Genomic DNA, 57,671 nt, shown 5'->3' on the forward strand with positions numbered 1-57,671 from the left:
CTCGACTTGCATGTATTAGGCACGCCGCCAGCGTTCGTCCTGAGCCAGGATCAAACTCTCCGAAGAAATGTTTGACTTGCTCATTTTGCTTTTTTATAGTGTATGCTCACTCAAAATTTACGTTGGCGCTTTGTTTTGTTCAGTTTTCAAAGAGCAATTTATCTCGCTGTTCGTTAGAACAACTTGTTTATTCATCATAACACACTACCGATTAGTTGTCAACTTCTACGAAGTTTTTAACTTATTTTTAATCGCTGTGTTTTTCAGCGACCATTTCATCTTATCATTTTCTTTATAAGAAGTCAATAGTTTTTATTGTGTCATTTCTTCTAGCCATTCAGCTATAAGCGATGAAGTTTTGCGTTTGTTTTCTTAGTGCTTATTCATATTAATCCTTTTTTTCATAAAAGTCAACGGGTATTTTATAAATTCCTTAGAATCTTGCGCATACCTTTTTCCTCTGCTGATTCCAAAGAGATCTACAAGAGATTTTGATTAGTACTATATATAGAAGGAAGGCAACTCTCTATGAACCCTAAACTCCTTTAACAATCAGATTCAGCCGATTCTTGGCATCTCCTGACATCACCCTATGAAAGGTACAAACTAATATTGACTTGGTGAATTTTCTTATGTTATCATTTAACCAAGTAATATAATCGGAATAGTCATTTTTTTATATCAAGTAAACGAACGATAAGAATAGTAAAGGAGATGGTCACATGACAGTTGCAAAGGTTATACCAGGGGCAGAATCATTCTTCTATCCCGGGAACTCTATTGGAATCCTCATTTGCCATGGCTTCAACGGAACCCCACAAAGCGTAGGGTATTTAGGTAAAAGTTTGGCCGCCAAAGGTTACACCATCTACGCACCTCGCTTACAGGGTCACGGAACACATGAGTTTGAAATGGAAACGATCCATTACCAAGAGTGGATCAAGGATATCGAGACTGCCTATAAAAAGCTAAAGCAAACCTGTACGCATGTGTTCGCAATGGGGCAATCTATGGGTGGTGCCCTTGTTTTGGATTTGGCAACAAAAGTAGCTTGTGATGGAATAATGACAATCAATGCTGCCCTTCAAGTCCCTGAATATGAAACCTATCGCAACCAAACTGCTCCGCGTTTCATTACAGAAGGGGCTCCTGACATTAAAGACAAAGATACTACAGAAATCACTTATGATTGCGTACCTATCACAGCTATTAATCAGTTGCTTACTATTATGGAACATACGAATGAACAACTCGAGGACATCAGCTGCCCTGCCCTCATCTTCCATTCTCCCGAAGATCATGTTGTCCCATCTCAATGTTCGGACCGAATATATAATTCCGTCAGTTCTCATAGCAAGGAGTTGATCTCCCTTACTAACTCCTATCATGTTGCTTCGCTTGATTATGATAAAGAATTAATCGTGGAGCGTGCTTATCATTTCATTAAGAAACACAGCAAAGATATAACGATCGCTTCTTAAGATTTTTCTCTCATTATGGTTTACTCAAATATCCCACGGGTATAAGTAAAGTAGACAAAAACAAGGAGGTAACTCATAATGAGCGGATTATCAGACAAGATAAAAGGTACTGTCAATAAAGCAAAAGGTGAAACAAAAGACCAAGTCGGAAACGCTAAGAATGATCCTCACTTACAAGCTGAAGGAAAACTTGATAAATTAAAAGGTAATGTCCAAGAAGGAATCGGCAAGGTAAAAGATTCCCATAGATAAGGTTTTAGAAACCACAATTACATGCCTTACGATCACGACAAGTAAACCCCCACCTATAAACAGAAGAGGCTGCAGATTATTCTGCAGCCTCTTTCTTTATCAAGTAGCTTGGATTACGACCACACACATATCATCAGGTTGGTCGAGATGGAGTTCAGCAGGCATGACCAGATCAATCGGAGCATTTCCCTCGCAATCCAACCAATCCCGTGAAACGACTTCTTTTATTTCATCCAGTCCATCCGTTCCTTCCCTATCGATTGCCTCCATGACTCCATCGGTAAATACAAGAATTTGAATTCTATCTTCATAATGAACAATCGTTTTCTCCACTTTCATCTCCGTGAAGAAACCAACAGGACATGTCCCCTTTGAAAGGGACAACACTTCCCCATCATCCATCAAGGCAAAACCCGGTGGATGACCTGCATTTACATATTCCAGAGTTTTATGTTCTGTATCAATCACCATATAAATGGCAGTGAAATAATAATGAATCGGGTTTTCCTTTTTATTAAGGACACTCATCCAATGATTCATTTCGTTTATCACCGCAACGGGATCCGTGTGTTTTCGGATGGCATCCCTTAGAACAGAGGAAATAAACATACAAACAAGTGAAGCCGATATTCCATGGCCCATCATATCAAGTATAATGATTCCGTACCGTTTTTCATCAATCCGGTGCCAATAGTACATATCTCCGGCTAATTTATTTGCAGGGAGGTAAGATGCTTTTATTGTTAAGTGATTATCTACCACCGGCTCACTCAATAGACTGCTTTGCACTTGCATCGAAAGGTCTAATTCATTCCGTATTTTTTCTTCCTGCATTTTATGCCAGTCTTTTTCATATTTAAGCCTTAAACCTACACGGATTCTGGCTAATAAATCAATTTTGTTAATAGGCTTCATAATATAATCGATTCCACCAACATCCAGAGCCTCGGCCACTTTGTTTGAATCTTCAAGTGCCGTTACAAAAATCACCGGTATGTCTTTTAGGTGTGGTATGTTTTGGAGTCTTCTACAAGCCTCTATTCCATCAATTTCAGGCATCATAATATCAAGTAGTATAATATCAACAGAAGTCTTGATTGGCTGAGGATTGTCCACTTGTAGGTAGTCAAACATTTCATGCGCTGACTTCAATGATAGAAAATCCGTATAGCCAGCTCGCTTAAGAATTTTCTCTATAACGAAGAGATTAACCTGGTTATCATCTACGATTAAAATCGTCATTGCTTTATTCCCCTTTTGGCTTATATCGAGCGGCACTTTTATCTTTATCATGTACTATATAATGCAAGGCTTTCCTGAAAAAAGAATTCCGAACTATATTATATCTTACTTATGCTACTTTTTAAAAATAAGAATATCTGTGGCAAAAAAGCACAGACCTAACTAATTAAATGTACCCGTTTTTTCAGACACCTAAACTTAAAATATAGTTACATTCAAAAAATTAAACTTTGATAACGAAAAAAGGAGCTCGCCAGGTTTAGCGAACTCCTTTTTTTATAATTTTCTATAAATCTTCTCTCTTGCATCAAAGTCCTTATACACTTCTGAAAAAGAAGAAGTACGAATGGATTCCTTACTGCCGACCGCAAGAAAGCCGTCCTTACAAAGACTGTCATAAAATAATTGATTTACATAAGTCTGTAATTCTCCGGTAAAGTAAATCATTACATTCCGGCACATGATGATATGAAATTCATTGAATGAACCATCCGTCACGAGATTATGCTGGAAAAACACAACATTTTTAAGCAGGTTTGGATCAAGATAAGCATTTTGATAGTCCGTCGTATAATACTCCGAAAATTCCCGTTTACCGCCTGCTTGTAGATAATTCTTTGTATAAGACTGCATGCGATTGAGGGGTAAAATTCCCTTTTGAGCATGTTCTATTACCGTTTCATTCATGTCGGTTGCATAGATTTTCGCTTTATCGTAGAGCCCTTCTTCTTTTAGCATGATGGCCATCGAAAAGGCTTCTTCACCAGTTGAACAACCAGCATGCCAGATACGGATTTCAGGAAGTTCCTTAAGCAGGGGAACAAGGTTCGTTCGAAAAGCTTTAAAGAAGTCAGGATCACGAAACATTTCCGTAACATTTATTGAAAAGTCATTCAGAAGTTTTTCAACAAATCCTTTTTCATATAAAACCTTTTCAATCATTCCACTCGCTCTTCTTATATGCTCTAATCTCATCCGATTTTCGACTCTCCGTTGTATGGAAGATCGCATGTACTTTCTGAAATCAAAGCCAGAGACTGAATAAACGGCTTGCAAGAGCAACTCAATCTCTATATTTTCTCGTTCTTCAATCGATAGTGTATCCTTCATTCCATTAAAACCTTCCTTACCCGTACTATTAATTCGTTAGCCATACGCGAAGAACAGACAGTAACTGTTCCAATTTCAATGGTTTACTTACATAGTCAGATGCACCGGCTCTTATACATTTTTCCCTGTCACCTTTCATCGCCTTAGCGGTTAAGGCAATGATTGGGAGATTATCAAACTCATTTTGTTCACGGATTCTAGTCATTGTTTCATAACCATCCATGCCTGGCATCATGATATCCATTAATATGGCATCTATACTCTTTCCTTTATCAAGGATTTCCAAACATTCATAGCCATTTTCCGCTGTAAGGATTTCCATGCCCTCATTTTTTAGAGCGTTTGTCAAAGCAAAGATATTACGGCGATCATCGTCCACTACCAAGACCGACTTGCCGCGGAAAGGATTAGCGTTCTCTTGTGAATCATCATCAAGTATCACCACATCCGGTTTCTCGTCCACTACGCTAGCGGGAGTTCCTTCATGGCTGGCCGCTGCCACTTCCGGGGAAGCAGCAATCGCTTCTCCCATGTTTTTAAAGCCTTCTGGCATGCTTGGAATGAAGAAGGTGAACGTACTGCCTTCACCCTCTTGGCTATCCACTATAACCCATCCGCCTAGTAATTTAGCAAACTCGCGGCATATGGAAAGTCCAAGTCCGGTACCGCCATATTTCCTCATCGTCGCTCCATCGCCTTGTTGGAACGCTTCGAATATTAATTTTTGCTTTTCTTTCGAAATTCCAATGCCCGTGTCCTTCACATTGATTTCAACCCAATTGCTCGCACCTTTCGTTTGAATCCATTGTGCGACTTTTTCTTCGTCAGCCTTTTTAATCTGAACAGAGACTGAACCTTTTTCGGTGAATTTAAAAGCATTGGACAACAGGTTTTTAAGAATTTGTTGGAACCGCTGTTCATCAGTGAAGAAAATATCAGGTACATCCTTATCTTTTCTAACGATGAAATCGATATTCTTCTTCTTCGCTACGTGATCGAAGTTTCGATGTAACAATTCCGGTAACTCACTCATATTCATTTCCTCAAAGACAACTTCAAGCTTCCCAACCTCGACTTTTGATAAGTCCAGTATGTCATTGATGAGCGTTAATAAATCCTGACCGGACGAATTAATGACACGGGCGAATTCCTTCTGTTCCTCATTCAATTTACTGTCATTCGTGTCAGATAGCATTTCCGACAGAATCAAGATGCTATTAAGCGGTGTCCGTAATTCATGGGACATATTGGCCATGAATTCGGATTTGTATTTTGAACTTAGTTTTAATTCTTCTGCTTGTTTTTCAAGATTTAGTTTGGCAATTTGAAGCTCTTTTGATTTGTCTTCCGTTTCACGGTTTCTCTCTTCTAATTGCTCGTTAATCATCCGTAATTCCTCAGCCTGTGTCTGCAGTTCCTCTGATTGGGCCTGCATTTCTTCTGACTGGGATTGCAATTCTTCTGATTGAGCTTGTAGCTCTTCAGTCTGTGCTTGTGACTCTTTCAATAGGCGTTCAATTTCCATTCGGCCTTCGACATTGTTGATTGTAATCCCCAAAGTGTCCAAGACTTGAGTCAAGAAATGTTTCTGCAATTTAGAGTAATTCTCCAAGCTTGCCAATTCGACCATAGCTACCACTTCATCCTCAAAAATGACGGGAGCAATAACGATACTTTTAGGGTTTACTTCACCTAACCCTGTTGTAACCAAGTGGAAGTCTTCGGGAATCTTCTCAATGAATTCTATTTTTCTTTCAAGGGCGCATTGGCCAATCAAGCCTTCCCCCATACGGAATTCACGTCTTCCCGCACCTTCTCCATCGCCTGCGAAACTGGAGATTTTTACAAAACGCATATTTTCCCCTTCACCGCGTCTGATATAAAACGCCCCAAGAGACGCCCCCATCATCGGTGCAAGTCTGGTGATGAACCTGTCAGCAAGCACTTCTACATCAACAATGCGTTGGTACATGGTCGCAATATCAGCAACTCGGGTTTGTATCCAGTTGCGCTCGCTAATTTTCTCAGTGAACTCTTTTTCCTTACGATTATACGTTTCAAGTGATACGGCCATTTCATTGAAGGAACGAGCGATATCGCCTATTTCATCATTTGTGCGAATAGGAATTCTCGGTACAACCGATAAATTTTTAAAATCAATATTGTTGATGACCTTCGTAATGGATTGCAAATCTTTTGATGTGCTGCGTATCATCCATGCGACAGTCAAGGAAATGACTAGAATACTAAGGATGACTGCGAAAATAGTGAAATTAATCATATCTTCATAGGTTTGCTTCGAATTACTTAACGTATCATTCATAACACTTTCTTGATAATTTTTAAAAGCACCCATCGTACTGATAACCTTTGTCCGCTTATCCCTTTGATCATCCATTAGCTCGCTAATGTCCGTCGTTGGGTTTTTCGATTGTATGTTTTGGATGATTTGTGCCTCGGTTATAGAGTATGTGGCATATTGTGTTTCAAACTCTTTCAATAATTGCCTTGCCTTCGCTTTATTTAACGTACCCGACAATTCAGCGATTTGCGACTCAATCAGGCTGTGGTTTTCATTGATGACTTTAAGGCTTTCCGCTCTTTCTGCCTTGTTGGCCTCATTTGCCGCAAATAAAATTTCACGGTCTGACTGTGTAAACAACTGGCGTATTTCCATCGCGGCAGAAACTTTATAATAACGGTCCTCCACGATTTCAGTCATACTGCCTTTTAGATTATTGAGTGTAAACACCATAAAAGAAAGGAGTATAGCTAAAAAAAGCAGGATTAAACCGAATCCCAGCATTTGTTTTCTCTTAAAACCCATTTTACCCACCCGCCTTTTTTCATTATTTATAGTAAGCGAATATTATTTACCACTCCAAATATATGAGCCTATCCCTTACATTCCATCCTATTTAACTTGCATTTGGTTATGCAGCAAGATTTAATGTCCACTCCCTATTTTATCATTCTTATACAGTAAATAGATACCTTGAGCGTCACTTTTCCAACATTTGAATGGCCATTTCAACCAGAATCCTACCTTTGAACTATCCTAAAATCCGGCATTTTTACTGGGATACCATCTTCTAACCCAAACAAAAAAACCGGACGCTACACACGCCCGATTTTCCACCTATGATTATTTGATTTTTTTTACTTCAACATATAAAACATGATGGCCATCCATCTCTGTGACGGTAAAATTATATCCTTCAAATTCAATTTGGTCACCAACGGCAATTTCAAATCTACCTGTCAGGAACCATCCTCCCAAAGTATCTATATCATCTTCAGGTAATTGGATGGCAAGGGTATCATTAACATCTTCAATTAACGTCTTTGCATCAAAAACATAATGTCCCTCATCTACTTTTTGGATAAGTGGTCGTTCATCCTGGTCAAATTCATCACGGATTTCCCCGACGATTTCTTCAAGTATATCTTCCACCGTAACTAGACCAGCTGTACCACCATACTCATCAGTCAAAACAGCCATATGAATCCGTTCCTTCTGCATTTTCAGAAGCAAGTCATGGATAGGGATAGTTTCCAGAACCCGTATCACGGGTGTAACGAAACTATCCACCGTCAATTCCGAAACATTCTTCTCGGTGATGGTCGCTGTATAAAGACGTTTAATATTGACCATTCCCACTACATTATCCTTATCACCATCTATGACAGGGTAACGTGTATACTGTTCTTCTTGAATGAGCTCCACAACTTCCAATAGTGGCATTCCTATTTCAATAACGGTCATTTCCGTTCTCGGAACCATGATTTCATTGGCATTACGCTCATCAAATTCAAAAATTTGATTTACATATTTATATTCCGATTGATTGATCTCACCACTTTTGTAGCTTTCCGATAAGATAATCCGCAGTTCTTCTTCCGAGTGAGCCATTTCAGTCTCGGAAGCCGGCTTTAATCCAAACATGCCTGTAAGGACACGTGCCGAACCATTCAATACCCAGATGAATGGGTATAATATGCGGTAAAAAAGAATCAATGGCTTAGAGAACAGTAACGTTATTTCCTCAGCCTTTTGAATTGCAACCGTTTTTGGCGCAAGTTCACCAATAACAACGTGTAAGAATGTAACGGACGCAAAAGCAATCACGAAAGAAAGAATGTGACTTAACGATTCCTCGACACCCCATCTATGGAATAGGGGTTCAAGAATAGCCTCCACTGTGGGTTCACCCAACCAACCCAATCCTAATGCAGTGACTGTTATCCCCAGTTGACATGCAGATAAATACTCATCGATATGTGAAATCACTTTTTTTGCTGCCAGTGCACTTTTATTTCCCTCTTCAATCAATTGATTGATGCGGGAACTTCTGACTTTAACGATTGCAAATTCCGAGGCAACAAAAAATGCGGTTAATGCTATTAATACAGCTACTGCTAATAATTTTATAAATATCTCCAATATGTTCGGGTTTACCACCGATTCCTTATCCTAGTTACATGAAAGGAATCAATAGTTCAGTCCCAAGCACCTCCTGTATAAATGGTGATTTCTATTATGTCAAACGAATTATGAATGTCGTATCCTAAACCATTTAGTGAAATGCCCTTAAGAGTAATATGCACCTTCGTGCAATAAACTATCGGGATAATTTTCTTTAAATTAACAACACTAATAATGATTGAATCAACGCAATGCTTTCATGAGAAACCTGTTTTTTAAGAAGAAGTTCATTTTTTCCATCCTTTTCAATCAGGCTAATCACTTCCCGCAATTCCTCATTCAAGCCATCCATTTTACTTTTTAGTTGAAGTCCCGTTTCCTCGATTTCAGTAAGGGGCTTCGCATTTGGTTTTACAAGTTCTTTTATCTCTTCCAAAGAAAAGTTTTTTCTTTTATATTTCTCAATAAGGCGCAATCGCTCAAGTTCCTCAACTGAGTAATAGCGGTAGTTAGAGGCGGAACGTTCTGCTTTTAGCAGACCCTTATTCGTGTAATAGTCCACCGTTCGCTTCGTCACATTTGCCATGCTTGCCAGCTCACCGATTTTCAATGTCTCGTTCCCAATATAACCCCTCCCAACCGTCACGTGATGGTTTTGGCCTTCTGGAGGACTACTCCATATCCTACCGTGACATTTTCACCTATTCTCTAATCCTACAACATTTCTATTCTTTTGAAAAATATTTATTATGGATTACCTAATAAATATAGAAAGGTATTTACCTATACCCTTCTATATAGACAAAAAACCGACTATCATGCCAATAGTCGGTTTACTATATTTTTATGATAATCGATTATTTTTTTGTTTTTGTTGAGAATGGATTACTCAGTATTTTGGGACCGCATTGGCATAAAGAAGAGTGTTTTAATCTTTTTATTGGTGTACCGCATGTTTCACAAACTTTTGCTACCATCATACCGTCCTCCTTTTTATTTCATATTAGTATTATACTACCTCTCTTATAATAATCAATACTAAATTAAAATAATTATAAACTAAAAAATCCCCCTTCCCAAATCATGTATAAACAGATAAAATAATATAAAACTCATCAGAAAGGTTGGTTTTTAATTTGTCAGATAAAATTCATCCCATTCCGCGTCCTCTAGTCCGAACAAATCAGTGGGTCATATTTTTAAGCGTAGTCCTCGCTTTAGCAACCGGTCAAGAATGGATACTGGCCATACCTTTATTAGCGGGGCTATCTGGTCTTCTTTTACATTTTAATCCGGTTATGCGCCTTGCAAAGCTCTTTCTGAAGAAGGCCCCCTCTAAATACATTCCTGAAGATCCTGCACAGCAACAGTTTAACCAGGTTATTGCAGTGGTTTGCCTAGGTTTCGGCTTACTCTCCTTCTTACTGGGCTTCAACGTTATCGGCTATGTGCTAACCGTAATGGTCGGGATGGCCTCATTTATTGCCATCCTTGGATTCTGCATTGGTTGCTTCATCCTTTATCAATGGAAACAATATACTTATCGCCGTTCTCTTCATTAAAAAGGGAGGCCTGACATGATTAATGTCAGGCCTGCTTTTTTATGCAACTGCAGAATTATTCTTTTTAACCCAAATCGCAGCCACTATAATCAGGAGTAACAATACCATTTGAGGTACTATCGTTTCCACTGTCGGATAAAGGCCGATCCATTCAATGAACGGGAACGTGTGAAGTGTATGCGTCTTAATCACTTGAGAAACTTGAAGTGCATGGATGGAGACACCAAGAATCTTAAATGCCAATGCATAGATGAAGATCGTCGCCACTTTGAAAAAGACCGTCATCGGTAGCTTAACGCTGTAACGGAGCATGACGAAACCAATGACCATCAATATCAAGCAGGCAATCAATATCCCGGTCAATAGCTGTTTCAGTTCCATATACGGAGCCATTCCGGCATAAAAGATGATCGTCTCCGCTCCTTCTCGGAAAATCGATAGGAAACTAATTAACGCAAAAGACAAGATACTGCCTGTTGCAATAGCATGGTCCATTTGCTTGCCGATATAACGGTTCCATGCATGGATGTTCGATTTACTATGAAGCCACATTCCGATGGTCAGCATCATTAGCACTGCGATTATGCCCGTGATTCCTTCAATATACTCCCGGCTTGAGGCAGCCGTAATCTGTGAAAATACAATATTGATAATAACGGCAAGGATTGCACTTGCTGCCAAGCCAGCCCCGACGCCAGACCAAATCCACTTTTGTTTGTCTGCCTGTCCAATTTTCTTTAGGAAGGACAACAGTGTTGCCACGATAAGGAGAGCTTCCAGTCCCTCACGTAAAAGAATCAAGGCCGCATCCCATGTCGTATAGCTCGTATCATCAATTAAAGGAAGGAGTCGTGCATGTAAATCGGAAACGATTTCTTTCGCTTCCTTTACTTGTATCTTCTTCGATTGCAGTAAGCTAATGGCGGTTGGTACCTTAGTCTCCATGTCACTGTACAGCTTACTGTCCCTCGTAGAAACTTCTCCTTCGACATTTGGCCAAATCATTAATACTTCATTCAACTGGTCAATTGCCGAATTGATATCGTTTCCTTCCATATCCTTAACACTACTTTGTAGAAGGTCTGTTACATCGCTCAACGTATAAGTCTGCTGGTCTTCTTTTTCTACCTTGCCTTCCAGAAAGCCTTGAATTAGCCCTTTCAGTTCGTCAAGATTAGTTCGTGCCTTTTCTGGATCTGGAGGATCCTGCGTGATGGCTATCCGAACAAAGGCCATATAGGTTTCCATCTTACCGTACGAAGCAACACTTTCCTCCCGTACTACAAGTTCCGCATTATTCCATTGATTGAGGAGGTTTTGATACTGACTTTTAGCTTTGCTGAAGTCCTCTTCGCTAATCGTCGCATCTAAATCATCGATTAATGGAAGTAACGCTTCTAGGCGATCTTTATAATCGGTTTTATCAACCGGATTTTCTGCCGTATCATACTGAACAAGGGCACTTGATAAAGCGGATAACTTCTTTTTCATTTCTCCTGCGTCTTCTTGATTATTCACAGCGTTTTTCAAAGACATTAATGAATCGTCAACTTTTTTGGCATCCTCACTGTCCGTTTTTATCACATTCCAGTCCTTTTCAAAAAGAGAGAGATTACTGGAAACCGATTCAAGATCTCCAGACTTCACTTTCATTAGGCTGTCTCCAATATATACGAAAAGCTGATCGTGATTTTCCCCGGCTGAAACACCTGGTATAGCAGACATTAAAAATATGAAACTAGTTAATAAAACGAACAACCCCGTTCTCCATTTAAAAACAGACATGACAAACTCCCCTTTTATGATAAAAACCGCCAACCCGGATTCCCATCCATGCTGGCGATTTTATGGTCTCTCATTTTACTAAATTCATCCGAAAAGGGACTCCCCGATATAGCCACCTTTTTTTACACCCGGCAAGCAAGCAAATATAGCGCTCCCCCGGTGGATGATATATTCATTTAACTTATCATTCTTTGAAAGACGTTCTTGCATCGGGATAAATTGTTTACTTGGGCTTCGTTGGAAACAAATAAACAGAAGCCCCGCATTGAAGCTTCCAGTCTTAGGATCCATTCCATCAGCATATGAATAGGGACGTCGCAGAATCTTAACTGTTCCATCACCACGGGATAGGATCATATGGGAGTTTTCAGGAATGATCCGATTTCCATTTTCATCCTTAACATGTTCATCAACCGTATCAAATTCATTCTTCATCCCTAATGGGGCACCGCTGTCACGATGACGACCAAATGTATTTTCCTGCTCTTTCAACGTGGTCCGATCCCACACTTCAATGTACATTTGAATTCGGCGGACGACCATATAGCTACCGCCTGCAAGCCAAGAAGGGCCATCCCCCGGCTTTACCCAGACATGTTGGTTCATCTCACTGCTTTTCTTCGTATCCGGATTCACGGTTCCATCTTTAAAACCAAACAAATTACGAGGCGTCGTTTTTTGAGAATCAGCCTTTTTCGTACGTTGAAAACCTGTTTGAGCCCAATGGATAATCGTCTTTCCTCTACCGATCCTCACCAGATTCCGGACGGCATGAAACGCAACCTGGAGATCGTCTGCGCAGGCTTGAATGCAAATGTCCCCTCCACTCCATGATTCTTCTAAGGCATCTAAAGAAAATGAAGGAAGATCTTTCAATTCGGCAGGTTGTTTAGACTTCAAGCCAAAGCGGTCTTTCCCATTCTTCGTAAATAGACTAGGACCTACTCCAAAGGTGATCGTCAAGTTAGAGGGGGATAATTCTTCTACTTCCCCTGTATCTTTTGGTGGCATGCTCCTGTTCGAGGAAGCTTCGCCTACCGATTTGCCAGATGTCATCTGGGCCGCCGCTTCTGTCCAATCTTTAAATAATTGAATTAAGTCTGACCTTTTTTCGGATGTCACTTCTAACGAAGCAAAATAAAGATTATCCTGAGCTTCTGTAGTGATTCCCGCTTGATGAGGCCCATAGAAAGGGACAGTATCATTCGTTTGTCCCTTTGCCTTTGAGTCAGATAGAGCTAGCATCCCGCCTAGGCCCGATGCGCCTATTACAACTCCAACCCCACCGATGCCAGCTGTTTTCAACATATCACGACGGCTTACCTTTTTGGAAAAAAGTGAAGTTTCGTCATTTGATATTTGTTCTTTCAATTAAGACTCCTCCATTACAATCCCTATTTGCGAAAGTGGCTCAGCTAAAGCGTCGATAGCCTGGCTTAATGATTTAACCTCGGATTTTGTTAAATCCGTATAAGAAACGTATCCATCACCATCTTTATGTTTTTCAAGCAAGCTGTAAACTCCGGCAAAACGCTCTTTGATTTCAGTTGTAAGCGCCTCGTCTTTTTCCTTAAGGGCAGGTGTCAATAATTCATATATTTTTTCAGCGCCCTCTACATTTGCAACGAAATCATACAAATCCGTATGAGAATAGCGGTCTTCTTCTCCAGTCACCTTGGATGTTGACACTTCATTAAGTAAGTCAACGGCCCCAGTGATTAACACATCAGGTGTTACTTCTACTGTTTCCACTTTAGCACGCAACAAATTAACGTCCTTCATTAATTGTTCAGCATACTCTTCATAACCCTTTGTTGTGTTTTCTTCCCATAACCCCATCTCAATTCGGTGGTATCCGCCCCACTCTTTTTCCTCAACATCACCCTCACGCGCATCGATTTTAGGATCAAGATCTCCAAAAATTTCAGCGATAGGTTCAGCGCGCTCATAATGCATGCGAGCCGGTGCATATAACTGCTTCGCTTTTTCAATGTCTCCAGACGTTACTGCCGTCGTGAATTCTTCCGTCCCTTTTACAAACTCTTCTATTTCACCTATCGCAAATTCCCGATAGTCGTTGGATACACCATCCAGCGCACTCGCACTTGTCTCCTTAGCATCCACCTCTGCAGGCTTGGTTTCTTCATTTTTCTGCGAACACCCAAATAACAGGCTGGTTGATAATAAAACGGCTAAGGTTGCTTTCGTTTTCATACTCTAAACTCTCCCCTGAAAATATATATTAATTCTAGATTTATATTAGCAGTAGTGAGAATCATTATCAATATATATTTTGTTCCAATTTACATTTCAGTTATCAAGGTAGACTATACTGTTATAACCTTATTTGGTGAATAGCTTATGGGGACAAATAATTACTTATTTCAAGAACTCTTTTCGTTCTTTCATTAATACTTCATTTTCTTTTTCCATGATTTTCGTAATATCTTCAATAAATCGAAGAATGATCGTGAGTTCTTTATCTTCATAGGACGTGCAAAGATCTTTTGTGGCTGCAGATAGTGAATGATAATGTGATTTAATCTGTTCTTGCCTTGATGCTATGGGGACAATCTTTACCCGTCTACCATCTATATGATCTCTTTCCCTTTTTACATAGCCCGATTTTTCAAGACGGTCGATGAGCGTCGTGACCGAGCCTGTGCTCAACCCTGTAATCTTCGCCAGCTCTCCAGCTGTAATAGGGCCCGTTTCATTCAATATTTCAGCAGTCTTTAAATCCGTATGAGCCACGCCTATTTTGTGGGCCATATTCTGTTGGAACAATACAGACCTCATTCCGTACCTTTGCAGGCTCCGGGTTAAACTCTCTAAAAGGTCTGAATTCAACCCATTATCGCTTGACATAAAATGCCACCCCTTTTACACTTGAATTTATCTTGATAATCAAGATAAATATTTAGTTTCCATAATAGTGATTATCATTCATTCATGCAAATGAATAAACGAATTGTTTCATAAAAAGGGAGGAAAAAACATTTTGGAGAAACAACCAAAACATCAAAAGTTTATAGTTGCCGGACTGTTATTGGGAATTTTGATGTCAGCAATGGATAATACGATTGTTGCAACCGCCATGGGGACGATTGTTTCCGATTTAGGCGGGTTCGATAAGTTTGTCTGGGTGACATCGGCCTATATGGTCGCCACGATGGCAAGTATGCCGATATTCGGCAAACTCTCCGATATGTACGGTCGGAAGCGATTTTTCATTTTTGGGCTTGTCGTCTTTTTAATTGGGTCTGCCCTATGCGGCATGGCTCAAAGCATTGTCCAGTTAAGTATTTTCAGGGCCATTCAGGGTATTGGTGGCGGTGCCTTGATGCCAATTGCCTTTACCATCGTCTTTGATATTTTCCCACCTGAAAAACGTGGGAAACTTACCGGTCTTTTCGGGGCTGTATTTGGGGCATCTAGTGTATTAGGCCCTCTATTAGGAGCTTATATTACGGAGTATGCCAGCTGGCATTGGATTTTCTACGTCAACGTTCCAATCGGCTTCATCTCGTTATTCTTCATTCTTCGTTATTACAAGGAAAAGGCCAATACGCATGAACAGAAAATCGATTATAGCGGGGCCGCGACTCTCGTTATCGCTGTCGTCAGTTTAATGTTCGCCCTCGAGCTTGGTGGCGAGTATGGATGGACTTCATCTCCTATCCTTGCTTTGTTTGCAAGTTTTGTCGTGTTTTTTGTTTCATTTTTCTTTTTCGAAAAAAGGGCCAAAGATCCCATTATCTCATTATGGTTATTTAAAAGGCGGTTATTTGCAACGTCTCAGATCTTGGCAATCCTATACGGCGGAACGTTCATCATTTTAACTGTGTATATTCCGATTTTCGTACAGGCTGTTTATGGAGGTTCGGCTACCAATGCAGGGTTAATCCTAACCCCAATGATGCTGGGGTCCGTTGTCGGTAGTGCTATCGGGGGAATATTCAATTCCAAGACCAGCTTCCGCAACTTAATGACGATTTCCGTCGTTTGTTATTTTGCAGGAATGCTATTATTAGGAACGTTAACCCCGGAAACCAGCAGGACACTACTAACGTGTTATATGATTCTTACTGGATTCGGTATGGGCTTCTCATTCTCCCTTCTACCGATCGCTTCCATCCACAACTTGGAACCGAGGTATCGTGGGTCTGCCAACTCAACCAATTCATTCCTCCGTTCGTTTGGGATGACATTAGGCGTTACCATTTATGGAGCGATACAGAACAACGCCTTCACAAGTAAGATGGCGGATGCCTTTAAAGGAATGCAAGGCGGGCCGGAAACATCTGTTCTTACGCAGGATCCACGTCAGCTATTCCAGTCAGATGCGCGTGCCCAAATCCCAGATATGATCCTGGATAAAATCGTGTATGCCATGTCTGATTCGATATCATTAATCTTCACTTTAGCCCTGATTCCTATTGGTTTGGCAGCAATCGTTGTTTTCTTCATGGGAAAAGCAAGAGTAGAAACGTCACCAAAGGAAAAAACGTCACACTAAATGTTTAAGCGCTGGATTTCCAGAGCTTTTTAAAGTTTTCATTTAAGAAAATCGGGTATCCTTTTAATAAAACAACATTCTTTCAAGAATGAAAAATTTTAGTTTGCCGAAATACAATTATGCCACTAAAATGATAAGTAACACATTAACCGATCGAGGTGAAGATTTTGAGAATTGTCTGTTTCGGAGATAGTTTAACAAGAGGTATCTCCTACGTTAAAGGCCGGCTTCGCATCATTAAAGAGAATTACCCAAGCTCTTTAGCGAAGTTGACAGAGTCCTTGCCATTCGTTGAAGTTTTGAATAAAGGGGTCTTTAATGACAATTCTGACTTGCTAGTTAGCCGTGTCCAGAAAGATGTCATGTCAGAAAATCCCGATATCGTATTGATAGAAGTCGGTGGTAACGATTGTAATTTCCATTGGGAGGAAGTCGCGAAGAATCCTGAAGGAGACCATGAGCCTATCGTTCCGATTGAACGGTACCTTGAAAATATCACTCAACTCGTCAAGCAAGTTCAGGACAAGCATGTTACACCCTTTCTTTTAACTCTTCCCCCACTGGATCCCGCCAGATATTATCGGTCGATTGCCAATCGGTTCGGACCATCCATCGGACATTTTGTCTCTCAAGTCGGTGGGATTGAACATTGGCATGGCATGTATAACCGCCAGTTAAAAAAACTGGCCGAGGATTTGAAGGTGCCATTGATCGATGTGCGTTCTTATATAAAGTCTGCCGGTGATCTGGACCATTTAATCAGTGACGATGGCATTCACCTTACGTCAGAAGGATACCAGCATATGAGCAAGGCCATATTCAGTGATTTACAAAAGCATTTGACAACGGAAACACTGTCACAACCTTAAACAAGCAAAAAGGCAAAGCATGGGGGCTTTGCCTTTTTTCCATTATAAGCTCTTCACTTCCACATTTTCTGGAAGCTTGAAAGGATTTTCGGAATTGATTCGGTCATAAAACATCATTCCATTTAAATGGTCCAGCTCATGTTGAAAAACAATCGCTGCAAATCCTTTCAATCGCATCTCGATTTTCTCTCCATTGCTGTCCAATGCTTTAATTTTCACCCGCTCATAACGTGGCACATATCCTTTGATATCACGATCCACAGAAAGGCAGCCTTCACTTTGAGGTAAGTAAATCATGGATGCCGAATGGCTGACAATTTTCGGATTCACTAAAGCATATTCGTAAACCTTTCCTTTTTCATCTGGAAAATACATAACGAACATTCGTTTATTCAGGCCAATTTGGTTGGCTGACAAGCCTACCCCTTCTCGTAAGTGGTACTTCTTTTGAAGTTTAGGATCTTGGCTGTTTTTTAAATACTGCATCATGCATTCTAATGTTTCTCGGTCTTCGTCAGAAATTGGCAGGCTAACTTCATCAGTCACCTGACGCAGAATTGGATCGCCTTCCCGAACAATATCCTTCATCGTAATCATATAATCCCTCATAAATTTATTCATAAATGTTCAACTCATCTACCTTTATATTTTTTCATCACTAAGACCATTTCACTTTAGCATTTCATTTTTAAAAAGTCTATCATGCAGGTTAACAACTGGATGTCCACTATCCGACTCAGTCCTTAGGGAAATGCGATACCCCTCACACAAACCAAAACATGGAAGTATTTACCTTTATTTTTAGGACTTATGACCTATGGCTAACGCGTTTAAAAATTTTATACTGAATATATATTCTTAAAGGAGATGAAATATTGAACTCGAACTCAAAATTAGTTTCGAAGTTGCTGCCGTTCATAACGGTGTTCATTGTGATAATTGGTGTTATATCTTGGTACGTTGTGACTCAGTCAAAAGAAATGGTCGTTCCTTTCTCGTCCGTTGAAAAGACCATTCAGGCCCAAAATGGTGCCCTCGTCTCTATTGAAGAAAAGCGAAATGGAACACTTCATATCACTACACCAGAAGGTAAATATGTTTCTAACATCCCTCCGAACAGTCAAATGGTCAACAAACTAGTCGAAACTTATAACGTTCGCTATTCATTTTCATCGACAAATAAGTCTGCATTATGGATTTTAGGCGGATTGCTGGCGGCACTAGTCACAACCGCAATTATTATACAGAAGAAATCAAAAGGCGGTTTACGCGTAAAAAGCAAGAAACAAAATATCTCTACACCTAGAGCACTTCCCGATATAACTTTAGCCGATATAGGTGGTTTGCAACCCGAAATCAAACAAGAGATTCTGCAAACCCTCACCACTCTAAAAGAACCGGAACGTTCAGCTAAAATTGGGATCAAGCCTCCACAAGGCATCTTACTATACGGTCCTCCAGGAACCGGGAAAACATTATTGGCACAGGCCATTGCAAAAGAATTGGGCGCCAACTTCTTTTCGACTAGCGGTTCGGCCTTCAATGAAATGTTCGTTGGAGTGGGGGCAGCTCGTGTACGTAGCCTTTTCCAAAATGCCCGGAAACAATCACCTGCTGTAATTTTCATCGACGAAGTGGACGCATTGGCCGGTAAACGGAAAGCCCATGGTGGGGAAGAAGCTGAAAAAACCTTGACGGAACTTCTTGTCCAGTTAGACGGAGGCCATTCAAACGAAGGCATTCTATTCGTGGCAGCCACAAACAGAAAGGACATGCTTGATGAGGCATTTCTTCGTCCAGGCAGAATCGATTTCTCGTTCCAGGTGCCGATTCCTGATACAAACGGAAGAAAAGAAATCATTGCCATTCATACAAAAGGGAAGAAACTGGCGGCCGATGTCCTTTCTTCCTTGGATGAATTAGCTGAGAGTACATCCGGGTTCTCCGGGGCGGATTTACGTTCCTTGTTTGAAACAGCTTCTCGTCATGCGCTACGTCATGATCAGGAAATGATTCGCAAACAAGATCTTGATTACGCGATTGACCGGACCATTCTAGGGGCTACTTCCCGAACGTTGAGCGATATGGATACAAAGCGGCGGGTGGCCATTCATGAAAGTGGACATGCCCTGATTGCTGCCCTCACTAAACCGGGTTCTGTTCGAAAAGCGACCATCATCCCTCGTGGCGAGGCCCTTGGGTATGTGGCGCCGATTCCTAAAGAACTTCATTTAGCTACGGCAAGTGAGTTGCTAGATCAAGTGAAAATGATTTTAGCAGGCGGTGTCGCAGAAAGAATGTTTCTTGGTGAACATAGTGTCGGAGTTGGTGGCGACGTTCAACAGGCAAAGCATTTACTTGAACAAATGGTCGATACGGGCATGTTGCAAGACGGCTTCACCTTAACATTCAATAAAGGTGAGAAAGAACAAAAAATGCAAGCCCTTTTCACCCAGGCCATTCAAGAAACGGAAAAACTGATCGAATCAAACCGTCCACAATACGAAAAGCTTGTAGAGGTCCTGTTGAAAAAAGAGACGATTGACGGCACAGAGGTCCAAAATATAGTGGATGTACAAGAGCCAAAGGTTCTTTCGTTTTCATAAGGTCTTAATATATAGGCAAAGAACCCAATCTGAATGTTCAAATTGGGTTCTTTTTTTTGATGGTCCTTGGTCTAGCTATGAATAATGACCGGATTTTCCCTACTTTTATGACTGCATCCCATTGAACAATATTTATTTGATGCAGTTCTTGGTTTAAAGGGTCGATTACATGATTCACAATGTCTTATTGGATATTTTATATAAGCCTTTCCCTTACACGATTGAGAGCAATACTTAGCATCTGCATTATAGCTTTTGAATCTCTTGTCACATACTTGGCAAGTATACTCAGCCAAAATCCCATCCCTCCTTTGACGCGATCAATAAAGTATTCAAATAATCTTTTGATATCGTTTGGGAGAAGAGAGTTCAAGATTCATGGTGTTATTATATTTATTTTGGACAAGACTAATGGAGATCGCCGCAATAAAAGCGGGAATCGCAAAGCTGAGGAAGTTTATATAAATAGGCAACTCCCACTCGATTAACAGCCCACCGATTGTTGGTCCCACTATAGCCCCAAACCTACCTATACCTAATGCCCACCCCAGTGCTGTCGACTTTATCTGTGTCGGATAGAACATGGAGATATAAGCATTGTTTAAATTTTGCGATCCAATTGTCGCAGCCCCTGCTATTGCCACCAAAACATATAGAAAGAATGACCCTGGTTTAAAACCAAGGAGGAGCAAGCAGACCGCGCCTATACTGAAGTAACTGATCAACACTCGTTTTGAGCCAATTCGATCTGCTAGCCAACCCCCGCATACCGAACCGACGATTGCTCCAATGTTCAAGCAACAAAGAAACAGCAGGCTGGAATTCAACGGATAGCCCGCTTTAATCATCAGTTGAGGCAACCACGTACCCAATCCATATACCATTAGCAATCCCATAAAGCATGCGATCCAAAACATGATGGTGGATCTTCCACGGCGATTCTCGAAGAGCTTTACCACTGGAACACCGGAAGTTGATAAATTCATGATAAATCGATCTGCATCATGGGGAACATAGGAGGGATTTAAACGAGCCACTATTCCCTTCGCTTTTTCATAGTCTCCCTTTTCCACATAATAATAAAGGGATTCAGGTAAAGATTTAATTAAAAAGGGAATGGCCAATAATGGAATGGCCCCTATGAAAAACATCCATTCCCATCCCAACTCCGGAATGACCTTCATTCCGAAAAGAGAGACTAATATACCTCCAATCGAATATCCGCTGAACATGATACCCACCATCATATTCTTAATCGGCTTGGGAGAATATTCAGAGGTGAGCACCACCAATAACGGCGGAATGCCGCCCAAACCAAGCCCTGCAAGAAAACGGTATATCGCAAAATCTACCGGTCCCTTCGCTAAACCTGTCAATAGAGTAAACGAACCAAAAATAGCAACACAAGCTATGATTACTTTCTTTCTCCCTACTTTATCCGCTACGATCCCGCAAATAAGTGAGCCTATTAAACCACCTACCAACGTCAAACTCCCTATCAATCCCAAGATGCCCGGTGCGGTCCCCCATTCTTGACTTAAGGTTGGAATGACGGCTCCATAAACGACTAGATCATATCCATCGAAAAGGATGAGAAAAGTACACCATAGTAAAACAGTTAAATGAAAAGAGTTAACCTTACTCCCTTCTATAACCTGGGCAACATTAATTTGTTTCACATTTCATTCCTCCATCAGTAATAGGATCTATACCAGACTTAGGCCAAAGGCCATTGTTTTTATCTCGTCCCTATCTAAGCACCGTTTTCCAACGCCCTGTACATATTCAGGAATGAACATTCAAACTCTCGCATACATCCTGAAACGTGACACATGTCGGTTCATTTCTAAATTGATTTGCATTGGCATGATGGGCGCAAACAGATAAACAGTAGTGATTGTCTATTGTGTACTGTCTGCATATGTAATCCCTAATCTGTCCTTCTGTTTCCATATCTGTGATTTGGATGGATCCATTGCTACACTTTTTCATAGAAAACCCCTGTAATGGCATGGATAAGCCTTCACCAACCGCTTTCACATAACTCTCTTTCAAGGTCCAGATGTCATAAAAGGCACCAAGGCCGCCTTCTCTATCATTCAAAACGTATTGATACTCTTCTTTAGTAAAAAGCACTTTGGCGAGGGGTAAATCAAATGGTCCTATGTATTCTATATCCACACCCACTGCGTCATCATGAACCACACACACTACATATTCACCAGAGTGGGAGATATTATAGTGGAAGGAAGGAAAGTCACATAAAAACGGCTTGCCATATTCATTCGTTTGAATTCTCAGTTCCCTATCCATCGAGCCATATCGTTCTTTTAATGCGAAACGCACCAACAAATCCCCAATCAGGGAACGATATGCATCATCAGTCTTCACAAACCTTTTCAATCGGCTCTGCCTTTCTTTTGAAACATGAACAAGCAAATTGTCTATATCCGCATTTTCCCTGCTCGCAGGCAATTTACAACTATATAGTTCAATCACATCTAGCCCCCCTTTTATACTCTTCAAACAAATAAATAGGGGCCGCTGATTAGAATCACAGCAACCCTCTATTTCAAGCATCTCCATCTGGAATTTTGTCACTTACTCATTCTGACTGGTTCTGTCTTAGGAATTTCAGTCGATTGCTGACTTGGCAAGATGCTCTTAAAGTCTTCTTTCTTCAGACGTAATGAGATAGTAATACCTATAACAAGAAAGACTGATGAGCCAAGGAGAGCATATTGATAGGATGCCAAGTTACTCTGTTCTATTCCGTTCCTTGCCACCTCGCTTGTCCCCAAGGCTCCCAACACACTCGCTAGTACGGCTACCCCAACAGCTGAGCCGAATCGATTCTGGACATTGAATAATGTAGTTGCCCTTCCCATCGATGCTGAAGTAATATTCGTGAAAATGGAAGACTGTACAGCAATCACTGCATGTCCCAAGCAGATGCCGACACTAAATAATAAGAGTCGTAAAGACCAAGGATTCGCTGTCGGACCAACAATACTGATGAGGACAAAGATTAAGGCCGTCCCAAGTAGCCCAAGGCAGATCACCTGCTGGCCATTCAATTTCTTGAAAGTCCAAGGAATCATCCTGGATGCTACCATAAGCCCCAATGCTTCAGGAAAAGTGGCCATTCCACTATCCAGGGCAGAGGCATTCATGGCATTCTGATACATTAACGGGAATATAAAGAGCATGCCCATTAATGCTGCTTGCGATAATAGAGAAATAAGGCCAAGGGAACGGAACAATTTGTCCGATAATAGGCTTAAATCCAGCATGGGTTCCTTGACCCGTAATTCTCGCCATACAAACAAACAGACAAGTATGAAGCCAATCAGTCCCGTATACATAATGACTGGAGAACTCCATCCCTTTGAAGGACCGGTACTCAGTGCATACATGACCATCGACAAACCGGCAGCTGATAACAGAAATCCTGTCAGGTCAAGCCTGCCGGCCGATGGCTCTTTATGTTCCTTCAAGAACAGCAACCCGATGAGGAAAGCGATGATTCCAAAAGGAATGTTGATATAAAAAGCCCAGCTCCAAGATAGTTGTTCTGCAAAGAAACCACCGACAACCGGACCAATGGCTGGTGCAAAGGCAATGGGCAAGACAAGGGTCCTTGACACTTTCATTCGTTCTTTCTGAGAAAATGTCCTAAATAAGATTGCCATTCCTACTGGAGTAAGGAGTCCACCGCCTGCACCCTGCAAGGCCCGAAATAAGGTCAAGGTCTCTAGGTTTGTCGCAAATCCGCATAGAAGGGAAGCGAGTGTGAAAACCCCAAGTGCCAATAGGAAAATTTTCTTGGTACCATATCGATCCCCAAGCCACCCCGATATAGGGAGAAAGACCGCGAGGCTTACTAAGTAGCCTATATTAATACCGCTTGTGGCTGAGGGGATGACATTGAATTCCTGGCCGATGACGGGAAGAATGACATTGACGATCGTGCCGTCCATCGAAACCATGAACATGGCAATCACATAAACCATGCAAACGACTAATTTAGGATTCTCGTGTATGCGCACGTTCACTTTACGCCATCAAGGCTCGATACGAGCTTTAGGCTCTTAGGCTGAAGATCCGTCCAGTTGGCATTAATATAGTCCAAGCAATTCTTTTTGCTTTCTTCTCCATAAATGGTGGACCAACCTTCTGGTATGTCCAAAAAGGCAGGCCAAAGGGAATGCTGACCTTCTTCATTTATCAATACTTTATACGTACCATTCTCGTTCTCAAAAGGGTTAGTCATTCTTTATCTCCACCTTCATTAATTAGTGCGTAATTTTTTTTCATATTTGAAAGCTTGTTTGCAATCACCTGTCCGATTTCCGCAAGTGGCTCAGGTTGACACATATCCTTATGACGGCACTCAATATCATGTTGTTCAATCCATCCATTTATATATGGTTTCCATGTATCCGTTGAAAGGCTAGGGAACCATTCTGGTATGAGTGTTGATTTAAAGAACAAAACATTACCATTGAACACTCCTGGTTCATATTCACCCATGATTCGAACAGAATTCACATAGGTTTCCTTCAGGTTAAGGATTGTCTTTTCTTCCAAACTAGCTAATGCACTTCCATCTTGGCGCAGAATTTCTATGGCACCATCATCATTTAATGGCTTGTCTCCTAAACTATCAGGATCATACCCACCCAAGGCAAGCAGGGCGATCAATGCTTCCTCATCACCAGGAGCATGAGTAGTCGGCAAAAATTGACTTGGAAATGCATCCAGAATGGCCACAAGTTGGACTTCTTCCCCCTCGTTTTGCAGTTGGGTAGCCATGGCATGCACGACATTTCCACCCAGTGACCAACCCAATAAACGATAAGGGCCTTTTGGCTGGATTTTGCGGAGATGTTCGATATAATCTGCTGCCATCTCTACCAGTGTTTCCGGATAGCGCTCACGCTCAGAAATCCCCCGAGCTTGCAGTCCATATATTGGGTAATCTGGACCAAGAGCCGTCATTAGCCCGGCGTAGCACCAGCTCAATCCTCCCGCTGGGTGTATACAGAACAGTGGAAGTTCCTCGCCACTTTTGCGTAGTGGCAACAAGACATCCAAAGCACTCTGACTCGAACCCATTTCAAGCCTTTCTGCTAGGCCAGCTACTGTCGGCTCTTCAAATAAGTTTCCGATGCTCAATTCAACGCCAAGCGCTTCACGTATCTTACTCATCAGCTGGACGGCAAGCAGGGAATGCCCTCCCAGATCAAAGAATCCATCATCGATTCCAACGTGTGGAACATCAAGAATTTCCATGAACAGTTTACATAAGATTTCTTCCTGTGGGGTCCTTGGTCCACGCCCTGAAACGGCTGCACCGAAATCGGGTACTGGCAACGCCTTTCGATCCAACTTTCCATTTGCCGTCAAAGGCAAATCGGCCATTTGGACAAATGCAGATGGAATCATGTAATCTGGAAGGCTTGCTGCCACAAACCGACGTAACTCGGCTGGATTGAAAACAGCATTTGCCGCTGGCACAGCATAAGCCACCAATCTCTTATCACCTGGGTGATCTTCACGAACGATGACGGCAACTTGCTCCAGATAAGGACACTGGACAAGTAATGATTCAATTTCTCCCAGCTCGATACGGAAACCGCGAATCTTGATTTGGTGATCGGCCCGTCCCATATAGTCCAATGAGCCATCAGCACGCCATCTGGCTAAATCTCCGGTCCGATACATCCTGGTTCCTGATGGACCGAATGGATTAGCAACAAAACGCTCTGCCGTCAAACCATGGCGCCCAAGATACCCGCGGGCCAAACCTGAACCAGAGACATACATCTCCCCAGTTACTCCTGCAGGTACCGGTTGTAGGCTCGCATCCAAAATATACACCCCAAGATCCGGTATGGCACAGCCTATGAGACTGTTCGCCTTCACGGCGGTGACTTCCCTGTTAAGCTCCAGATAACTTACATGAACGGTCGTTTCCGTAATTCCATACATATTAATCAATCGTGGCGCAGTTTCCGGATGACGGCTATACCAATCCTCCAAGCGGCTTAGTTCAAGTGCCTCCCCACCATAAATCACATACCGTAACGTTAGATTCTGTCCAAGTTCCGGCTTGTTACGATCCGCCTGCATTAATTGATAAAAGGCAGATGGGGTCTGGTTAAGAACCGTGACTCCTTCATCCACAAGGAGCTGTAAAAACTCTTCTGGTGACCGGCTGATTGAATGAGATACAACTATAAGCTTCCCGCCATGAAGAAGCGCCCCCCATATTTCCCATACCGAAAAATCGAAAGCATAAGAGTGGAACATCGTCCAAACATCATCCGAATTGAACTGGTACCAGTCTTCTGTCGACCCAAAGAGCCGGACTACATTTTGATGGGGGACGACTACCCCTTTCGGTACACCCGTTGAACCTGAAGTATAAATAATATAAGCTGCGTTTAATGGTGATAAAGGCTGTTTCCGTTCACGATCTAGTGGGTTATCTGTTGAATATCGTGACATTTCCACTAACGTTCTAGGATCGTCCAATACAATTTGTTGGATATCACGCAGATTTGGAAGGCTAGTTACCACACTGGAACTTGTAAGGACGTAGCTAGGCTTCGCATCCTGAAGCATGAAAGACAATCTGTCGATAGGATATTCAGGATCTAGAGGCAAATAAGCCGCCCCCGCCTTCAGTACAGCGAGTATGCCAACCACCATATCCAATGATCTTGGTGTGGCCAATGCTACAAATTGCTCCGATGCAACCCCTTTAGCCATTAGCAGACGGGCAAGCTGGTTTGCCCTATGATTTAGCTCTTCATATGTTAGGGATTCATCTTCATATACAGCAGCGATTTTATCTGGATACCTGTTCACTTGTTCTTCAAACAAAGCTGGTAAACAGGAATCAGGGATTTCTTCACCATGCTGATTCCAATCAACAAGAATTTCTTGACGTTCTTTTGGCTCCAATATTTCCAATCGTCCGATTGTCTGGTCCGGGTCCATTACAGCCCCCTCTAATACTCGTACGAATCGGTTAAGCATCCTTTCGATGGTTTCAGGTTTATATAGATCTGCACTATATTCAAGAAACCCGCTCATTCCATCCGGTTTTCCTGTATCATCATGCATTTCCCGAATCTCAATCGTCATATCGAATTTGGAAGTCCCCACACTATATAGCTCTAGGTTGGAATGAATGCTCGGAAGCTCTAGCTTTGGCTCAGGCGTATTCTGCAGGGCAAGCATGATTTGGAATAATGGATGCCTAGATCGTGAACGTGGTGGATTCAGTTCTTCTACCAAGCGTTCAAAAGGCAAGTCTTGATGTTCATACGCCTGTAAATCAACGTTCCTTACCCTTTCAAGAAGTTCACGGAAAGTTGGGTCTCCAGAAGTATCCGTACGGAGCACCAGGGTATTAATAAATAATCCGACTATTTCGCTCAAAGCATCGTCGCTTCGCCCTGCAATCGGACTTCCAATCGGAATGTCCGTACCCGCTCCAAGGCGAGTAAGCAAGGTCGCAAGTCCCGCCTGCAATACCATGAATAAGCTGACTCCGTTTTCACGAGCCACATCCACTAATCTACGATGCAGGACAGGAGAAATCATAAACTTCAATGTATCCCCCTTATAGCTTGGTTCGATAGGCCGAGGGAAATCCATAGGCAACTCCAACTGATCGGGAAGATTCGCCAGTGTCTCCTTCCAATAATCAAGCTGTTCTTTCACTAAGCTAGCTTCATCGTTCTCTTTTCCCAACAATTCTTCCTGCCAAAGCGCATAATCCGCATATTGGACAGGAAGAGGAGTCAAGTTAGGTATCTCTCCAAGAATCCTGGCTTTATAAGCCGCAGACAAATCTCGCGTAAGAGGGGTAAGGGACCATCCATCGGCTACAATGTGATGTAAAAGTAAAACTAACACATGCTGATCCGGTTCCACTGAGAAAAGCTGAGCATAAATGGATGGCTCCACAGCGAGATTAAAGCTATAACGCGTAGCGACTGCAATCTCCGCATCCAGGTCCGCCGCTTTTACTCTAGTTATTAACAATTCAACCCGGGCCTCAGAAGGGTCAATGATGCTTTGATGGGCATTCCCCTCCGTTACTGGAAAAATCGTCCGTAACGTATCATGATGAGCAACCAGGTCATTGATTGCTGCCTCGAGAGCATTCGTATCAAGGTTTCCTGATAATTCTATGACCAACGGAATATTATAGGTTGGACTAGGGCCTTCAAGACTGTGTAGGAACCACAATCTCCTCTGTGCAAAGGAAAGGGGTATCTTTTTGGGCTTACTCGTTTTTTTCACGGGCAATCGGGCACTTTTTCCATTGGAGAGCTGTTTTGCAAGACCCGCCACGGTCGGTGACTCAAAAATCTTGCCTATGCCGAGTTCCACTCCGAATGTATTGCGTATTCGTGCCATCAGAGTTGATGCTAGGAGTGAATGCCCACCTAAATTAAAGAAGCTATCATCAATTCCTACTCTAGATAGACCCAGAACTTCAGCAAACAACTCGCTCAAAATTTCCTCTTGCGGTGTTCTTGGTGCTCGGTCTGAAATCAGCGAGTAGAGATCGGGCACGGGCAATTCTTTACGATTAAGCTTCCCATTTGGAGTTAGCGGCAACTCTTGCATCTCAACGATTGCCGATGGAATCATATAATCCGGAAGACTACTGCCCACAAATGCACGAAGTTCCCCTGGATCCACTTTCGAATCCAGCGAAGGAACAATATAAGCCACAATTCGTTTATCACCCGGAATCTCCTCGCGAACAATCACGGCCGCTTGTAAAACCTCAGGATGTTGGACAAGCTTTGCCTCGATTTCTCCAAGCTCGATCCGGAAGCCACGTATTTTAATTTGATGATCAGCGCGACTAATATAATCCAGTGAACCATCCACCCTCCAACGAACCAAATCACCTGTACGGTACATCCGGCTGCCCTTAGGACCATTCGGGTTGGCAACAAAACGCTCTGCTGTTAAATCCGGGCGACCTAAATACCCCCGGGCTAGCCCTTTCCCTGCAATATACAATTCCCCAACGATTCCGGGAGGGACTGGTTGTAAACCTGCATCGAGTACAAACACCTGTGTATTCCAAAGGGGTGATCCTATGACGGGCATGCCTGTCTGTCTGGAATCCAGCTTTTTAGATGTCGACCATATCGTCGTTTCAGTTGGACCATATAAGTTGGTTACTTCACACCCTAAATCCTTTAATGCAGTGGCTAAACTAATGGAAAGAGCCTCCCCACCAACAAGGACCTTAAGCCCCTTGATTACATCTGGATAATTGGATACCATGGCATGCCAAAGCGTCGGTGTCGCCTGCATGATGGTAATATCATGTTCGGTAATGATGTCTGCCAACGCCTTGGGTTCTTGAATCTTCTCCTTGGCTGCAACGACGCAGCTGGCTCCATTAAGAAGTGGCAGGTACATTTCTAAAACGGATATATCAAATGCGATGGTAGTGACCGCCAGAAGCCTATCTTCTTGATTTAAGGAAAACTGGCTTTGCATGGAAGAAAGGAAATTAATCAAGCCTCCTGATTGAATGACGACACCTTTCGGATTCCCTGTGGAACCGGATGTATAGATCATATAAGCTGGGTTAAGAGGTGATAGGGCTCCATTCCTCTTTGACTCATCCACATTTCCATCGGGATATTTTCCTGATGAAAGGGCATGCTCTGCCTCATCCAATAAGATGAGTTCCGTTTCACCACCACTTGGTAGTTTTGAAGCAATTTCACGGTTTGTTATTAGACAAATAGGCTTCGCGTCGTTCAATATGTATTCAATGCGGTCAATGGGATAATCGGGATCGATTGGTAAATATGCAGCCCCTGTCTTTAATACGCCCAACATGACCACGACCATGTTCGCAGAGCGCGGTAAAGCAATCGCCACGAATTTTTCCGGACCTAGATCTTTTTCCAATAAAAGATGGGCAAATTGATTGGCACGCTTATTCAATTCCTCATAACTAAGGACCGTCTTTTCATCTACCAGGGCTGTTAGGTATGGGCTTTTAGCTACTTGTTTTTCAAACAGGCTTGGCAAGTTGGCAGAAGGAATCTCCTCGGCGGTTTGATTCCACTGATGCATGACCCTCTCACGTTCTTCTGGTAAAAGCACTTCAAGTTCCCCGATCATCTGGACCTCTTCTGCAGTGGCCACCTTCTCGAGCAACCTTAAGAATCGGGTATGGTGAATGCCTAGCTCTTCCAAATCGTACACTTCCGGGTTAGCATCCAAATCGATTCTTAATCCATTTCCATCAGACTTGTCATATATGTTTATCGATATGTCATCGACCGGGCCTGTAGCCAGCTTATGTGTAATGGCTTGATTACCCGCAAAGTCCAATCCATAATCAAAAGGCATGACATTGATTTGCGGACCGAATAATCTTTGATTATCTCCAAGAAGCTTAAGGTCACGGCGAAGTTCTTCATGTCTATAGTTTTGATGGCGGCGGATATGACGCACTTCGCTTGATACTTGCTTCACTACTTCCTTCAACGCCATATCCGGTCGAACGGTTATACGCAGTGGAAGTAAGTTCATCACCATACTCGGAATATTGATTGAAGCAGAGCCTAAACGCCCCATCATCGGCAGGGAGAGGATGACGTCTTCCGTTCCCGTCAGACGATGAATATATACAGCAGTGACAGCCATGGCCACTTCATGCCACGTCCCCGAATATTTATGAGCATTTTTTTTAAAGGATTGTGTGGCAACAGTCGATAAATAACCCGTTTGGCTAAGAAAACCGTTAGATGTCCTAGGAGCCCGTTCAGCAAGGCTCATGACTTCCGGTTGATCAGCAAAGCGCTCCAGCCAAAACTGACGATCGGCTTCGAATTTCTCGGACGCCCTGTATCTAGCATCTTCCTCCAATAGCTTAACGAAAGGACTAAAGGCTGCCTCTTCACATGGTCGACCTTGGACAAGTGCCGTATACAGCTTCGCGACCCGCTGCGATATTAGTGAAAATCCAAAGGCGTCCATTACTATATGATGAATCCGCTGATACCAGAAATACCGTTCTGGTCCAACCTTAAACAATGCTTGAGAGTAAAGGCTGTCCGTTTTTAAGTTAATGGGGTGAAGCAGGTCTTCTCTCATCCATTGCAAGGCCTTCTCTTCAGGATTATCTTGATCGCTTACATCCAAGAACTGAAAGGGTAGTTCAGTGGAGTCCACCAGGACTTGATAAGGTCCGCTTTGGTCCTCCCCAAATTGAATATGTAAACTTTCTGCCTCCCTTACTGCCTGCATGAGCGCTGCTTCAAACTTACTTACTTCCATTTTCCCTTTAATCTCTATGTATTCACCCGTATTGTAAATCGGGTTATCCGGCTCTAGTTGCTGCGCAAACCATATGCCTGACTGTGCGCCGGACAATGCCATGCGAGTTTTTTGGTTCTCCATATTACTCACCTCATTTACCTCCTTTTCACATCGGATCAAGCTAAAACTTTCTGGGAAGATAGCAGGTTCCACCAATCAGCAATTGTCGGTTTCTCAGCCATTTGCATGAAATTGATTTCCGCCCCTTTTCCTCTCAACATTTCCACAAGGCTCATCATGCGAATGGAGTCCATTCCTCTATCGATTAAATCCTCATGATCTTCAAGACCTTCTGAAGGGTCTTCGCCAAGAAGGTCGAAAATCATCATCCTTAATTCCTCTATTGTCCAATCGGCTCCTTCCTGACTAGCAGGTGATGATTGTTCACTAACTTGTAATTGATCAAGCAACTGAAGCGTTGAAGTTGTAAACGCACATCGCTCTGCGGCATATTTCAGGGCCATTTTATGTTCTTCCAACGAAAAATCAGCGACCGCATCGGCCACCAGGAATGGTTGTATATCTTGCATAAACGCTTCGCTTGCCGTTAAAAGGCATCCAATATGGGCATATACTCCACAAATAATAAGTTGATCACGTCCCTGTTCTTCCATTAATTCAAGAAGATTGGTTCGTTTGAATGCACTGTATCTCCACTTAGTCAGCATGATGTCGTCACCAGACGGAGCAACGTCGCCCACGATTCTTGTCTGGTTCGGGTCATCATCGAGCCCCGTTCCCCAAAAATCTGTTAGGAGCGCACGGTCCTTAGGATTTTGATCTCCCGGTTGCGCCGTATAAACTACCGGTATGCCTAATTCCACACAACGATCCTTGATGGTTGTTATGTTCTTCAATAGTTCCGGTATGGGTGAATCATTTTTTTCGAAAAAATCGATAAAATATTGTTGCATATCATGAATGAGAAGAACCGAACGCTTCGGTTCCGCCTTCCATGCCACCTTATTTTTTGGTAAATCAGATTCAACTGGCATTGCATATGGTGTGATAGCGGGAATAGCCATCAAATCACTCCTTTTTCTAATTTATTTTAATAATGTTGCTATTTTACGTTCATTTAGCTTGTCAGAAATGATTTGTCGAAGTGCCTTTTTGCTTACTTTTCCTAATGGCGTTTTAGGAAAGGTCTCGATGAATTCCACTCGGTCGGGAATTTTAAATGTAGCCAGACCCCTATCCTTCAAGAACTGTTTGAGCTCTCTGGCTTTAGGGGTTTCCCCCCTTGGTATCACGAATGCGCATGACCGCTCCCCAAGGTATTCATCAGGCATCGAGACAATGGCTGCATCATGAACGGCTTCATGGGCCAGCAGATGGTTTTCCACTTCTTCTGCCGCAATTTTTTCGCCACCTCGATTGATTTGATCCTTATCTCGGCCCTCAACGACTAAATAGCCTGAAGAATTTATGCTTACCAAGTCACCCGTACGGTAAAATCCATCTTTAGTAAAGGCCTTCTCATTATGTTCCGGTGCCTTGTAATAACCGCAAATCGTATAAGGCCCCCTTGTCAATAATGTCCCTACTTCACCGGGCGCAACTTCCTTATCTTCTTCATCAACCACACGAATTTCATCAAATTCTGACATTGGACTTCCTTGAGTGTTCACGATGAGCTCATTTGAATCATCAAGCCTCGTATAATTCACTAGTCCTTCCGCCATGCCGAATACTTGCTGTAATTTACACTGAAAGGCCGGGCCTACTCGACGGGCGGCCTCAGCGCTAAACTTCGCTCCTCCAACTTGCATCACTTGAAGGCTTGATAAATCATCATTACGGGATGAAACGGCTTCAAGCCATCTCAATGCAAGGGGCGGTACGAGTGCGGTAATCGTCGCACCATGTTTTTCAATGAGAGGAAATGCTTCATCAGGGCTAGGACCAGGTGAAAGGACAACCTGTCCCCCACCATATAATGTGCCTAGGATGCCAGGAGAACTCATCGTAAAGTTATGGGCGATAGGAAGCACCGCTAGATAGATGCTATCTTGATTGATTCCGCAAATTTCAGCACTTAACCTTAAACTGTATATGTAATCATCATGTGTTCTTGGAATTAACTTTGATAAACCCGTACTTCCGCCGGATAACTGTAGGAAAGCGACATCACTAGACTGGACGATTGTTTCCACCAATTCGTCAGGTTCTCCGTATAAACCTTCCAAACTTGTGAACTCCTCTGCGTCCCCTGTCACAATCACATTCAACAAGCTATCATTCTTACTTTGAACGCCTCGGGCAAGTGTTCTGTAGTCAAATCCACCATGTTTATCTGGAATGATGTAAGCAACGGCTTCAGTGAACTCGCAAAAATACCCGATTTCATTGCTGCGATGGGAAGGAAGGGCATATACAGGAAGAGCCCCGATCCTGAATAAGGCGAAAATGACTTCAAAAAACTCAACGACATTAGGAAGCTGGATGACGACCCTGTCATTCTTCTTTATCCCTAACTTTTGAAGGCCGACCGCTAACCGATCGGCACGGTCGTCCAACTCTGCATAAGTCAGGTTTCTTTCCCCCCCGGTAATGGCAATCCAATCTCCATGCTCCTTGGCACGGTCACGTAGTATGCCGCCAAAGGTCTCCCCTTTCCAACAACCTTCTTTTCTATATAAATCAGCCAAATCCTTAGGCCACGAAGTAAAACCTTCTAACATCATCTTTCCCCTCCATGCCAATTACTTTGATAATTCCGTATCAATCCCCATTGCGCGAAGCATGGTTTGAAACTTAGCCGAAGTTTCGGCAAGTTCTTCTTCCGGTTTAGATTCTCCGACCACGCCGGCTCCGGCAAACAAACGAAGCGCCTTTTCTTCCACTTCTGCGCATCGAATCGTGACGATCCATTCACCGTCACCATTTGCATCACACCATCCAACCATTCCCGTGAAATATCCCCGATCGAAAGGTTCAATCTCCAAGATGGATTCCCTTGCCCGCTCAAACGGCGAACCGCATACGGCAGGAGTCGGGTGAAGCGCAATGGCAAGCTCCAAAGAAGAAGTTTCAGGATCCGCAAGTTCCCCCTTCACTTCTGTCGATAGATGCCACATTGTCTCTGTACTTATTACCGATGGGCTTTTGGGGACTTCCATCTTCTTGAAAAATGGACGAAGTGCTTCCGCCACTGCCTCTACTACGACAGCATGTTCATGTAAATCTTTTGAAGAAGAAAGCAATTCCTTCGAACGTCTTTGATCTTCCACTGGATCGTCACTTCGCGGTCGGGAGCCTGCCAACGGATTAGCCACCACGTGTAAGCCAGTTCTTGAAACTAGTAGTTCCGGGCTTGCGCCGATTAATGTTTTGGTGCAAACGCTTGAATCTTCTTGCTCTCCCAAATCAACGGCAAATGTATAACCCTTTGTATTTTGTCTTGCCAAGTTATGAAGCAACTCATTGATATTTACACTTATCGAAGATGTAAGTTGCAAGGACCGAGCCAAGACGATTTTGTCCAGATGACCACTGGCTATCTGTACTAGTCCTTCTTCGACACCTTCTTTATATTGGGCAGGCTCTGGAACCGATTTAATTTGGTATGTAGGGACTGAATCCGTCTCCACTGTTCTACTAGGACCATATTCTTGAACACGTACAGTTGAATGTATCGTCTCTGGCACATGCAGATTAGCGGGCTTCTTATAATCGAACGGTATGGCGCCGGTGACGATTGGATTATCCTGTCCAAGCCTTTTTGCTCGCTCCAACGTTGCTGCAACCCTGTTAGCAAGATCCTCCATCTGATTCTCTTTTTCTTCATTTCCCGGAACCGTTAGCAAGGAACCTTTTCCCAATAAGGTTTGGTTCGGGCTTGATAGAAAGAAGTCGCCATCTTGGTAATCTTCCAACATCGGTTTTTCCAATACAGTCGAATTATATGGATGTTTAGTCATGTGCTATAACCCCTTCGTTATTGAATAGTCAGATATTATAGTGGTCTTCCGAGCTTATTAGACTCCTAATGTAGCTCCACCATCTACACAAAGATTACTCATGGTAATATGATTTGATTGGTCGGATATGAAGAAAAGAATGGCATCGACAATGTTAGAAGGTTCCGCAATTTTTTTCAGTGGAATTCCTACTTTATATAATTCAGGCATGCCATCGATGACCGATTTTACCCCATTATCACCTTCCCATAAAGACCACTGCATTTCCGTAGCGGTCGAACCAGGAGCAACGATGTTACAACGAATATTATGCTGAGCTAATTCCAAGCCTAGGCACTTAGTAAACATGGTGGCCGCTGCCTTGGATGCCGCATAGGCCGCTAAATTGATTCGTGGGACACTCGCTGCATTGGAACCCACTGTAACAATCGAACCTTTTTTCCTGTTTATCATATGTTTACTCACGGAACGGGAGACATTGAAGACACCAGTGGAATTGACGGCAAAAGTCCTTTGCCAGTCTTGATCACTATAGGACTCGATTAGCCCCGGGCTAAGAACCCCGGCTACATTCACCAATATTTCTATTGGACCAATCTCTCGCTCGACCGTATCAACAATGCGGTCGATGGCTGGACTATCACTTACATCTGCTGAAAACCCATATACCTCTAAACCTTCAGACTTCAAGGCATCTACGTGTTTCTGTAATTTATCTGTTTGGAAGTCAACCGCCGCTACTACGATACCAAGTTTGGCTAACGACTGAACGACTGCACCTCCAATCCCTTGTGCTCCTCCCGTTACGAGTGCCACTTTCCCCTTACATTCCTGAAAGTACATACTTAACTCTCCCTTTCTTGATAAGAGAATCTAGTGCAACCATGCAACAGATTCTCAGTTTCATTACAAAAATCGTTTGGTAGAGAACCCTTTAACCAGCTCTCCTCTATCTTTTATCAATAATGATAATCATTATCATTTAAATTCTACAGGTAATGTTATACATTTCTATCTTCACGGTCAATGGGTATTCATCGATTTGCTAAGAAAGACCTATTCCTACACAGGTCCATTTGCCCTTAAAGCAAAACGTAGTCCCTTGTTAATTAATGGAGGTAAAACAGACACGTGATTTTCCTCCTCGAACTCCGTGAACTTTACATGTAGCCTGCCTTTCGTTGAAGTTCTTAAACGGTTAGAGAGTTCTAATGCATTTTCATTCATGCCACTTTTGTGATTTTTTTCGAATTCCCCCACACCTACAAATAAGGAGATATCCCTATCATCCCTTCCCAATCGACTCAGGAAATGATTCTCTTCTTCCGAAAACCACTTTTTATTCCAATGAATCGAGGGACTACCCGCGATATATGTTTGAAAAGCTTGAGGATTACTGAATAAGGTATACAGGGTAAACAAGCCACCTAATGAATGACCGAGAAGCGCTTGTCTACCCCGGTTGATGTTAATGGAACTCATAATCTCGGGCTTGAGGTCTTCTTCAATGAAATTCAAGAAGTTCGCCGCCCCTCCATGTGGAGGCCAATCCCCCCCATCAGGTTTCTTTGGCAATTCTGAATAATCGACGGGCAATGTGAAGTCATAATAACGGTCGGTGGAAAATGCTCCGTCTATCGGATATCCAATACCGACGATAACGGCAGGTACGATCCCTGTCTTTTCAGGTCGCTTCGACTGCAAACGCATGGCCTCGACAATGGTTCCAAACACCGAATTGGCGTCGAGCACATATATGACTGGAAATCCTCCTGCTGGCTGTGCCTCTTTTGGTCGATAGATCAAAATTTGGTACATCCGTCCTTCCCTACTAGATTTCATGAGGAATTGACTCGTCCCTTTCAAGACTACTTCTCTATCTTCCCTAAAGTGACCCACCATTGCTGCCTTATCCTTTTCTTTCTCCATATTCTTTCATTCCTCCCATTACCTAATTTTCGACTATTAATCTTCACTTCTAGTTATCATGTATTTCATAACCCATTTATTGATAGTACTTACTTCTCACTAAATGATAATGTTTCTCATTTAGTTTATCAACATTGGTGAAATTTGCAACCACACCTTTCCTGAATATCTTTTTCATAGAAAATTAATGATGATATTTTATTTTTTTACAAAAATGCTATTGATAATTTTGTGGATTACCTATATATTGTATATTGCATGATAATGATAATCGTTATCACTGGTTACCTTCGTTTAACTCACTAGATTCCTAGTTGGATAGGTATCGAAATAAATTTTTAACTGCGCTAGAGAGCATCTACATATTGTTTGTATCACATTTTTAAAAAAATATTTTAGAATAAGGGGAGTCAGAACATGAAGAAAAAGTTAATGGTACTTGGCATGGCGGCAGTCTTTAGTATTGGACTTGGAGCTTGCGGTAATGCTGAAAACAGTTCAGGGGATACTTCTGAAAAAAGCAGTGCGACCGAAACGAAGAAGCAAGAGACACAAAAGATAACCTATCTTGGCAAGGAATATACGATTCCTTCTGAAGTTAAAAGAATAGTGACAGCAAGTTTGGAGTCAATGGAAGATGCCGCTGCATTAGGAGTTAAACCAGTGGGTGCTATAACGGTAGGTGGAAAACTTCCAGAATATTTGGCGAAAGACCTTGAGGGTGCAGAGTCAATTGGTGAGAAAATGCAGCCAAACTACGAAACCATTCTTGGCCTTAAACCAGATGCTATCATGTGGACATCCAAATCCGACGGTACGGTAACGGAAAAATTAGATAAAGTGGCTACAACATTCCCTTACTCACATATTTCTACTGATTGGGAGGACAACTTACGGTTAATGGCCAAGCTGTCCGGCACGGAAGACAAGGCCGAATCCATCATCTCTCAATACAAAGAGGATGCTGAAAAAGCAAAAGTGGAAGTCGGCGAAAACCTGAAGGATAAAAAGGTAATGGTTGTGAGGGTAAGAAACGGTAGTCTATTCCTATATCCTCAAGATGTATACTTCAACCCAGTGTTATATGCTGATTTAGGATTAACGGTTCCTGAAGAAATTAAACCAGTCAAAGCGCAAGAAATGATTGCATTAGAGAAATTTGCTGAAATTAACCCGGACTATATCTTCCTACAGTTCTCAGAAAGCGAAAATGCTGAAAAACCAAAAGCTTTAGAAGAATTGGAAAGCAGCTCCATTTGGAAGAGCATCGAGGCTGTTAAAAACGATAAGGTGTTTGTGAACTCTGTTGATCCGCTTGCACAAGGTGGAACAGCGTGGAGTAAAACATCCTTCTTAAAAGCTGCATCGGAAAATTTAGCTAAATAAGCAGTAAGGTGCGTTGATTGATATGGCAAAAATAAATTCATTACCGATCATAATTCTATGTATGGCACCCGTCTTAATTATTCTGACAACCATTTTGTCCATTCTTTATGGTGCAAAAAATATAGACTTTATAACAGTATGGAATGCATTTTTGCATTATGACCCAGAGAACGTCGATCATGCTATTATAATCACTTCACGATTGCCAAGGGTTCTGGGTGCCCTTCTTGTTGGGGCATTTTTAGCCATATCAGGAGCACTCATGCAGGGGATGACAAGGAACTATCTTGCATCCCCTTCAATTATGGGAGTGACCGATGGCTCTGCATTTGTCATCACTCTTTGCATGGTTTTCGCTCCTGGCATGTCTTCTTTCCATATGATTCTTTTTTCGATGCTGGGTTCTGCCTTAGGGGCTGGCATAGTTTTTGGTTTTGGTTCATTACTACATAATGGTTTATCCCCGGTACGCCTAGCCATAATCGGTACGGTAATCGGAACATTTTTGAGTAGTATATCGGCTGCGATAGCCTCCTACTTCCAAATCTCCCAGAGTGTTAGTTTTTGGTATAATGCAAGATTGCATCAGATCAATCCGGACATCCTGAAACTTTCGATCCCCATTGGGGCAATTGGCATCATCCTTGCTCTATTCATTTCCAAATCCATCACCATTCTATCTCTGGGGGATGAAGTCTCCATCAACTTAGGTCAACGTACGAAACTAGTTAAGCTTGTTTCCCTACTCTCTGTCGTATGCCTAACGGGTATTGCAGTAGCACTCGTCGGCAAGATTGGATTTATAGGATTGATCATCCCACACATCACACGCTTTTTAATAGGAATCGATTATAAATGGATCGTTCCCTGTGCTGGTGTAATCGGTGGAATTTTCCTAGCATTATGCGATGTAATCAGTAGGTTCGTTAATTATCCATTCGAAACGCCGATCGGAGTGGTCACCTCCTTAATCGGCATCCCTTTCTTCCTATATTTAATAAGAACGAAAGGAGGAGAAAAAAGTGTATAGTCAATCATCGAAACGCTTGGTTATCACAATGACAGTCGGTATCTGCCTAATCATAGCGACAAGCTATTTAAGCTTGGTAAGCGGTACCTTTGATATGACCGTCATGGATGTCGTTCGGACGTTATTCCGTATAAACCCGGTCGTAGACTACGATTTGGTCATTTTTGATTTTAGGCTCCCCCGCATTGTCATTGCCGGTCTAGTGGGACTTGCACTAGGTATTGCAGGAGCTGTCATTCAAGGTGTAACGAGAAACGGTTTGGCGGATTCAGGCATCTTGGGAATAAATGCAGGGGCCGGAACTGCCATCGTCATCTTCATGTTTTTCTTTCAAGGTAAATATATTGGAGCAGGTTCTGATTGGCTGTCCATCATGAGCGTTCCGTTGTTTGGATTGGTTGGTGGTATTTTAGCCGCCCTCATCATATTCCTTATTTCGTGGAAAAACGGATCCCTTGATACGAGTCGTTTCTTACTGACCGGGATTGCGATTGGCTCGGCATTTGGGGCCCTTTCCCTCTACATATCTTTGAAGATGAAATCTTCGGATTTTGAAATGGCCACTGTATGGATCTCAGGCAGTATCTACTCGGCCAATTGGAAATACATCGTCGCCATGTTACCTTGGCTAATAATCTTAATACCCATCATTATGAGGAAGGCCTATTTATTGGATTTGTTTCAATTGGAACAGACCAGTATAAAAAGCCTAGGAATATCAGTAGAAAAGGAAACTTCGATTCTCTTGCTCAGCAGTATCGGCTTAGTGAGTGCATGTGTTTCCGTATCAGGTAACATCGGATTTATCGGGTTGATGTCCCCACACATTGCAAAACACCTTGTAGGAATCCACCACAAACATGTGCTTCCTGTGTGTGGGGTGATTGGGTCCTTCCTGGTAATCGCTTCCGACTATATCGCAAAGACGGTGTTTGCACCGGCTGAATTGCCAGTAGGAATCGTCATTTCCATTATCGGTGTTCCCTATTTTCTCTATTTATTAATAAAAGAAAAAAGATAAAAGGAGAGATGGCCCGTGAGCATTCTGCAGATGGAAAATCTGGAAACCAATTATGAAAAATTCACAGTGTTCAAAGATTTAAATTTGGAAATAAAAGAAGGAATGATCACAACCATCATTGGACCGAATGGATGCGGTAAATCCACTTTACTAAAAACAATAGGGCGCATCCTTAAGCAAAAAAACGGGACCATTTATCTGCAGGGGCAGGATTTACAGTCCATTCATACAAAGCGGATTGCCCAGTTAATGGCCTTGCTTCCCCAAAACCCTGTCGCACCTTCTCAATTGAAAGTGGAGGAACTTATTTCATATGGTAGATATCCACACCGCAATAATGTCAATAAATTAACCAGAGACGATAAAGAAAAGATTGAATGGGCCATGGACATTACCAAGACCCTCCCTTTTCGTGATAGGGAAATAGCCAACCTATCCGGTGGGCAGCGTCAAAAGGTTTGGCTTGCCATGGCATTAGCACAGGAAACGGGCATATTATTATTGGATGAACCTACGACATACCTTGATATGGCTCATCAATTGGAAGTTCTACGGATCGTTGAAAGGTTAAACATAGAACAAAATAGAACCATCGTCATGGTTTTACATGACATCAATCATGCGGCCCGCTTTTCTGATGAAATCATCACCATGAAGAATGGAAAAATCATGAAGGTTGGAACCCCTTCCGAGACGATTACACCGGAAGTCTTGAAAGAGGTCTTTCAAATCGATGCACGGATCATGATAGACCCCTCCAATGGGGCTCCCGTATGTTATGGATATGATAATATCGGCCAACAAGAAGAAGCAGCAAAAGATGTTTATGTAACGAGTGAATGCTAAGAAAACAAACGAAAGGCACCCAGGTGGGGTGCCTTTCGTTTTGTATCATTTCTCAGATTGCTGTTGGTTCATAAACGGCCACCAGTTAGCTTTTCCGAACGTTGCAACCATCACTGGGATAAACAGTGGCAATATGATGAACGCGTATAGAGCTAGGCCTACCAATATTAAAGTCGCAATCTCTAGGAGTGACAGAACGCCTGCAGGCATCATGGCAGCGAAAGTCCCACCAAGGATCACGGCCGCGGAGATAATGACCGTCCCCATTTTCCGCATCGATAAATACATCGCTTCTTTTACCGGTTTACCTTTCCACTCATTAAAGCGATCCATCAAGAAAATACTATAATCGATTCCGAGTGCTATTAAGATAACGAAAGCGAAGAATGGAACGGCCCAGCCTATGCCCGCATACCCCAGAATGTTAACGAATATCAATTCTGTAATCGCCGCTGCCGTGAAGTATGTCAAAACAAGAGACACGATTAAATAGATTGGCATAACCAACGATCTAAACATAAAGAATAGAACGATTGCAATACCTGAAAGCATCAACACCACTGTCTTAGAGAAATCAGCCTCTGACATCATGCTCAAATCATGATGGGTGCTTGTAATTCCGCCGATAGCAATGTTGGCATTTTCTAGTTTTGTTCCTTTCGTTACATTTTTGACCGCATCCTCAATCCTATCAATTTGTTCAATGGATTCGTTGGAATATGGATTCGTCTTGAAGATTACATCAAGTGTCATCACTTTGCCGTCGTCAGATAGATAGGTATTCAGTGATTCTCCAAATTCCTTGCTTTCCAACACCTCTTTTGGAATGTACATGCCTGTGACCGTTTTATCCGTCTTCGCAAGACCGGATAAATAGCCCTGTGCAGATGATAATCCATCATGGACTTCATTCAGGCCATCGGCACTTTTATTTAAACCATCTTCCAATTGGTTTAGCTGACCACCCATGCTGGAAAAGCCATTCAATAGCTCTTGCTGACCACTGCTTAAGCTTGTTAGGCCCCCTTCAAACTGGGATAGATTTTTAATGACTTCGCTTTGTCCATTGGCCATGGTCGTTAATCCTTTTTGCAAGGTATCCACCCCTGTGATCAACTGGGTTAGACCTTTCCCCAGGGCTTTTTGTCCGTTCACGATTTCCGCCATGCTTTTATTCGCGGTATTCAAGCCACCAGATACAAGGCCGAGATTCTTATTGAGTTCCGTTAGTCCAGCTGCCATCGTTCCTACCCCACTCTGTGCGCCCTGGACCGTTTGTTTGATTGTTTGGTAGTTCACATCTTGCTGAAGCTCCGGATTACTAGCTTCCATTTTTTCAAAGGATGCGTTCAGCCCCGTAAGACTTTTCGACACCTCATTAAGATTTGTCTGAATATCTTTGTACCCGCCTTTAAGTTCATTCAATCCAGATGTGGACTGCTGGTAGCCTTCCAAAAGCTTTCCACTGCCTGTAGCCAGCTTTTCAAGGTTAGACTTGACCTCTTCCAGTCCTTTTTTCACGTCCCCTGTACCTAAGGAGCCATCACGGATACCTGCTTCAATACTCGTTAAAGCGGTCTCTACCTGGCCTACCCCGTTTTTCAATTCATTGGTTCCAGAGATCAGGCCTCCGATTCCGTCTGTCGCCTTCTTTAAACGCGGACCAGATTCTGAAAGTTCACTTCCTGCCGTCTTTAATCCGTCACTAATCTGTTCAATCCCTTGATTCCCTTCTCCGATTCCTTTTTCCAACGTTTTGGCCTGATTGGAGACAAACAAATCCTCTATAGGCTCACCGGTCGGACGGGTTACAGAACGGACGACATCGACGTCATCCACCTTCGTGATTTCCACACTGATCTTCTCCGCAAGCCCGACATAATCCTCTGAATCCATCCGCTCATCATTCTGGATGACGATCTGGGTTGGCATGGATTGTCCCGGACCAAATTCGTCGGCAATGATATTGAAGGCCATGATTGAGGGAACATCATTCCCAGCCTCTTCAAGAGAGTTATAAGAAATCTTCCCTTCATACATAAATAAAAAGGGAACACAAACAATCGCCACGATAAGCAAGGCCAGCAAAGGACGATTTAAGGAGAAGTTTCCTAATCTGCCCCACAACTTACTATCGCTATGTTCAAGCTTGCCTTTTGAAGGCCAGAATAGCTTCTTGCCAAGCACTGCCATGAAAAATGGAACGATTGTATACAGGGCAACCATCAGAATAAAGACTCCGATGGCCACGGCAGCTGCTGATTGATATAGCTTAAACGTGGAAAAGCCAATGGCCGCAAATCCGATCATCACGGTCAATCCGCTGAAGAAGACCGTTTTACCAGCCGTACGATACGTTTCTACAATGGCTTCCGTCAATGACTCCTGTCCTGATAATTCCTCTTTAAAACGACTTAACAAGAGAATGCAATAATCCGTTCCGATCCCGAACAAAATCCCGACCAAGAAAATCTGGGTATAGGACGAGATGGGAAAATCCCAACGGTCCACCAAAAAGGAAACGATGGATTGGGAGCATAAATAGGTGAAGCCTACTGTAATCATCGGAATGAGAGGCGTCACTACCGAACGGAAGACCACCAATAATACCACCAATATGAAGATGACGGTGATTCCCTCCGTTTTTTTTAATCCTTCCTGGGAATTGGTATTAAGATCTTCATCGATTATCCAACTGCTCGTGTAATAATGATCAACATCTATTTGATCCAATTCCTTATAAAGCGCGTCAATGACGTCCTTTGCCTCACGGTCTCCCTTGGTCATGGTGATGGAGGTCAGTATCGTGGATTGATCTTTCGAAACCAACTGTTCTTTAAGGGATGGTTCTTTAAAATGGGTCAGTATTTCTTTGATGCCCAGTTCCCCTTTATTCACTTCTAACCTTTGTATCCCCTTTTCAATCTCTTGCCTTTCATCTGCAGTCAGCTTCTTTTCACTATGAAAAACCAGGGCCACCTGCGATTCATCCTCATTTTGCACTTGCTTCAAAAGTTCATTCGCCATTCCGGAAGAATACTCTTTCGGAACATCCAACTGTCCCTTTTCCTTGACGAGTTCCGCCATATTAGGAGCTATGAACAATAATCCAACTGTAATGGCAATCCAGATAATGACGATTGCCCATTTTCCTTTTAAAATTGCTCTCATTTACCTTTCCTCCCTTATCCCCATCTTCATCTCGGCAAAAGTCCATGAAAGCTTTTCATATGTATCCAGGAAACTAACAATCTCTTCATATTTAAAATTCCCCATGATTGTCTCTACGACTATATGAATCTTCTGCTCCATTTCCTGAAATAATGTTTCTCCCTTTTCGGAAAGCCTCAAATGGACCACCCTTCGGTCATCAAGGTCACGTGCACGCTCTATCAAGCCTTTGCCTTCAAGGCGTTTAATGTTCGATGTGACTGCGCTTTTATTGACATGGAAAGCCTCACTAAGCTCGGTCGAGGTACAGAATTGCTGTTGTTTTATGAAACGCAAAGTATAATATTGTTCATTTGTCAGTACATCACAAATCTCGTCTTTAATGAGAAGCTCCCCCATCTTATTCACATGAAAGGAAACCTTCATGTATCGATCAATCAATTCGGTAACTTGTTTATCACTCATCCCTTCACCCCATAAAAAGTAGTTCAGTCACTTAACTATTTGCCATCTTACTATAAATTGGATTAATATGTCAATTAGATGACAGTTTTATTGTTATCCGTTTAAATCATGGAAAATTAGGGAAACAAGAAAGTAAGAACATACTAACCATTCTTAAAGGAGGAAGTATAGATGACTCAATCAAATAATCAAAACGAATCGAATAGCAAACTACTAAAAGGTATTATTATCGGAGGAATTGTCGGCGGTGCCTTAACATTATTGGACTCGAACACAAGAAATAAAATGAAACGTTCTGCAGTTCTTTTAAAAGACAATTCCATGAATATGATTGAACAGGTAAAACAAAATCCCGGTGAAGTGAAGGAACAAATGGTATCCGGCGTTAAGGGTGCAACCGAAACGATCAAAGAGGCAATCAGTGACGTTGAAACCCTATATGAAACCGTTAATGAAGAAGTCGTAGGAAAAGTATCGGAAGTGAAAGAGATTTCCACCAACGCCCTCGGTTCAGCGAAAGATGCAACAAGTGAATTGAAGGACATTAGCTCTAAAGTCGTAGTGGCTGGGAAGCAATTGAAGGAAACTCCTGCACAATCCCTGAAAACGGAAAAGGAAGATAATAAAAAAGGCGAAAAAGATAGCGATGAAATGGTCACCAAATCCCAACTATCAAATGAAAAATCCATCTCATCCAACTTCTAACACATAAAGAAAGAGCAGAGAAAACTCTGCTCTTTTTTCGTACTAAATATTGAATTGACTATCGTACAAATCCTTATAAAACCCTCGACTCATCATAAGTTCGTGATGGGTACCCATTTCGATGATTTCACCATCTTTTATAACCAAAATCTTGTCGGCGGTTTCTATTGTTTTCAATCGGTGGGCGATGACGAAGCTCGTGCGCCCCTCCGTCAAGCGGTTCACTCCTTTTTGGATTTCAATTTCCGTCCTTGTATCAATACTCGATGTCGCCTCATCTAAAATCAACACATCCGAATCCGCCAAGATGGCCCTGGCTATGGCCAAAAGCTGCTTTTGCCCTTGACTTAAATTCAAACCGCCTGTTGTGATCCGGGTCTGATACTGATCTGGCAAGTGTTTGATGAAGCCATGTGCCGAAGCAACCTTAGCCGCTTCAATCACTTCAGAATCTGTTGCATCTAACCGGCCATATCGGATATTTTCTAAAATGGTCCCCGAAAATAGAAAAGTATCCTGGAGAACAATGCCGATTTTCTTTCGTAAATCACTAATTTTATAGTCTTGTATGTTTCGACCATCCATGTTGATTTGACCCTGGTCCACTTCATAAAATCGGGATAGCAAATTAATAATCGTCGTTTTCCCCGATCCGGTCGGACCAACAAGGGCAATGGTCTGCCCGGCTGATGCCGTAAAGTTAATTCCCTTTAGAATCGGTTGATCCTTGGAATAGCCAAAATGGACATCTGTAAACTCTACATCCCCCTTAAAGGCATCGACGGGTATTGCACCCTTTTTATCCTTCATATCAGGCGTTTCATCCAAGATTTCAAATACACGTTCGGCTCCTGCAATGGCTGATTGAAAGGTATTTAGTAGACTGGACAGTTGATTGATTGGTCGGAAAAATTGCCGGGAGTAGGTCACAAAAGCGGCAATGAGTCCCACCGTGACCGTTCCCTTTACGGCCATCAAAGCACCGACACCGATGACAATAGCTAAGCCGATGTTGTTAATGAAGTTATTAATTGGCCCCAAGAACCCGGAAACTGTATCAGCGGCCATTGAAGAACGGCGAAGCCTCTCATTAACGGTGGAAAACTGGCTGAAGACCTTTTCTTCTTTTCCAAATAAAGTGATGACTTCCGTTCCTGAAATGGATTCCTCGATGAACCCATTTAACTCCCCTAAGTCACGTTGCCTTTTTATGAAGTTACTGCTGCTGTATTTGATGATCTTTTTAGTCGTCAGTATCATCAGCGGGACAATCAGTAGGGTTACCACCGCTAAAATTGCATTCATGGAGAACATCGCTATCGTCACACCGGCAATCATGAGCAACGAATTAAAAATTTGGATGACACTTTGACTTAATGCATTGTTCAATTGATCAATATCGTTCGTCACCCGGCTCATCAAATCTCCATGAACCCGGTTATCAAAAAATCGTAAGGAAAGCGTGTGAAATTTATTATATAAGTCTTTACGCAGCGTTCGAATGGTCCGTAACGATACATTTATCATGATGGCTGTCTGCATCCAGGTGAACAGAGACGATCCGATATAGACAGCTGCAAGTACCCCTAGCATTCTTACCGTACCCGTAATATCTTTCGGAATAATATAGTGATCTATGATTCTTCCAATCAGATAAGGTCCTGATAGACCAAGTAATGTCGAGAGCACCACAAATAAAATCGCTATGATCAAACCCGCTTTCTGCTTCTCTACATACTGCCAAATCCTTTTAACCGTCTGTTTTTTATTCTTTGCTTGAACGACCGGGCCACCAAATCCTCTTGGTCCGCGGGCTTTCCCCATCACATCTGATACTGGAGGTTGATTCATCTGCTTATTCATGGGGAGCTATCTCCCTTCCGCTTTGCGTCCGATAAATATCCTGGTAAACACGACTTTTGGCGAGTAGTTCTTCATGAGTACCCTTCGCCTCAATCATTCCGTCATCCATCACAAGAATCTGATCGGCATCCATAATCGAAGATATCTTGGATGAAACAATGAACACCGTCGAATCGGTAAATTCCCGCTTCAACGCCTGTAGGACCTTTGCTTCCGATAGGGCATCTATCGCTGACGTCGAGTCATCCAAGATCAAGATCCTAGGTTTTCGGATAAAAGCCCTTGCAATAGACAACCTTTGCTTTTGCCCACCTGACAAATTGTTGGCACCCTGAGTCAGCCTATACGAGAATGCCCCCTCAAAGCCCTTAACAAAATCAAGAGCGGCCGCGGATTGAGTCGCTGCTTCCATATCTGCCGTCCCCGCCTCCTCTTTTCCGAACCGTAGATTTTCTTCAATGCTTCCGGAAAACAGCGAGGCCCTTTGAGGAATATACCCAATCTCACCCCTTAGGCTTTTTAGAGGATAATCCTGTAAAGGGATGCCATCAATAGTAATCGTACCGGTATCAGGATCATATAAACGCGGAATCAACTTAACGAGGGTGGACTTCCCACTGCCTGTTGAACCGATAATACCTATCTTTTGTCCTCCTCGGGCATGAAAACTAATATCTTTAATCACATATTCACCATTTTTGCTATAACTGTAATTCACACGTTCAAACTTCACATCCCCCGTCCTTGCCTGAACAGATGCTGGTTTGGAAGGTTCATTAATATCAATTTCCGTATCTAACACTTGTTGAATCCGGTCTGCCGAAGGAAAGGAGCGCGTGATCTGCATCAAGACGTGACTACTCGACATCAATCCGTTCATGATGATATTCAAGTAGTTGATGAAAGCTAATATGACACCGACCTGCATCGTTCCGTTTTCTACCCTGATTGCACCCATCCACATACCAGCCACCACACCCAAATTGATAACAAATAACAAAATGGGCATTAAGGCCATAATGGTCTGCTCTGCCGCTACATTTCGTTTCGTCAGCTTATCATTAAACTCCTTGAAACTCTCCTTTTCAAATTCCTGGCGGTCATATGCCTTAATGACCCGGATGCCACTCAGTGTCTCCTGGAGCTTTGTATTCACATGATCCATGGCTTCTTGAACCCGTTTAAATAACTTCCCTGCCTGTGAGGAAAAATAAATAATGGCGACCATCAAAACAGGTACAGCGACCGCTAATACCGGAAACAATTCACGTGCTGTCACCCAGACGATAATGACACTCCCAATAAACATGAGCGGCCCCCGGACAAATATCCGTAAGGTCATCATAAGAGAAGACTGCACAGAGGTAATATCATTTGTCACAATCGTGATCAGCTTACCTGTCCCGAATGAATCAGTATTCTTACTAGAAAAAAGTTCCGTTTTCCAAAAAACATCCCTACGTACATCTGAAGCAAAATGAACAGCGGCTTTCGTGCTGTAAACGGTACAACCCAATCCACCTATCAGTCCAATCACTGCAGCTCCCAGCATCAAAAAGCCTAGTTTGGTCACATACACATTGTCTTGGTTGGCTATTCCCTCATCAATGATATGCTGCATCATAGTGGGTTGTAGTAAATCCATCGCTACCTCTATACACATACATAACGGTGCTAAAATCGCAAACAGCGTATATGGCTTCAGATAGGGCAATAACTTTCTTAACGACTTCACTTGCCTTCCCCTTCTTTCTAAAACAGTTCCTATTGGTTTAAAGGCTTTAACATTATTTTCACATGAAACTTTCTTCCATCACCCATTCCGTATACCTTGTAAAATAGCCCGTCAACATGTCCATTTTATGTAAACCTTTCTTCATATCGATTAATTTTAACACCCTAAAACCACTAAAAACAATTGAAATATCGCCAGATTTCATCTCACAAAATCGTATATAAACAAAAAATGGTGCAAAATCGTTACCGATTTTGCACCATTTTCCCTCGTATCTTATTTCGTTGCTTCGAATTTATTCGTTATATCGTAATCTTTCTTCACTTCTGCTAACCAAACCGTGTATTCTTCTTGTAATTTATTATTTAGAAGCGCTTCTTTGATTTCTGGCTTGCTATCTTCTAAATTCGCTTTTTTAGCTTCTTTTTTACCCGTAACTTTTATGATATGGTATCCATACTCCGTTTTGACCGGGTCACTGACTTTATTAACGTCCATGTTGAAGGCAACGTCTTCAAATTCTTTAACCATATTACCTTTTCCGAAGTAGCCTAAGCTTCCGCCTTTTTCCTTCGTTCCAGCATCAGTGGAATACTTGGTTGCCAGCTCAGCAAAGTCTCCGCCAGCAGCAAGTTCTTTTTCTACTTTTTCCGCTGTCTTTTTGTCTTCCACTAAAATATGACTAGCTTCCACTTGTTCTTCTTGGGCAAACGTATCTTTATTTTCTTCAAAATACGCGCTGATTTCATCATCAGTAACAGTAATCCTAGGTTCAACTAATTTTTTCGTATGAAGATAAACCACGATGTCTTGTTTCAATGCCGCTAGGGAAGAACCGCTCGCTTCCAATTGCTCTTTTAAAGCATCTTCTCCACCGTATGATTCAGCTAAGGTATCGATTTCTTTTTGGATTTCTTTCTCTGTAATTTTAATGCCTTCCTTATCTGCTTCTAATTCAACGATTTTATCAGTGATTAATTGATCGGCCGTTTCTGCTCCATAATTTTTGACAAGCGTATCTTGTAGCTCTGCCTCTTTGATTTTCTCTCCGCCTACGCTCGCGACTGTCTTATCAGTAGAGACTACCATTGCATATATTAGGATGGCGGCGATAATTAATATGGCGCCTGCCCATACATATGTCTTCGTGCTTTTCAATAAATTCATATTCTCTCTCCCTTGATTTTTCATTTTATAATAGCAGGAAATTATTAAGAATATCTTAAGATTCCTCTTCACTCTGCTCTTAATGATTATACTAACATAATTTTTTCTCCACCGACATTTTAGAGTATCAAAGGAAACCGGCTTATCCAGTGGGCGACTTATCTACTATGCAAAAAAAAAGCCTGGTCCGAGAAGGAGGACAACACCTTCTCAAACCAGGCTTCCATTTATTTGCGATGCATCTTGAATTCTAGAAAAAGGTCGTTATAACGGGCCAGATTTTTCTTTCCGATGTTTTCGTACACTTCTAGTTTATCAGTCAGTTCAGGAGATGGATAGAACCTCTCATCCTTCACTACTTCTTCCGGTAAATACTTCAAGGCTGCTTTATTCGGAGTGGAATAGCTTACATATTCCGCATTCTGTGCAGCCACTTCGGGATCTAACATGAAATTAATAAACTGATGGGCCGCATTCACGTTTTTCGTTGTTTTTGGGATGACCATATTATCGAACCATAAGTTCGATCCCTCTTTGGGCACCACATATTCAAGGGCTTCGTTTTCCGCCATGATTTCGGAGGCCACTCCTGACCAGACGATTCCAATAGCTGCTTCCTGCGTTTCCAGGAGCATGCGGCTCTCATCTCCAACAATCGCTTTTACATTTGGAGTAAGGCTATCAAGCTTCGTTTTCGCTTCTTGAAGGTGTTTTTCATTCGTATCATTTAGGGAATAATTCAACGAGTTTAGACCCATGCCGATTATTTCACGAGCACCATCCGTCAAAAGGATTTGATTTTTCAAATCTTTATCCCATAAGTCTTCCCAGCTTGTTATTTCTTTTCCCCCAAGCATCTTGGAATTATAAACAACCCCAACGGTGCCCCAGAAGTAAGGGACCGAAAACTTGTTTTCCGGGTCGAAAGGTAAATCGATAAATCGCTCATCGATGTTTTTCAAATTTGGAAGTTTGGAATGATCCAGTGGAATCAACAGATTTTCTTTACGCATTTTATCAATCATATATTCGGACGGAATAGCCACGTCATAGGTGGTACCGCCCTGTTCAATCTTTGTCATCATTGCTTCATTCGAATCGAATGTCTCGTAAATGACCTTGATTCCGGTTTCTTCCTCGAATCGGTCAATCAAATCCGTATCGATATAGTCTCCCCAATTATAAATGGTCAGTGTATCGCTACTTGTAAATCCCTGCGATGAGTTCAACTTCGATGTCACATATAACAGCAAGGCAGAGGTGATTGAAATGACTAGGAACATTTGGACAATCTTCTTCATCTTTTCCCCCCCATTCCTGTATGCTTGACTCGCTGCGTAACAAAGTAATAGACAACGACCAATATTAGTGTGACAAAGAATAGCAAGGTCGATAACGCATTAATATTCAAGGAAATCCCACGGCGGGCCAATGAATAAATTTCCACTGATAAAGTAGAGAATCCATTACCCGTTACAAAGAACGTAACCGCAAAATCATCCAGTGAATAAGTCAATGCCATAAAGAAACCGGCAAAAATACCCGGTGAAATATAAGGCAGAATGACTTTCGACATTACATTCCATCGGCTCGCCCCTAAGTCTCGGGCTGCATCAATCAAGGTAGGGCTCATTTCTTGAAGCTTTGGAAGCACCAGTAACACAACAATTGGAATGCTAAAAGCGATATGTGATAGCAGTACCGAGTAGAACCCAAGCTTGATGCCAGCCATTGTGAAAAGAATCAAAAAGGAAGCACCAATAATGACATCTGGACTTACAATCAGGACGTTATTGAGGGATAAGAATGAATTCCTCATTTGGCTGTTTGTAAAAGAACGGATCCCAATAGCACCGATGACCCCGATAATCGTGGCGATTAGCGCCGACAATAAGGCAATCACAAGCGTATTTAAAACAATGATCAACAGCCTTGTATCCTGGAAAAGCTCCTTATACCAATCCAGCGTGAAACTCTCGAAGTCATACATCGTTCCACCGCTGTTAAACGAATAAAAGACTAAAAAGAAAATCGGCGCATAGAGTACCAGAAAAATCAGGACAAGGAAAACCCTCGATAACGGCGATAGTTTTTTTCTCAATTTACACACCCTGCTTTCGGTTACCCGTTACGAACATAATCAGGAACATAATAATGATTAAAAAGACGGCAATGGTAGAACCCATTCCCCAATCCTGGGTCACCAAGAAATGCTGTTCAATTGCAGTTCCGAGCGTAGTGACCCGATTTCCAGCAATTAGCCTTGTCAGCATGAACAGTGAAAGGGCTGGGATGAAAACAACCTGGCAGCCGGTCTTAACGCCATCGATCGTTAACGGGAATATCACGCGTCGGAAAGTCATCCAACGTGATGCGCCTAAATCATTAGCCGCATCTACAAGAGTCGGATTCATTTCGTCCAACGCATTGAATATTGGTAAAATCATGAATGGAATAAAAATATAAACGGAAACGAATATGAAACTGAAATCAGTAAAGAGTATCTGTTGTTTTCCAATTCCTATCGCTTCCAAAAAGGCATTCGTCATGCCATATGTGCCGAATATGCCAAGGAACGCATAGGCTTTTAATAACAGATTGATCCATGATGGCACAATGACCAGCAGCAGCCAAAGTTGCTTGTGTTTGGTCTTGGTCAGAAGATACGCTGTTGGATACGCTACTAATAGCGAGATCGCTGTAATTAAAAAGGCATACCAAAACGAACTGAGTGTCATCTTCAAATAAACGGGAGTGAAGAACTTTTGATAGTTAATTAACGACAGATTGCCTTCGATATCGAAAAAGGAATAATACAGAACCAGTAGTATCGGCGCAATGACGAAAAATGCAATCCATAAGATATAAGGGATAAAGTAAATATTTCTAGAAAACTTATTTTTCATGGCTTTCTCCACCATGGTACGCTTCTAAACGCTTATCGAACTCTTCCTCTGTTTCTCCCAAACGCATGACGTGTATGGCCTCTGGGTCAAAATATAGACCGATTTCATCCCCGACGGTCACCTTTTTCGTCGACTGGACTAGCCATTCATTTCCATCATGGTCATAACAGCTGATTTCATAGTGCACACCACGGAATAACTGAGAGTCCACCCGAACTTGCAGTTTCCCTCGATCGACTGAAGTAATCTCTAAGTCTTCAGGTCGGATGACAATTTCCACGGCTTCATTACGATTCAATCCTTGGTCCACACATTCGAATTGTCTCCCTACAAACTCGACAAGGTAATCTTCAATCATTTTTCCTTTTACGATATTGGATTCGCCAATAAAGTCGGCAACAAAGCGATTCAAAGGTTCATCATAAATATCAATAGGCGTTCCGCTTTGTTGGATTTTCCCTTTATTAAGGACGAAAATTTCGTCTGACATCGCTAGCGCTTCTTCTTGGTCATGAGTGACGAAGATAAAAGTAATGCCAAGTCTTTGTTGCAATTCCCGCAATTCATACTGCATTTCGGTACGCAGTTTTAAATCCAGGGCTGATAATGGTTCATCTAGAAGAATGACTTCCGGTTCATTCACAATCGCCCGTGCAATCGCTACCCTCTGACGCTGACCGCCTGACATCTCCCTGATTTCGCGTTTTTCATAGCCATCCAAATTCACGAAACTTAGGGCTTCTTTCACCTTAACCTCGACGTCGGCGTTCTTCATTTTTTTTATCCGAAGTCCAAATGCCACATTCTCAAACACATTCAAATGTGGAAATAGGGCATAATCTTGAAAAACCGTGTTGACCTGACGTTTATTGGCCGGAACATTGTTGATTTTTTCACCTTCAAAATAAATATCACCTTTTGAAGCTTCCGTGAACCCTGCTATCAATCGTAGGATGGTCGTCTTACCACAACCCGATGGACCCAGTAGTGTATAAAACTTCCCTCTTTCAATTTCAAAACTGACATTATCCAGAACAACTGTATCGTCATCGAATTGCTTCGTAACATTTTCAAACCGTATAATCTTTTCATTTGCCATAGAGACTTCCCTCTTTCCATTGAACCGCATGTTCTACTTTTCAAATAGACAAGCGTTTGCAATCACTAAATTCTATAAATATGATTCCGTCACCACCAGCAGTAATTCGGATGCTCCATCAAAATCATTGATGATTTGATGTTCATCGGATGCATGAAAGTAAATGGATTCCCCAGCTTTTACAAAATAGGTATGTGTACCAAGCTTCACAATCACCCTGCCACTCAATACATATCCAAAGGTTTCTGACAACGAGGGTTCAAACTGCTTGAACTCCCCTTTTTCCTGAAGTGTCAGCCGAATCGGTTCCATTTCTTTTTCATTGGATTCTGGTACAAGCCACTGAATCTGATAACCGCGCTCTTCATCAATGAAAAAGGTTTGCGTTTCTTCCTCATACACTACCTTTTGAACTTGCTCCTCTTCATCAAAGAAGTCTTTTGGAGTGCAGCCAAGTACTTCAAGGATATTAAAAAAAGTCTCTATTGAAGGTGAACTTAAATCTCTTTCCAGCTGCGAGATATACCCTTTACTTAAATCCGTTCTCTCTCCCAACTCTTCCTGAGTCAATCCTTTTTTTAAACGGAGATTTTTAATCTTTTTGCCAATATGCATAGTATTACCTCAATCCGTTTAGGAATAGTAAACTTACAGTCAATAAAGTTTTGTATTAGTAAACTTTAAGTTTAATTTAATTTTAATTTAACGGTCTTTATTATACAGGAATTAAGTAAAAGTTCAACGGTAATGCAAGGAAAAAATCCCGTTACGATGAGATGGCTAGATAGTCCGCCAACAACTGGGAAAAAGGAAGGCTGCCTCTTGTATCCTTACCAGTATTTAATCAATCGTTTAATGAAAGTTTACCCGTTTAGATGCCCAATCCATTCTGCCGAAAGATGTGCATAATAAAAGGACCGCCATTTTCGGCAGTCCTTTTTCATCATAATCTGGCCGCAATCTCCTGGGCCCTTTTCTCTCCATCCGTAATACAATCAGGGATCCCTACCCCATAATATGAGCAACCTGCAAGAAGTACATTCGGATAGTTCGCTTTCATTTTCTGCTCTAGGGATTGAACAATGTAAGGGTGTTGAATGTGGTAATTCGGCATGTTGTCCTGCCACTTCGTAACTTCGCTTGATACAGGATACTCAGAAATATCCAAGCTTTTTTTAATATCCCCTAATGCCACTTGTATTAATTCTTGCTTCGATAATGACTGTAACCGATCATAATCAGGGTTGGAGCTTTTATAAAAGAGCCGGACTAGCAACTGGCTATTTTCTGAAGTATGCTCCCATTTCCGACTAGTCCAGGTACAGGCATTGCACATCAAATCACTATTTTCACCGACAATGAATCCTGTTCCATCAGGCAGTGTACTGTCGGGGATATCGAATCCAAGGTATATGCTGATCATCGAACTATTAAGCAATCCGGCAAAGTCCTGGTCCAGTTCAGTGTCGCCCAATAGTTTTTGCGTAGTCGTATGTGGCGTACTTAGAACGATGAAATCCGTCTCGATGGTTTCTCCATTTACTAAGGTAACCGTATAGCGCTCTTCATTTTTCCTTATTCTTTCAACCGGATTCCCTTTTAAAATGTCCACACAATCGAGGAGTTCTTCCAACCGTTCAACCAACATCGATAAACCATTCTTAAACGAAAGGAATTTTTTGTTTCCCTTGCTCTTGTATTTATCCTTATTCTCCGATAAGCCGCGGATGATGCTCCCATATTCATTTTTATAATCCAGCATTTCCGGTAATGTCTTGGCAATGGTCAGGTCATTTAACTTACCTGAATAAACGCCAGATAAAACTGGAGAAATCTGCTTCTGAACGAGTTCCTTACCCAGAAAGCTTTCCAGAAATAAACCGATTGAATCATTCTTCGTAAACGTCTCGTTTTTTGTATAAAAATCTCTTAACGCGTCCACCTTACCCTGTGGAGAAATGAGTTCGGTTTTTGCCAAGGACTCCAGGCTCATCGGAATACCGAATAGAGCGTCTTCAGGTATTTTCTTCAGTTTCCCGTCCGTATGGATGAATGATGTTCCTGTGGCATTGTAGACCACATCATCTTCAAGACCCAATTCTTTGATAAATGGTTTTACATGTTGTTTTCTGGCAACAATCGAATCCGCACCCGCCTCCATCTTAAAAGCACCATCATGAATCGTATTGATTTTACCGCCTAATGTATCATTTCCTTCTATCAGGATTAATCTTGCGGGAAGGTTATCGGCCTTCACGACCTTCTGTAAATGATACATGGTCGACAACCCTGTAATTCCTCCGCCAATGACTACAACTGTTTTCATATTTTCACACCTCTATTAGCATACTTATCAATAAACAAAGTGTACCATAAGGCAGAAGGGAAATTAAAACAGCCACGAATTCAACATGGACTTTTGAACCGGATGTAACATTTCAGACAAATTCCAATCATTTAGTAGATGGTGTGCGAATGTTCCTTATCGATATCCCCCTAGCTTTGTTTTATCTTTTCCTTTTCTCTACGGTTGAAACTCCTCCAAGCGCACGAAAAGCACGGTCGATTAATTCGACCGTGCTTATCCTGAATATGGTCAATGACTGTTTTCGTTGATACTAAGTGCTTCGCGTAAATTGATTTGCTGCCGGATTCTATTGGCAACATCCCTTGGTATTTTTCTTTTTTCAAACATTTCCTGAACGTCGTCACGTTCTGCCTGAATCGCCTTATAAAATAGTTCTCGTTCATAATTGACCATTTTACTAGGTTTACGCCCTTTATTTTCTCTTTTGTATCTCAAAATAAGTAATTTATACTCTTCGATGATCATGGAAGATGTCTCATGGTTTTCAGGTGTAATGCCTGCTTGTATCTCTTGGATAGCCACTTTATACATCCTGATCTTAAGGTCTTTCACCTTTTCTAGTCTCTCCAAATTGATTCTTCTTATTTCTTTTTTATTCGGGAAGAATAGTTTAAACACCTTTAACATCGATCGTCGGAAAAGTGTCAAGGACCTGTAAAAACGGAATTTCATCCGATTAGTGACTGCCCCTTCCATACGTTGGATATATTCCAAGCAAATATAAGCGGATTCCCTATCTACTTTCTCCTCTTTAATGAGTTGGTCCAGGAATTTCCTTTCCGCCTCAAGAGCTTTAAAGCGAAGTTCTTTTTCTTCTTCT

43 protein-coding genes and 1 rRNA gene (1 of these 44 running past the window's edge) are annotated in these 57,671 nt (G+C 42.1%); 11 read left to right on the plus strand and 33 right to left on the minus strand.

All coding sequences use genetic code 11. The features are described 5' to 3' along the window. Positions 1-66, minus strand: a 16S ribosomal RNA gene (locus ACQKL6_RS16490); the annotation flags it as partial. Positions 67-722: 656 nt separating this feature from the next. On the opposite strand from ACQKL6_RS16490, the gene ACQKL6_RS16495 reads away from it, so the two are divergent. Both ACQKL6_RS16495 and ACQKL6_RS16500 read left to right on the plus strand, forming a co-directional pair. Then, positions 723-1,481: an alpha/beta hydrolase gene (locus ACQKL6_RS16495; RefSeq protein ID WP_427651490.1), complete on the plus strand. Its 759-nt coding sequence runs from the start codon at positions 723-725 to the stop codon at positions 1,479-1,481. A 78-nt stretch (positions 1,482-1,559) separates the two neighbouring features. Continuing rightward, the gene (locus ACQKL6_RS16500) at positions 1,560-1,733 is read left to right on the plus strand and encodes a CsbD family protein (RefSeq protein ID WP_402875643.1); all 174 of its coding nucleotides are present in this window, start codon (positions 1,560-1,562) and stop codon (positions 1,731-1,733) included. 99 nt (positions 1,734-1,832) lie between these two features. Here the strand turns inward: ACQKL6_RS16500 and ACQKL6_RS16505 are convergent, their stop codons facing one another. From ACQKL6_RS16505 to ACQKL6_RS16525, 5 genes are all read right to left on the minus strand, one after another. After that, on the minus strand, positions 1,833-2,975 hold the full coding sequence (locus tag ACQKL6_RS16505; RefSeq protein ID WP_402959216.1) for a PP2C family protein-serine/threonine phosphatase: 1,143 nt from the start codon (positions 2,973-2,975) through the stop codon (positions 1,833-1,835). A gap of 276 nt (positions 2,976-3,251) precedes the next feature. Continuing rightward, positions 3,252-4,085: a CheR family methyltransferase gene (locus ACQKL6_RS16510; protein WP_402991434.1), complete on the minus strand. Its 834-nt coding sequence runs from the start codon at positions 4,083-4,085 to the stop codon at positions 3,252-3,254. 28 nt (positions 4,086-4,113) lie between these two features. Further along, on the minus strand, positions 4,114-6,912 hold the full coding sequence (locus ACQKL6_RS16515) for a response regulator (RefSeq protein WP_427651491.1): 2,799 nt from the start codon (positions 6,910-6,912) through the stop codon (positions 4,114-4,116). A 318-nt stretch (positions 6,913-7,230) separates the two neighbouring features. Next, the gene (locus ACQKL6_RS16520) at positions 7,231-8,529 is read right to left on the minus strand and encodes a hemolysin family protein (protein ID WP_402875637.1); all 1,299 of its coding nucleotides are present in this window, start codon (positions 8,527-8,529) and stop codon (positions 7,231-7,233) included. Positions 8,530-8,725: 196 nt separating this feature from the next. Beyond that, positions 8,726-9,157, minus strand: coding sequence for a MerR family transcriptional regulator (locus ACQKL6_RS16525; RefSeq protein WP_402959220.1), 432 nt, complete (start codon positions 9,155-9,157; stop codon positions 8,726-8,728). A gap of 490 nt (positions 9,158-9,647) precedes the next feature. Between ACQKL6_RS16525 and ACQKL6_RS16530 the strand changes: the two genes are divergently transcribed. After that, complete coding sequence (locus ACQKL6_RS16530; RefSeq protein ID WP_427651492.1) at positions 9,648-10,073, plus strand: DUF4395 domain-containing protein; 426 nt, start codon at positions 9,648-9,650, stop codon at positions 10,071-10,073. Positions 10,074-10,112: 39 nt separating this feature from the next. On the opposite strand, the gene ACQKL6_RS16535 is transcribed toward ACQKL6_RS16530, so the two are convergent. From ACQKL6_RS16535 to ACQKL6_RS16550, 4 genes are all read right to left on the minus strand, one after another. Continuing rightward, on the minus strand, positions 10,113-11,858 hold the full coding sequence (locus tag ACQKL6_RS16535) for an FTR1 family protein (RefSeq protein WP_427651494.1): 1,746 nt from the start codon (positions 11,856-11,858) through the stop codon (positions 10,113-10,115). Between the two features lie 84 nt (positions 11,859-11,942). Continuing rightward, entirely contained in the window at positions 11,943-13,229 is a 1,287-nt protein-coding gene (gene efeB, locus ACQKL6_RS16540) for an iron uptake transporter deferrochelatase/peroxidase subunit (RefSeq protein WP_402875629.1), read from the minus strand. Then, on the minus strand, positions 13,230-14,072 hold the full coding sequence (efeO, locus tag ACQKL6_RS16545; protein WP_427651496.1) for an iron uptake system protein EfeO: 843 nt from the start codon (positions 14,070-14,072) through the stop codon (positions 13,230-13,232). It abuts the gene before it with no gap. Positions 14,073-14,237: 165 nt separating this feature from the next. Then, complete coding sequence (locus ACQKL6_RS16550; protein WP_402875625.1) at positions 14,238-14,726, minus strand: MarR family winged helix-turn-helix transcriptional regulator; 489 nt, start codon at positions 14,724-14,726, stop codon at positions 14,238-14,240. A 133-nt stretch (positions 14,727-14,859) separates the two neighbouring features. Between ACQKL6_RS16550 and ACQKL6_RS16555 the strand changes: the two genes are divergently transcribed. Further along, positions 14,860-16,377 (plus strand): MDR family MFS transporter, encoded by a 1,518-nt coding sequence (locus ACQKL6_RS16555; RefSeq protein WP_427651497.1) that lies wholly within the window; start codon positions 14,860-14,862, stop codon positions 16,375-16,377. A gap of 167 nt (positions 16,378-16,544) precedes the next feature. Next, the gene (locus tag ACQKL6_RS16560) at positions 16,545-17,246 is read left to right on the plus strand and encodes an SGNH/GDSL hydrolase family protein (protein ID WP_403080526.1); all 702 of its coding nucleotides are present in this window, start codon (positions 16,545-16,547) and stop codon (positions 17,244-17,246) included. Positions 17,247-17,288: 42 nt separating this feature from the next. On the opposite strand, the gene def is transcribed toward ACQKL6_RS16560, so the two are convergent. Next, a complete protein-coding gene (gene def / locus ACQKL6_RS16565; RefSeq protein ID WP_402875621.1) occupies positions 17,289-17,867 on the minus strand; it encodes a peptide deformylase in 579 nt (192 codons plus the stop codon). Positions 17,868-18,121: 254 nt separating this feature from the next. On the opposite strand from def, the gene ACQKL6_RS16570 reads away from it, so the two are divergent. Continuing rightward, complete coding sequence (locus tag ACQKL6_RS16570; RefSeq protein ID WP_427651499.1) at positions 18,122-19,852, plus strand: AAA family ATPase; 1,731 nt, start codon at positions 18,122-18,124, stop codon at positions 19,850-19,852. Between the two features lie 332 nt (positions 19,853-20,184). Here ACQKL6_RS16570 and ACQKL6_RS16575 read toward each other — a convergent pair whose 3' ends face one another. From ACQKL6_RS16575 to ACQKL6_RS16620, 10 genes are all read right to left on the minus strand, one after another. After that, positions 20,185-21,531: an MFS transporter gene (locus tag ACQKL6_RS16575; protein WP_427651500.1), complete on the minus strand. Its 1,347-nt coding sequence runs from the start codon at positions 21,529-21,531 to the stop codon at positions 20,185-20,187. A 106-nt stretch (positions 21,532-21,637) separates the two neighbouring features. Then, positions 21,638-22,351, minus strand: coding sequence for a 4'-phosphopantetheinyl transferase family protein (locus ACQKL6_RS16580; RefSeq protein ID WP_427651501.1), 714 nt, complete (start codon positions 22,349-22,351; stop codon positions 21,638-21,640). A gap of 98 nt (positions 22,352-22,449) precedes the next feature. Next, a complete protein-coding gene (locus tag ACQKL6_RS16585) occupies positions 22,450-23,901 on the minus strand; it encodes an MDR family MFS transporter (RefSeq protein WP_427651502.1) in 1,452 nt (483 codons plus the stop codon). Positions 23,902-23,903: 2 nt separating this feature from the next. After that, positions 23,904-24,125 (minus strand): MbtH family protein, encoded by a 222-nt coding sequence (locus ACQKL6_RS16590; RefSeq protein WP_402875615.1) that lies wholly within the window; start codon positions 24,123-24,125, stop codon positions 23,904-23,906. Further along, on the minus strand, positions 24,122-31,318 hold the full coding sequence (locus ACQKL6_RS16595) for an amino acid adenylation domain-containing protein (RefSeq protein ID WP_427651503.1): 7,197 nt from the start codon (positions 31,316-31,318) through the stop codon (positions 24,122-24,124). Before ACQKL6_RS16595 ends, ACQKL6_RS16590 begins: the two co-directional genes overlap by 4 nt. A gap of 35 nt (positions 31,319-31,353) precedes the next feature. Further along, positions 31,354-32,262 (minus strand): isochorismatase family protein, encoded by a 909-nt coding sequence (locus ACQKL6_RS16600; RefSeq protein WP_427651504.1) that lies wholly within the window; start codon positions 32,260-32,262, stop codon positions 31,354-31,356. A gap of 21 nt (positions 32,263-32,283) precedes the next feature. Next, positions 32,284-33,921 (minus strand): (2,3-dihydroxybenzoyl)adenylate synthase, encoded by a 1,638-nt coding sequence (locus tag ACQKL6_RS16605; RefSeq protein ID WP_427651535.1) that lies wholly within the window; start codon positions 33,919-33,921, stop codon positions 32,284-32,286. Positions 33,922-33,942: 21 nt separating this feature from the next. Beyond that, positions 33,943-35,160: an isochorismate synthase DhbC gene (dhbC, locus tag ACQKL6_RS16610; RefSeq protein WP_407406613.1), complete on the minus strand. Its 1,218-nt coding sequence runs from the start codon at positions 35,158-35,160 to the stop codon at positions 33,943-33,945. A 57-nt stretch (positions 35,161-35,217) separates the two neighbouring features. Then, positions 35,218-36,003, minus strand: a complete 786-nt coding sequence (locus tag ACQKL6_RS16615; protein ID WP_427651506.1) for a 2,3-dihydro-2,3-dihydroxybenzoate dehydrogenase — start codon at positions 36,001-36,003, stop codon at positions 35,218-35,220. A gap of 219 nt (positions 36,004-36,222) precedes the next feature. Next, positions 36,223-37,089 carry an alpha/beta hydrolase gene (locus ACQKL6_RS16620; RefSeq protein ID WP_427651508.1) on the minus strand — a complete coding sequence of 289 codons (867 nt, stop codon included), beginning with the start codon at positions 37,087-37,089 and terminating at the stop codon, positions 36,223-36,225. Between the two features lie 417 nt (positions 37,090-37,506). On the opposite strand from ACQKL6_RS16620, the gene ACQKL6_RS16625 reads away from it, so the two are divergent. The 4 genes from ACQKL6_RS16625 to ACQKL6_RS16640 are packed head-to-tail and all read left to right on the plus strand — an operon-like array spanning position 37,507 to position 41,372. Further along, positions 37,507-38,475, plus strand: coding sequence for an ABC transporter substrate-binding protein (locus ACQKL6_RS16625; protein ID WP_427651510.1), 969 nt, complete (start codon positions 37,507-37,509; stop codon positions 38,473-38,475). A 22-nt stretch (positions 38,476-38,497) separates the two neighbouring features. After that, positions 38,498-39,505 (plus strand): FecCD family ABC transporter permease, encoded by a 1,008-nt coding sequence (locus tag ACQKL6_RS16630; RefSeq protein WP_402959245.1) that lies wholly within the window; start codon positions 38,498-38,500, stop codon positions 39,503-39,505. 28 nt (positions 39,506-39,533) lie between these two features. After that, a complete protein-coding gene (locus tag ACQKL6_RS16635) occupies positions 39,534-40,526 on the plus strand; it encodes a FecCD family ABC transporter permease (RefSeq protein WP_427651537.1) in 993 nt (330 codons plus the stop codon). Between the two features lie 15 nt (positions 40,527-40,541). Continuing rightward, on the plus strand, positions 40,542-41,372 hold the full coding sequence (locus tag ACQKL6_RS16640; protein WP_427651513.1) for an ABC transporter ATP-binding protein: 831 nt from the start codon (positions 40,542-40,544) through the stop codon (positions 41,370-41,372). 45 nt (positions 41,373-41,417) lie between these two features. Here ACQKL6_RS16640 and ACQKL6_RS16645 read toward each other — a convergent pair whose 3' ends face one another. Next, entirely contained in the window at positions 41,418-44,543 is a 3,126-nt protein-coding gene (locus ACQKL6_RS16645) for an MMPL family transporter (protein ID WP_403125215.1), read from the minus strand. Continuing rightward, the gene (locus tag ACQKL6_RS16650) at positions 44,544-45,008 is read right to left on the minus strand and encodes a MarR family winged helix-turn-helix transcriptional regulator (RefSeq protein ID WP_402875595.1); all 465 of its coding nucleotides are present in this window, start codon (positions 45,006-45,008) and stop codon (positions 44,544-44,546) included. Between the two features lie 171 nt (positions 45,009-45,179). Here ACQKL6_RS16650 and ACQKL6_RS16655 point away from each other — a divergent pair, with 171 nt between their 5' ends. After that, positions 45,180-45,713, plus strand: coding sequence for a YtxH domain-containing protein (locus ACQKL6_RS16655; protein WP_402875593.1), 534 nt, complete (start codon positions 45,180-45,182; stop codon positions 45,711-45,713). Positions 45,714-45,755: 42 nt separating this feature from the next. On the opposite strand, the gene ACQKL6_RS16660 is transcribed toward ACQKL6_RS16655, so the two are convergent. The 10 genes from ACQKL6_RS16660 to ACQKL6_RS16705 all read right to left on the minus strand — a co-directional run. After that, positions 45,756-47,537: an ABC transporter ATP-binding protein gene (locus ACQKL6_RS16660; RefSeq protein ID WP_402875652.1), complete on the minus strand. Its 1,782-nt coding sequence runs from the start codon at positions 47,535-47,537 to the stop codon at positions 45,756-45,758. A gap of 31 nt (positions 47,538-47,568) precedes the next feature. Then, entirely contained in the window at positions 47,569-49,311 is a 1,743-nt protein-coding gene (locus ACQKL6_RS16665; protein ID WP_402875591.1) for an ABC transporter ATP-binding protein, read from the minus strand. 276 nt (positions 49,312-49,587) lie between these two features. After that, complete coding sequence (locus ACQKL6_RS16670) at positions 49,588-50,478, minus strand: peptidylprolyl isomerase (protein ID WP_402959250.1); 891 nt, start codon at positions 50,476-50,478, stop codon at positions 49,588-49,590. Between the two features lie 227 nt (positions 50,479-50,705). Continuing rightward, positions 50,706-51,779, minus strand: a complete 1,074-nt coding sequence (locus ACQKL6_RS16675) for an ABC transporter substrate-binding protein (RefSeq protein WP_402875589.1) — start codon at positions 51,777-51,779, stop codon at positions 50,706-50,708. Beyond that, on the minus strand, positions 51,776-52,579 hold the full coding sequence (locus ACQKL6_RS16680) for an ABC transporter permease (RefSeq protein ID WP_402875588.1): 804 nt from the start codon (positions 52,577-52,579) through the stop codon (positions 51,776-51,778). The genes ACQKL6_RS16675 and ACQKL6_RS16680 overlap by 4 nt, the downstream gene beginning before the upstream one ends. A 1-nt stretch (position 52,580) precedes the next feature. Next, positions 52,581-53,384, minus strand: coding sequence for an ABC transporter permease (locus ACQKL6_RS16685; RefSeq protein ID WP_402875586.1), 804 nt, complete (start codon positions 53,382-53,384; stop codon positions 52,581-52,583). After that, positions 53,374-54,483: an ABC transporter ATP-binding protein gene (locus tag ACQKL6_RS16690; RefSeq protein ID WP_402875583.1), complete on the minus strand. Its 1,110-nt coding sequence runs from the start codon at positions 54,481-54,483 to the stop codon at positions 53,374-53,376. The genes ACQKL6_RS16685 and ACQKL6_RS16690 overlap by 11 nt, the downstream gene beginning before the upstream one ends. A 72-nt stretch (positions 54,484-54,555) precedes the next feature. Continuing rightward, complete coding sequence (locus ACQKL6_RS16695; RefSeq protein ID WP_402875580.1) at positions 54,556-55,098, minus strand: helix-turn-helix domain-containing protein; 543 nt, start codon at positions 55,096-55,098, stop codon at positions 54,556-54,558. A 328-nt stretch (positions 55,099-55,426) separates the two neighbouring features. Continuing rightward, complete coding sequence (locus tag ACQKL6_RS16700) at positions 55,427-56,809, minus strand: protoporphyrinogen oxidase (RefSeq protein WP_402875579.1); 1,383 nt, start codon at positions 56,807-56,809, stop codon at positions 55,427-55,429. 270 nt (positions 56,810-57,079) lie between these two features. Beyond that, positions 57,080-57,671 carry the 3' portion of a Na+/H+ antiporter gene (locus ACQKL6_RS16705; protein WP_427651517.1) on the minus strand. The gene runs 1,442 nt beyond the window's last position, so the window shows 592 of its 2,034 coding nt (coding positions 1,443-2,034); its start codon lies off the right edge, out of view — the gene reads right to left on this strand; the stop codon is at positions 57,080-57,082.

It is taken from the genome of Peribacillus sp. NPDC097197, from assembly GCF_050278025.1.
Taxonomy (GTDB): domain Bacteria; phylum Bacillota; class Bacilli; order Bacillales; family DSM-1321; genus Peribacillus.

What these genes read in the sequence shown, in the direction of transcription:
- ACQKL6_RS16500 (WP_402875643.1), top strand. Translation starts at nt 1,560, where the DNA reads ATGAGCGGATTATCAGACAAGATAAAAGGTACTGTCAATAAAGCAAAA.
- ACQKL6_RS16655 (WP_402875593.1), top strand. Translation starts at nt 45,180, where the DNA reads ATGACTCAATCAAATAATCAAAACGAATCGAATAGCAAACTACTAAAA.
- ACQKL6_RS16685 (WP_402875586.1), bottom strand. Translation starts at nt 53,384, where the DNA reads ATGAAAAATAAGTTTTCTAGAAATATTTACTTTATCCCTTATATCTTA.
- ACQKL6_RS16590 (WP_402875615.1), bottom strand. Translation starts at nt 24,125, where the DNA reads ATGACTAACCCTTTTGAGAACGAGAATGGTACGTATAAAGTATTGATA.
- ACQKL6_RS16670 (WP_402959250.1), bottom strand. Translation starts at nt 50,478, where the DNA reads ATGAATTTATTGAAAAGCACGAAGACATATGTATGGGCAGGCGCCATA.
- ACQKL6_RS16595 (WP_427651503.1), bottom strand. Translation starts at nt 31,318, where the DNA reads ATGGAGAACCAAAAAACTCGCATGGCATTGTCCGGCGCACAGTCAGGC.
- def (WP_402875621.1), bottom strand. Translation starts at nt 17,867, where the DNA reads ATGAATAAATTTATGAGGGATTATATGATTACGATGAAGGATATTGTT.
- ACQKL6_RS16695 (WP_402875580.1), bottom strand. Translation starts at nt 55,098, where the DNA reads ATGCATATTGGCAAAAAGATTAAAAATCTCCGTTTAAAAAAAGGATTG.
- ACQKL6_RS16495 (WP_427651490.1), top strand. Translation starts at nt 723, where the DNA reads ATGACAGTTGCAAAGGTTATACCAGGGGCAGAATCATTCTTCTATCCC.
- ACQKL6_RS16550 (WP_402875625.1), bottom strand. Translation starts at nt 14,726, where the DNA reads ATGTCAAGCGATAATGGGTTGAATTCAGACCTTTTAGAGAGTTTAACC.
- ACQKL6_RS16690 (WP_402875583.1), bottom strand. Translation starts at nt 54,483, where the DNA reads ATGGCAAATGAAAAGATTATACGGTTTGAAAATGTTACGAAGCAATTC.
- ACQKL6_RS16600 (WP_427651504.1), bottom strand. Translation starts at nt 32,262, where the DNA reads ATGGCTATTCCCGCTATCACACCATATGCAATGCCAGTTGAATCTGAT.
- ACQKL6_RS16650 (WP_402875595.1), bottom strand. Translation starts at nt 45,008, where the DNA reads ATGAGTGATAAACAAGTTACCGAATTGATTGATCGATACATGAAGGTT.
- ACQKL6_RS16660 (WP_402875652.1), bottom strand. Translation starts at nt 47,537, where the DNA reads ATGGGGAAAGCCCGCGGACCAAGAGGATTTGGTGGCCCGGTCGTTCAA.
- ACQKL6_RS16535 (WP_427651494.1), bottom strand. Translation starts at nt 11,858, where the DNA reads ATGTCTGTTTTTAAATGGAGAACGGGGTTGTTCGTTTTATTAACTAGT.
- ACQKL6_RS16645 (WP_403125215.1), bottom strand. Translation starts at nt 44,543, where the DNA reads ATGAGAGCAATTTTAAAAGGAAAATGGGCAATCGTCATTATCTGGATT.
- ACQKL6_RS16505 (WP_402959216.1), bottom strand. Translation starts at nt 2,975, where the DNA reads ATGACGATTTTAATCGTAGATGATAACCAGGTTAATCTCTTCGTTATA.
- ACQKL6_RS16620 (WP_427651508.1), bottom strand. Translation starts at nt 37,089, where the DNA reads ATGGAGAAAGAAAAGGATAAGGCAGCAATGGTGGGTCACTTTAGGGAA.
- dhbC (WP_407406613.1), bottom strand. Translation starts at nt 35,160, where the DNA reads ATGACTAAACATCCATATAATTCGACTGTATTGGAAAAACCGATGTTG.
- ACQKL6_RS16510 (WP_402991434.1), bottom strand. Translation starts at nt 4,085, where the DNA reads ATGAAGGATACACTATCGATTGAAGAACGAGAAAATATAGAGATTGAG.
- ACQKL6_RS16605 (WP_427651535.1), bottom strand. Translation starts at nt 33,921, where the DNA reads ATGTTAGAAGGTTTTACTTCGTGGCCTAAGGATTTGGCTGATTTATAT.
- ACQKL6_RS16635 (WP_427651537.1), top strand. Translation starts at nt 39,534, where the DNA reads ATGACAGTCGGTATCTGCCTAATCATAGCGACAAGCTATTTAAGCTTG.
- efeO (WP_427651496.1), bottom strand. Translation starts at nt 14,072, where the DNA reads ATGAAAACGAAAGCAACCTTAGCCGTTTTATTATCAACCAGCCTGTTA.
- ACQKL6_RS16515 (WP_427651491.1), bottom strand. Translation starts at nt 6,912, where the DNA reads ATGGGTTTTAAGAGAAAACAAATGCTGGGATTCGGTTTAATCCTGCTT.
- ACQKL6_RS16630 (WP_402959245.1), top strand. Translation starts at nt 38,498, where the DNA reads ATGGCAAAAATAAATTCATTACCGATCATAATTCTATGTATGGCACCC.
- ACQKL6_RS16625 (WP_427651510.1), top strand. Translation starts at nt 37,507, where the DNA reads ATGAAGAAAAAGTTAATGGTACTTGGCATGGCGGCAGTCTTTAGTATT.
- ACQKL6_RS16700 (WP_402875579.1), bottom strand. Translation starts at nt 56,809, where the DNA reads ATGAAAACAGTTGTAGTCATTGGCGGAGGAATTACAGGGTTGTCGACC.
- ACQKL6_RS16675 (WP_402875589.1), bottom strand. Translation starts at nt 51,779, where the DNA reads ATGAAGAAGATTGTCCAAATGTTCCTAGTCATTTCAATCACCTCTGCC.
- ACQKL6_RS16615 (WP_427651506.1), bottom strand. Translation starts at nt 36,003, where the DNA reads ATGTACTTTCAGGAATGTAAGGGGAAAGTGGCACTCGTAACGGGAGGA.